Source organism: Sphingomonas sp. (assembly GCF_029239295.1).
Taxonomy (GTDB): domain Bacteria; phylum Pseudomonadota; class Alphaproteobacteria; order Sphingomonadales; family Sphingomonadaceae; genus Sphingomonas.
Genome location: NZ_JAQZBC010000015.1, coordinates 1 through 53,725, shown reverse-complemented (window position 1 = coordinate 53,725; position 53,725 = coordinate 1). Strand labels below are relative to the sequence as shown.

Annotated in this window: 60 protein-coding genes and 1 tRNA gene (1 of these 61 cut by a window edge); 28 read left to right on the top strand and 33 right to left on the bottom strand. The window is 63.5% G+C overall.

The annotated features are described in order from the left end of the window. On the top strand, window positions 1-185 hold the 3' portion of the coding sequence (locus tag K0S66_RS13735) for a TonB-dependent receptor (RefSeq protein WP_301076033.1). Its footprint begins 2,308 nt before the window's first position; only the last 185 of its 2,493 coding nucleotides appear in the window; the start codon falls outside the window, past its left edge; it ends in the stop codon at window positions 183-185. Between the two features lie 6 nt (window positions 186-191). On the opposite strand, the gene K0S66_RS13730 is transcribed toward K0S66_RS13735, so the two are convergent. Beyond that, entirely contained in the window at window positions 192-1,079 is an 888-nt protein-coding gene (locus tag K0S66_RS13730) for a LysR family transcriptional regulator (protein WP_301076032.1), read from the bottom strand. Window positions 1,080-1,208: 129 nt separating this feature from the next. Between K0S66_RS13730 and K0S66_RS13725 the strand changes: the two genes are divergently transcribed. Together K0S66_RS13725 and wrbA are read left to right on the top strand one after the other, a co-directional pair. Then, window positions 1,209-1,922 (top strand): pirin family protein, encoded by a 714-nt coding sequence (locus K0S66_RS13725; RefSeq protein ID WP_301076063.1) that lies wholly within the window; start codon window positions 1,209-1,211, stop codon window positions 1,920-1,922. A gap of 128 nt (window positions 1,923-2,050) precedes the next feature. Beyond that, window positions 2,051-2,653 (top strand): NAD(P)H:quinone oxidoreductase, encoded by a 603-nt coding sequence (wrbA, locus tag K0S66_RS13720; protein WP_301076031.1) that lies wholly within the window; start codon window positions 2,051-2,053, stop codon window positions 2,651-2,653. A gap of 43 nt (window positions 2,654-2,696) precedes the next feature. On the opposite strand, the gene K0S66_RS13715 is transcribed toward wrbA, so the two are convergent. Further along, complete coding sequence (locus K0S66_RS13715; RefSeq protein WP_301076030.1) at window positions 2,697-3,479, bottom strand: M15 family metallopeptidase; 783 nt, start codon at window positions 3,477-3,479, stop codon at window positions 2,697-2,699. Window positions 3,480-3,528: 49 nt separating this feature from the next. On the opposite strand from K0S66_RS13715, the gene K0S66_RS13710 reads away from it, so the two are divergent. Genes K0S66_RS13710 through K0S66_RS13700 form a run of 3 tightly spaced genes read left to right on the top strand, consistent with a single transcriptional unit; the run spans window position 3,529 to window position 4,986 of the window. Then, window positions 3,529-4,179, top strand: coding sequence for an RluA family pseudouridine synthase (locus tag K0S66_RS13710; protein ID WP_301076062.1), 651 nt, complete (start codon window positions 3,529-3,531; stop codon window positions 4,177-4,179). Beyond that, window positions 4,172-4,570 (top strand): alternative ribosome rescue aminoacyl-tRNA hydrolase ArfB, encoded by a 399-nt coding sequence (gene arfB / locus K0S66_RS13705; RefSeq protein ID WP_301076029.1) that lies wholly within the window; start codon window positions 4,172-4,174, stop codon window positions 4,568-4,570. The genes K0S66_RS13710 and arfB overlap by 8 nt, the downstream gene beginning before the upstream one ends. A 50-nt stretch (window positions 4,571-4,620) precedes the next feature. Continuing rightward, a complete protein-coding gene (locus tag K0S66_RS13700) occupies window positions 4,621-4,986 on the top strand; it encodes a hypothetical protein (protein ID WP_301076028.1) in 366 nt (121 codons plus the stop codon). Window positions 4,987-5,048: 62 nt separating this feature from the next. Here the strand turns inward: K0S66_RS13700 and K0S66_RS13695 are convergent, their stop codons facing one another. Both K0S66_RS13695 and K0S66_RS13690 read right to left on the bottom strand, forming a co-directional pair. After that, window positions 5,049-6,269 (bottom strand): mechanosensitive ion channel family protein, encoded by a 1,221-nt coding sequence (locus K0S66_RS13695; protein WP_301076027.1) that lies wholly within the window; start codon window positions 6,267-6,269, stop codon window positions 5,049-5,051. A gap of 18 nt (window positions 6,270-6,287) precedes the next feature. Then, window positions 6,288-7,238: a DNA topoisomerase IB gene (locus K0S66_RS13690; RefSeq protein WP_301076061.1), complete on the bottom strand. Its 951-nt coding sequence runs from the start codon at window positions 7,236-7,238 to the stop codon at window positions 6,288-6,290. A 171-nt stretch (window positions 7,239-7,409) separates the two neighbouring features. On the opposite strand from K0S66_RS13690, the gene K0S66_RS13685 reads away from it, so the two are divergent. Beyond that, window positions 7,410-7,961, top strand: a complete 552-nt coding sequence (locus K0S66_RS13685; RefSeq protein ID WP_301076026.1) for a type 1 glutamine amidotransferase domain-containing protein — start codon at window positions 7,410-7,412, stop codon at window positions 7,959-7,961. A gap of 45 nt (window positions 7,962-8,006) precedes the next feature. Next, on the top strand, window positions 8,007-8,795 hold the full coding sequence (gene fdhD / locus K0S66_RS13680) for a formate dehydrogenase accessory sulfurtransferase FdhD (RefSeq protein WP_301076025.1): 789 nt from the start codon (window positions 8,007-8,009) through the stop codon (window positions 8,793-8,795). 10 nt (window positions 8,796-8,805) lie between these two features. Here the strand turns inward: fdhD and K0S66_RS13675 are convergent, their stop codons facing one another. Next, window positions 8,806-9,132 carry an HNH endonuclease signature motif containing protein gene (locus K0S66_RS13675; protein ID WP_301076024.1) on the bottom strand — a complete coding sequence of 109 codons (327 nt, stop codon included), beginning with the start codon at window positions 9,130-9,132 and terminating at the stop codon, window positions 8,806-8,808. A 105-nt stretch (window positions 9,133-9,237) separates the two neighbouring features. On the opposite strand from K0S66_RS13675, the gene K0S66_RS13670 reads away from it, so the two are divergent. The 3 genes from K0S66_RS13670 to K0S66_RS13660 are packed head-to-tail and all read left to right on the top strand — an operon-like array spanning window position 9,238 to window position 11,904. Then, window positions 9,238-9,984 carry an SDR family NAD(P)-dependent oxidoreductase gene (locus K0S66_RS13670; RefSeq protein WP_301076023.1) on the top strand — a complete coding sequence of 249 codons (747 nt, stop codon included), beginning with the start codon at window positions 9,238-9,240 and terminating at the stop codon, window positions 9,982-9,984. Beyond that, window positions 9,984-11,051, top strand: a complete 1,068-nt coding sequence (locus tag K0S66_RS13665; protein WP_301076022.1) for an oxidoreductase family protein — start codon at window positions 9,984-9,986, stop codon at window positions 11,049-11,051. Before K0S66_RS13670 ends, K0S66_RS13665 begins: the two co-directional genes overlap by 1 nt. 28 nt (window positions 11,052-11,079) lie before the next feature. Next, window positions 11,080-11,904, top strand: a complete 825-nt coding sequence (locus tag K0S66_RS13660) for a thioesterase family protein (protein WP_301076021.1) — start codon at window positions 11,080-11,082, stop codon at window positions 11,902-11,904. 21 nt (window positions 11,905-11,925) lie between these two features. Here the strand turns inward: K0S66_RS13660 and K0S66_RS13655 are convergent, their stop codons facing one another. Both K0S66_RS13655 and K0S66_RS13650 read right to left on the bottom strand, forming a co-directional pair. Continuing rightward, the gene (locus K0S66_RS13655) at window positions 11,926-12,822 is read right to left on the bottom strand and encodes an alpha/beta hydrolase (protein WP_301076020.1); all 897 of its coding nucleotides are present in this window, start codon (window positions 12,820-12,822) and stop codon (window positions 11,926-11,928) included. After that, window positions 12,819-13,601 (bottom strand): SDR family NAD(P)-dependent oxidoreductase, encoded by a 783-nt coding sequence (locus tag K0S66_RS13650; protein WP_301076019.1) that lies wholly within the window; start codon window positions 13,599-13,601, stop codon window positions 12,819-12,821. Before K0S66_RS13650 ends, K0S66_RS13655 begins: the two co-directional genes overlap by 4 nt. Before the next feature lie 96 nt (window positions 13,602-13,697). Between K0S66_RS13650 and K0S66_RS13645 the strand changes: the two genes are divergently transcribed. From K0S66_RS13645 to K0S66_RS13630, 4 genes are all read left to right on the top strand, one after another. Continuing rightward, the gene (locus tag K0S66_RS13645; RefSeq protein WP_301076018.1) at window positions 13,698-15,035 is read left to right on the top strand and encodes an NAD(P)-binding domain-containing protein; all 1,338 of its coding nucleotides are present in this window, start codon (window positions 13,698-13,700) and stop codon (window positions 15,033-15,035) included. Further along, window positions 15,032-16,096, top strand: coding sequence for an acyl-CoA dehydrogenase family protein (locus K0S66_RS13640; RefSeq protein ID WP_301076017.1), 1,065 nt, complete (start codon window positions 15,032-15,034; stop codon window positions 16,094-16,096). Before K0S66_RS13645 ends, K0S66_RS13640 begins: the two co-directional genes overlap by 4 nt. Then, window positions 16,093-17,292 (top strand): acyl-CoA dehydrogenase family protein, encoded by a 1,200-nt coding sequence (locus K0S66_RS13635; protein WP_301076016.1) that lies wholly within the window; start codon window positions 16,093-16,095, stop codon window positions 17,290-17,292. Before K0S66_RS13640 ends, K0S66_RS13635 begins: the two co-directional genes overlap by 4 nt. An 84-nt stretch (window positions 17,293-17,376) precedes the next feature. Further along, window positions 17,377-18,141, top strand: coding sequence for an SDR family oxidoreductase (locus tag K0S66_RS13630; protein WP_301076015.1), 765 nt, complete (start codon window positions 17,377-17,379; stop codon window positions 18,139-18,141). Window position 18,142: 1 nt separating this feature from the next. On the opposite strand, the gene nth is transcribed toward K0S66_RS13630, so the two are convergent. Together nth and dapB are read right to left on the bottom strand one after the other, a co-directional pair. Continuing rightward, window positions 18,143-18,820: an endonuclease III gene (nth, locus tag K0S66_RS13625; RefSeq protein ID WP_301076013.1), complete on the bottom strand. Its 678-nt coding sequence runs from the start codon at window positions 18,818-18,820 to the stop codon at window positions 18,143-18,145. Window positions 18,821-18,830: 10 nt separating this feature from the next. Further along, on the bottom strand, window positions 18,831-19,559 hold the full coding sequence (gene dapB / locus K0S66_RS13620; RefSeq protein WP_301076011.1) for a 4-hydroxy-tetrahydrodipicolinate reductase: 729 nt from the start codon (window positions 19,557-19,559) through the stop codon (window positions 18,831-18,833). A 113-nt stretch (window positions 19,560-19,672) separates the two neighbouring features. Here dapB and K0S66_RS13615 point away from each other — a divergent pair, with 113 nt between their 5' ends. Continuing rightward, window positions 19,673-20,404 carry an NAD-dependent deacylase gene (locus K0S66_RS13615; protein ID WP_301076009.1) on the top strand — a complete coding sequence of 244 codons (732 nt, stop codon included), beginning with the start codon at window positions 19,673-19,675 and terminating at the stop codon, window positions 20,402-20,404. Here K0S66_RS13615 and era read toward each other — a convergent pair. The 3 genes from era to lepB form a co-directional block, all read right to left on the bottom strand. Continuing rightward, a complete protein-coding gene (gene era, locus K0S66_RS13610; RefSeq protein WP_301076007.1) occupies window positions 20,371-21,261 on the bottom strand; it encodes a GTPase Era in 891 nt (296 codons plus the stop codon). The two genes, K0S66_RS13615 and era, sit on opposite strands and share 34 nt — an antisense overlap. A gap of 107 nt (window positions 21,262-21,368) precedes the next feature. Further along, entirely contained in the window at window positions 21,369-22,058 is a 690-nt protein-coding gene (rnc, locus tag K0S66_RS13605) for a ribonuclease III (RefSeq protein ID WP_301076006.1), read from the bottom strand. Next, window positions 22,051-22,899, bottom strand: a complete 849-nt coding sequence (gene lepB, locus K0S66_RS13600; RefSeq protein WP_301076004.1) for a signal peptidase I — start codon at window positions 22,897-22,899, stop codon at window positions 22,051-22,053. The genes rnc and lepB overlap by 8 nt, the downstream gene beginning before the upstream one ends. Window positions 22,900-23,057: 158 nt before the next feature. On the opposite strand from lepB, the gene pgi reads away from it, so the two are divergent. Both pgi and gorA read left to right on the top strand, forming a co-directional pair. After that, the gene (gene pgi, locus K0S66_RS13595) at window positions 23,058-24,551 is read left to right on the top strand and encodes a glucose-6-phosphate isomerase (protein WP_301076002.1); all 1,494 of its coding nucleotides are present in this window, start codon (window positions 23,058-23,060) and stop codon (window positions 24,549-24,551) included. A 117-nt stretch (window positions 24,552-24,668) separates the two neighbouring features. Beyond that, window positions 24,669-26,018: a glutathione-disulfide reductase gene (gene gorA, locus K0S66_RS13590; protein WP_301076001.1), complete on the top strand. Its 1,350-nt coding sequence runs from the start codon at window positions 24,669-24,671 to the stop codon at window positions 26,016-26,018. A 22-nt stretch (window positions 26,019-26,040) separates the two neighbouring features. On the opposite strand, the gene K0S66_RS13585 is transcribed toward gorA, so the two are convergent. From K0S66_RS13585 to K0S66_RS13575, 3 genes are all read right to left on the bottom strand, one after another. After that, window positions 26,041-26,496, bottom strand: a complete 456-nt coding sequence (locus K0S66_RS13585; protein WP_301076000.1) for a vgr related protein — start codon at window positions 26,494-26,496, stop codon at window positions 26,041-26,043. 55 nt (window positions 26,497-26,551) lie between these two features. Then, the gene (locus K0S66_RS13580; protein WP_301075999.1) at window positions 26,552-27,274 is read right to left on the bottom strand and encodes a class I SAM-dependent methyltransferase; all 723 of its coding nucleotides are present in this window, start codon (window positions 27,272-27,274) and stop codon (window positions 26,552-26,554) included. Between the two features lie 96 nt (window positions 27,275-27,370). Further along, window positions 27,371-27,823, bottom strand: coding sequence for a copper chaperone PCu(A)C (locus K0S66_RS13575; protein WP_301075997.1), 453 nt, complete (start codon window positions 27,821-27,823; stop codon window positions 27,371-27,373). A 169-nt stretch (window positions 27,824-27,992) separates the two neighbouring features. Between K0S66_RS13575 and dnaK the strand changes: the two genes are divergently transcribed. The 4 genes from dnaK to K0S66_RS13555 all read left to right on the top strand — a co-directional run bounded on the left by dnaK (window position 27,993) and on the right by K0S66_RS13555 (window position 31,850). Further along, window positions 27,993-29,900, top strand: coding sequence for a molecular chaperone DnaK (dnaK, locus tag K0S66_RS13570; protein ID WP_301075996.1), 1,908 nt, complete (start codon window positions 27,993-27,995; stop codon window positions 29,898-29,900). A 69-nt stretch (window positions 29,901-29,969) separates the two neighbouring features. After that, on the top strand, window positions 29,970-31,088 hold the full coding sequence (gene dnaJ, locus K0S66_RS13565; protein WP_301075994.1) for a molecular chaperone DnaJ: 1,119 nt from the start codon (window positions 29,970-29,972) through the stop codon (window positions 31,086-31,088). A gap of 36 nt (window positions 31,089-31,124) precedes the next feature. Next, window positions 31,125-31,496 (top strand): hypothetical protein, encoded by a 372-nt coding sequence (locus K0S66_RS13560; protein ID WP_301075992.1) that lies wholly within the window; start codon window positions 31,125-31,127, stop codon window positions 31,494-31,496. A gap of 277 nt (window positions 31,497-31,773) precedes the next feature. Continuing rightward, window positions 31,774-31,850: transfer RNA gene (locus tag K0S66_RS13555), tRNA-Arg, on the top strand. A 319-nt stretch (window positions 31,851-32,169) separates the two neighbouring features. Here the strand turns inward: K0S66_RS13555 and K0S66_RS13550 are convergent. The 7 genes from K0S66_RS13550 to wecB form a co-directional block, all read right to left on the bottom strand. Beyond that, a complete protein-coding gene (locus K0S66_RS13550) occupies window positions 32,170-33,120 on the bottom strand; it encodes a class I SAM-dependent methyltransferase (RefSeq protein WP_301076060.1) in 951 nt (316 codons plus the stop codon). A gap of 305 nt (window positions 33,121-33,425) precedes the next feature. Continuing rightward, complete coding sequence (locus K0S66_RS13545; protein WP_301075991.1) at window positions 33,426-34,163, bottom strand: SDR family oxidoreductase; 738 nt, start codon at window positions 34,161-34,163, stop codon at window positions 33,426-33,428. Between the two features lie 347 nt (window positions 34,164-34,510). Beyond that, window positions 34,511-36,583 carry a catalase gene (locus K0S66_RS13540; RefSeq protein ID WP_301075990.1) on the bottom strand — a complete coding sequence of 691 codons (2,073 nt, stop codon included), beginning with the start codon at window positions 36,581-36,583 and terminating at the stop codon, window positions 34,511-34,513. Window positions 36,584-36,746: 163 nt separating this feature from the next. Beyond that, window positions 36,747-36,989 (bottom strand): hypothetical protein, encoded by a 243-nt coding sequence (locus K0S66_RS13535; protein WP_046411243.1) that lies wholly within the window; start codon window positions 36,987-36,989, stop codon window positions 36,747-36,749. Window positions 36,990-37,107: 118 nt separating this feature from the next. Beyond that, a complete protein-coding gene (locus K0S66_RS13530; protein ID WP_301075988.1) occupies window positions 37,108-37,908 on the bottom strand; it encodes a metallophosphoesterase family protein in 801 nt (266 codons plus the stop codon). Between the two features lie 69 nt (window positions 37,909-37,977). Beyond that, a complete protein-coding gene (wecC, locus tag K0S66_RS13525) occupies window positions 37,978-39,273 on the bottom strand; it encodes a UDP-N-acetyl-D-mannosamine dehydrogenase (RefSeq protein WP_301075987.1) in 1,296 nt (431 codons plus the stop codon). Then, on the bottom strand, window positions 39,263-40,375 hold the full coding sequence (gene wecB / locus K0S66_RS13520; RefSeq protein ID WP_301075986.1) for a UDP-N-acetylglucosamine 2-epimerase (non-hydrolyzing): 1,113 nt from the start codon (window positions 40,373-40,375) through the stop codon (window positions 39,263-39,265). The genes wecC and wecB overlap by 11 nt, the downstream gene beginning before the upstream one ends. Window positions 40,376-40,492: 117 nt before the next feature. Between wecB and galU the strand changes: the two genes are divergently transcribed. Continuing rightward, window positions 40,493-41,365, top strand: coding sequence for a UTP--glucose-1-phosphate uridylyltransferase GalU (galU, locus tag K0S66_RS13515; RefSeq protein ID WP_301075984.1), 873 nt, complete (start codon window positions 40,493-40,495; stop codon window positions 41,363-41,365). Here galU and K0S66_RS13510 read toward each other — a convergent pair. Genes K0S66_RS13510 through K0S66_RS13480 form a run of 7 tightly spaced genes read right to left on the bottom strand, consistent with a single transcriptional unit; the run spans window position 41,354 to window position 47,637 of the window. Continuing rightward, complete coding sequence (locus K0S66_RS13510; protein WP_301075983.1) at window positions 41,354-42,124, bottom strand: HesA/MoeB/ThiF family protein; 771 nt, start codon at window positions 42,122-42,124, stop codon at window positions 41,354-41,356. The genes galU and K0S66_RS13510 overlap by 12 nt on opposite strands. Further along, window positions 42,115-42,549: a hypothetical protein gene (locus K0S66_RS13505; RefSeq protein ID WP_301075982.1), complete on the bottom strand. Its 435-nt coding sequence runs from the start codon at window positions 42,547-42,549 to the stop codon at window positions 42,115-42,117. The genes K0S66_RS13510 and K0S66_RS13505 overlap by 10 nt, the downstream gene beginning before the upstream one ends. Further along, the gene (gene dut / locus K0S66_RS13500) at window positions 42,546-42,947 is read right to left on the bottom strand and encodes a dUTP diphosphatase (protein ID WP_301076059.1); all 402 of its coding nucleotides are present in this window, start codon (window positions 42,945-42,947) and stop codon (window positions 42,546-42,548) included. The genes K0S66_RS13505 and dut overlap by 4 nt, the downstream gene beginning before the upstream one ends. Before the next feature lie 32 nt (window positions 42,948-42,979). Continuing rightward, entirely contained in the window at window positions 42,980-44,212 is a 1,233-nt protein-coding gene (coaBC, locus tag K0S66_RS13495; protein WP_301075980.1) for a bifunctional phosphopantothenoylcysteine decarboxylase/phosphopantothenate--cysteine ligase CoaBC, read from the bottom strand. Then, window positions 44,209-45,318, bottom strand: a complete 1,110-nt coding sequence (locus K0S66_RS13490) for a hypothetical protein (protein ID WP_301075978.1) — start codon at window positions 45,316-45,318, stop codon at window positions 44,209-44,211. The genes coaBC and K0S66_RS13490 overlap by 4 nt, the downstream gene beginning before the upstream one ends. Window position 45,319: 1 nt before the next feature. Beyond that, on the bottom strand, window positions 45,320-46,867 hold the full coding sequence (ubiB, locus tag K0S66_RS13485; RefSeq protein ID WP_301075977.1) for a 2-polyprenylphenol 6-hydroxylase: 1,548 nt from the start codon (window positions 46,865-46,867) through the stop codon (window positions 45,320-45,322). Window positions 46,868-46,905: 38 nt separating this feature from the next. Further along, complete coding sequence (locus tag K0S66_RS13480; protein WP_301075976.1) at window positions 46,906-47,637, bottom strand: class I SAM-dependent methyltransferase; 732 nt, start codon at window positions 47,635-47,637, stop codon at window positions 46,906-46,908. 46 nt (window positions 47,638-47,683) lie between these two features. On the opposite strand from K0S66_RS13480, the gene mutM reads away from it, so the two are divergent. Both mutM and rpsT read left to right on the top strand, forming a co-directional pair. Next, complete coding sequence (gene mutM, locus K0S66_RS13475) at window positions 47,684-48,499, top strand: bifunctional DNA-formamidopyrimidine glycosylase/DNA-(apurinic or apyrimidinic site) lyase (protein WP_301075975.1); 816 nt, start codon at window positions 47,684-47,686, stop codon at window positions 48,497-48,499. Window positions 48,500-48,593: 94 nt separating this feature from the next. Further along, window positions 48,594-48,857 carry a 30S ribosomal protein S20 gene (gene rpsT / locus K0S66_RS13470; RefSeq protein ID WP_046411219.1) on the top strand — a complete coding sequence of 88 codons (264 nt, stop codon included), beginning with the start codon at window positions 48,594-48,596 and terminating at the stop codon, window positions 48,855-48,857. 119 nt (window positions 48,858-48,976) lie between these two features. On the opposite strand, the gene K0S66_RS13465 is transcribed toward rpsT, so the two are convergent. Next, window positions 48,977-49,834 (bottom strand): SDR family oxidoreductase, encoded by an 858-nt coding sequence (locus K0S66_RS13465; protein ID WP_301075974.1) that lies wholly within the window; start codon window positions 49,832-49,834, stop codon window positions 48,977-48,979. A gap of 146 nt (window positions 49,835-49,980) precedes the next feature. Beyond that, window positions 49,981-51,156, bottom strand: a complete 1,176-nt coding sequence (locus tag K0S66_RS13460; RefSeq protein WP_301075973.1) for a hypothetical protein — start codon at window positions 51,154-51,156, stop codon at window positions 49,981-49,983. Window positions 51,157-51,168: 12 nt separating this feature from the next. Here K0S66_RS13460 and K0S66_RS13455 point away from each other — a divergent pair, with 12 nt between their 5' ends. Further along, window positions 51,169-51,336 (top strand): hypothetical protein, encoded by a 168-nt coding sequence (locus K0S66_RS13455; RefSeq protein WP_301075972.1) that lies wholly within the window; start codon window positions 51,169-51,171, stop codon window positions 51,334-51,336. A 200-nt stretch (window positions 51,337-51,536) separates the two neighbouring features. Here the strand turns inward: K0S66_RS13455 and K0S66_RS13450 are convergent, their stop codons facing one another. Continuing rightward, window positions 51,537-52,280, bottom strand: a complete 744-nt coding sequence (locus K0S66_RS13450) for a MauE/DoxX family redox-associated membrane protein (protein WP_301075971.1) — start codon at window positions 52,278-52,280, stop codon at window positions 51,537-51,539. Between the two features lie 80 nt (window positions 52,281-52,360). Here K0S66_RS13450 and K0S66_RS13445 point away from each other — a divergent pair, with 80 nt between their 5' ends. Next, window positions 52,361-52,750: a MerR family transcriptional regulator gene (locus K0S66_RS13445; protein WP_301075970.1), complete on the top strand. Its 390-nt coding sequence runs from the start codon at window positions 52,361-52,363 to the stop codon at window positions 52,748-52,750. Between the two features lie 238 nt (window positions 52,751-52,988). On the opposite strand, the gene K0S66_RS13440 is transcribed toward K0S66_RS13445, so the two are convergent. Beyond that, window positions 52,989-53,204 (bottom strand): hypothetical protein, encoded by a 216-nt coding sequence (locus K0S66_RS13440; RefSeq protein WP_301075969.1) that lies wholly within the window; start codon window positions 53,202-53,204, stop codon window positions 52,989-52,991. A gap of 276 nt (window positions 53,205-53,480) precedes the next feature. On the opposite strand from K0S66_RS13440, the gene K0S66_RS13435 reads away from it, so the two are divergent. Then, a complete protein-coding gene (locus K0S66_RS13435; RefSeq protein WP_301075968.1) occupies window positions 53,481-53,663 on the top strand; it encodes a hypothetical protein in 183 nt (60 codons plus the stop codon). The last annotated feature ends 62 nt before the right edge of the window (window positions 53,664-53,725 follow it).

The following is a 53,725-nucleotide window of genomic DNA, read 5'->3' as shown; positions in this document are numbered from 1 at the left end:
CGCTGTCGAACTTCCGTCTGGGGTTCAAGACCGATGACGGGCTGAACCTGTTCGCCTGGCTGCGGAACGCCTTTGACCAGGATTATTACGAACTGCTCGCCACCCAGTCCGGATCGACCGGTCTGATCGTCGGCCAGCCGGGCGATCCGCGGACCTATGGCGTTACGCTCTCGGCGCGTTTCTGATCGATCCTAGTCGCGCAGCCGCTCGGCGAGGAAGGTGATCAGCGCCTCGACCCGGGCCGGGCGAAGCGGGCTGGGCGGCGTCAGCAAGTGGAGGCCGATCGGGGCGGGGCGCCACTCCGGCAGGATTTCAACCACTTGGCCGGTGTCGATCGTGTCGCCCAGGATGAAGGCGGGAAGGCGCGCAATGCCGAGCCCGGCAACCAAAGCGGGGATCAGCGCCTCGCCGCTGTTCGCCGCCAGCGGCCCTTGCGCCTTTACCGATACCTCAGCGCCACCCGGCCCGCGAAAGCGCCAGGGCCCGGAGATGTTGGTGTAGCCGAGCAGGTCATGCTCGCCCAATTGCCCGGGATGGGTGGGGGCGCCGCGTCGGTCGAGATAGGCGGGAGCGGCGACCAGATAGGATTGGATGGTGCACAGCCGCCGCGCCCGCAGCGAACTGTCGGGCAGTTCGGCGATACGAAGCGCCACGTCGAACCCCTCCGCAACAATGTCGACCCGCGCGTCGGACAGGTGCAGCTCCAGTTCGACGCCGGGATGCGCCGTCAGGAAATCGGCCAAAAGCGGCGCCACCTTGCTGACCCCGAAGGTCATTGGTGCGGCCAGCCTGATCCGCCCTACCGGGGCGCTGGCGGCATCGCGCGCCGCCTCTTCCGCGGCCTGCGCGGAGGCGAGGATCAACGCGGCACGCTCAGCCAGCGGCCGCCCCGCCTCGGTCAGGGCCAGCCGCCGCGATGTTCGGTGGAAGAGCGACTGCCCCAGGTCGTTTTCCAACCGGGCGATCGCCTTGGACACCGTCGCCTTGCTCAGCCCCAGCGCGTCCGCCGCTCCGGTGAAGGAGCGGTGCTCGGCCACGGTGGCAAAGATCGCCCAGGCTTCCAGGTCGGGTAAGCGCATCGTCATCGCCTTTGCAGTGTTGCGAACTTTGTAGCCCAAAGAGGCGGTGTGAAACAATCCGTTTCGATCGTTTCTGTTTTCGTGATGATCGAGGGTGCCTATCTCTCGGTCAACACTTTGGAGGTTCTCATGACCGACACCCGCTCCCGCATCGAACGCCGCTCCTTCGGCTCGCTCGGCCATGCTGATCACGGCTGGCTCGACGCGCGCCATCACTTCAGCTTCGCCAGCTATCACGATCCCGACCGCATGGCTTGGGGCGCGATCCGGGTGTGGAACGATGACACGATCGCCCCGCAAACCGGCTTCCCGCCGCATCCGCACCGCGACATGGAGATCATCACCTACGTTCGCACCGGCGCGATCACGCACCAGGATTCGATGGGCAATGCCGGCCGCACCGGCGCCGGCGACGTCCAGGTGATGAGTGCAGGTTCGGGTGTCCGTCACGCCGAATACAATCTGGAGAATGAGCCGACGACGCTGTTCCAGATCTGGATCGAGCCGCGTTCGACCGGCGGGAGCCCCAGCTGGGGTGCCAAGCCCTTTCCCAAGGGCGATCGCTCCGGCCGGTTCGTGACACTCGCCAGTGGCTTTGCCGAGGATCCGGATGCGCTTCCGATCCGCGCCGATGCCCGCGTGCTGGGTGCGACGCTGAATGCGGGCGAGCAGGTCAGTTACACGGTGGGCGAGGGGCGGCATGCCTATCTGGTCGCGGCGCGCGGTGCGATCACCATCGATGGGGAACCGTTCGACGCGCGCGACGGCGCGGCACTACGCGGGGGGACGTATGAGATCGTCGCTCGCGAGGACGCTGAACTGGTGCTCGTCGACGCCGACTGAGCCGATTTCCTCCCAAGGAGGGAGGAAAGAGGCCGAAACCTGCCCGTTTCACCTCTGACCGGGGTCTATAAGCGGCCCTTTCACACACAGCCTTTCCGGCCGCGGAAAGGGAGCATGGAGTATCCACGATGACCAAGGTTCTGGTTCTATATTATTCGTCCTACGGCCATCTCGCCAAGATGGCCGACGCGGTTGCCGAGGGCGCGCGCGAGGTCGGCGTCGAGGTCGATGTGCGCCGCGTGCCGGAAACCGCGCCGAAGGAAGTGGCTGAAGCTGCAGGGTTTCACGTCGACAATTCGCATCCCGAAATCGAGGGTGTGAATGCGCTTGCCGATTATGATGCGATCATCATCGGTGCGCCCACCCGCTTCGGCCGGATGCCCAGCCAGATGGCGGCGTTCCTCGACCAGGCCGGCGGCCTGTGGGCCAGGGGCGCGCTGAACGGCAAGGTCGGCGGCGCCTTCACCTCCACGGCGACTCAGCATGGCGGCCAGGAAGTGACGCTGTTCTCGATCATCACCAACATGCTGCACTTCGGCATGACGGTGGTCGGCCTCGACTATGGCTATCAGGCGCAGATGACGATGGATGCGATCCACGGTGGATCACCCTATGGCGCGACCACGCTCGCGGGCGGCGACGGCAGCCGTCAGCCGAGCGACATCGACCTTGGCGGCGCGCGTTATCAGGGGAAGCGCATCGCCGAAGTTGCCGCCAAGCTGAAAGGCTGACCGGCTCTCGCCCCCACTCTTCGTGTGGGGGGCATAGGCGCAATCAGTCGCGGCGTCGCTCCTTGCGGCGCCGCTTCTTTTTGCCTTTGTCGTCAGTCGCCGCCGGTTCGATCGTGCGAACGACGACTGGCGGTACCACGCGCGGCAGGATCGGATCGATTGCTGGGTCGGCCGGGAAGGCCGTACGCGCGCGCGCAAACAGGAAACGCGCCCTCGCCGCGCCGGGCTCGCTGGTTGAGGTGCCGACCCAGCGCCAATGCCATGGTTCCCACTTCACGCCCTGCTTGTTGCCGGGTGGAAACGACAGTTCGAAGCCGAAGCGCGGCGCGTTGGCGGTAAGCCAGCGGAAGGCAGGCTTTGCAGCCATGCACGCCTCCGCATCCGGGCAGCCGTCGGCGGGACGGACGGTGAAATCCACCGCATAGCCGGTGCCATGTTCGCTGTGCCCGGGTGGTGCCGCGGAAATCGCGCGATCCACCCCACTGTCACTTTCCCGCGTGCGGCAGAATGTCGATTGCTGGCGAACGAGTGAGCGGTGGCAGGAGAAAGCGTAGAGCCGGCCCTGTACGGCCGGATCACCGGCTGCTGCTGCGAGCAAGCGCTGTAACGCCGCGGCGGCCTCCGGGCGCAATCGACACGTGCCCGTCGCCAGCGAGGGAGGTACTGCCATCAGCGCATCGGGCGCGGCATCGCCATAAGCGAAATGACCGAGCGCGCGGCCGTCCCGCCCCTTGGCGATGCTGACACCATTACACAATTGCGCTTGTGCCGATCCGCTGGCGACAATGGCCAGGGCGGCCAAGGAGAAGGAAAGGTGAGATCGCATCCGAGTGTCTCTCTGGCCTCCGGTGCTCCGCAATGGCAAGGGCAGTTTCATGTTGAATGAGCGGGTATTGTTCCTCGATGGCGAGGCATTGATCATCGATAAGCCGGCAGGCTTGCCGGTCGACCCCCCCAGGAACGGAGGGATCAGCCTGGAAAACCATCTGGCCAATCTCACCTTCGGGTTCCGGCGGTGGCCGCATGCGGTGCATCGGCTGGATCGCGACACCAGCGGATGCCTGTTGCTGTCGCGCAATCCGAAGGCGCACGCGCGGCTGCAGCAGGCGTTCGAGGCAGGGGTGGTGCGCAAGCGCTACATCGCCGTGCTTGACGGGGTTCCCGAGGGCGAGGAGGGCGAGATCGACCTTCCACTCGTCAAGATTTCTTCGGCCGAACGTGGTTGGCGAATGACAGGCGATCCGGCTGGCAAGGCATCGCGCACGAACTGGCGCCTTCTGCGCGTGGCGGACGGTAAGGCGCTGGTGGAGTTTCACCCAGCAACAGGGCGTACGCATCAGATCCGCGTTCATGCACTCGAGGGGCTGGGGGTGCCGGTGGTGGGTGACCCGGTCTATGGCACGGCACATCCCGCCGGCATGATGCTCCACGCGGCCGAGCTGGTGGTTCCGCGGGCGGGCAAGCCCGATGCGGCGGGGCAGGCCCCGTGGCCAGCGCGCTTCGTCGAGATTGGCTTCGATGGTTGATGTCCCGGAGGAGGCGCTGGAGGAGCGCTTCCTCGCCGCTACCGGACCGGGCGGGCAGAACGTCAACAAGGTAGCGACGGCGTGCCAGCTGCGCGTCGACGTCTTCCGACTGGGACTGCATCCGGAGACGTTCCGTCGGCTGAAGCTGCTGGCGGGATCGCGGCTGACCGCCGCAGGAACATTGGTCCTCACCGCGCGGCGCTATCGCACGCAGGAAGCCAACCGCGCAGACGCACGCGCACGCCTCGCCGAATTGCTGCAGAAGGCGGAGGAGCGGGAGGCGCGGCGCGTAAAGACCAAGCCGTCGCGTGCCGCAAAGGCCCGGCGGGTCGACGCCAAGAAAGGGCGAAGCGAGATCAAGGCCGGGCGCGGCAAGGTTCGCGACTATTGAACAAGACAGCTGGTGTATTATCTTGCCGAAACACCAGCGGACAGGACGGTATGGCGAAAAAGGACAAAAAGGGCTTTCGAATCCCGAAGGAAATTGGCGGGATCAAGGTTCCGAAGGAAGCACGCCGTGCCGGGGAGGCGTTGATCGAAAAGGCGAGCAGCCCCGCCGGGCGACAAGCGATTGCTTCCGGCATCGCAATGGCGGCCACCGCCGCTGCGGCAGTGGCCGCGCGTCAGGCGCGCGCGCAGTGCAGCAAGGAAGACGAGGCCTCCTCTGCCGAAAGTACCGCGGAGGCCGCTGGCCCGAACGGCGGGACCAAGGCCGATGGTGCGACAGTCGATCCCAATCGTGTCGTTGACGCGCTCAGCGACGCCGCTGGCGCCTTCATGTCCAGCCTGTTCGCCAAGCAGCGGTAAGAGCGAGCGCCGGTTGAACCGGCGCTTCCGACCCTACGTGACGCGCGGCGCGTAACTGGGGCTTAAACGATTGCCCCGCGCGGTGCCGTCGCTGCCGCTTCGTCAGCTTCGCCGCGGGCAGACACGTCGCGAATGGGCTGAACATCGGGGAACGGCATGATGAGCCGACCGTCCGGCGCAGCGGTGTAGGTGGTCTGCGTCGGGAAGGGGATGGAGACGCCCTCTTCGTCCAGCCGGCGATAGAGCGCCATGCCCACGTTGTGGCGCGCGTCATAGGCGTGCTGATAATCGGCCGACATGGACTCGAACTCCAGTTCATAGTCGAGCGAGGAGGCGCCGAACGCCACGAAGCCGGCGCGGATGAAGAGCAGATCTTGCGCCTCGACGACCTCCTTGAATATGTCAGGCAGCCGCTGCAGCAGGTCGCGATCGGTTTCATAGCCGACACCGATCGCCAATTTCGTCCGGCGACGTTCGCGCTGCGAATTGTTGATGATCTCCTTGTCCAGCAAGTTACGGTTAGAAATGATCCGCTGCTCGCCGTTGACGCCCCGGATCCGCGTCGATTTGAGGCCGATTTCCTCCACCGTACCGGAGCTGGAATCGTAGGTGATGGCGTCGCCACGACGGAAGGGGCGGTCGAAGATGATTGCCAGCGCCGCGAACAGGTCGGCAAAGATGCCCTGCGCCGCCAGACCGATGGCGATGCCGCCAACGCCGAGACCGGCCACCAAGCCGGTGACGTTCACGCCGAGGTTGTCGAGAACGACTACCAGCGCGATCGCGAATACGACGATCGTCACGAGGAGGCGGATCAGCCCCATCGCGTTCATCAGCGCCTCGCCCGAGTAATTTTCTGCGCGGGTCCGGTGCTCGATAGCCCCCAGGATCAGTTCACGCGCCCAGATTGCCGCCTGGAACACAGCAGCGACGGTGAAGAGGAAGTTGATCGTCCGGGCGACGATCTCCGGCGGATCCGCGTAACCGACGACGAGGCGGGCAGCGACCATGACGATGAAGAACGTGCTCGTGCGGGTAATCACCCGACCGATGATCGCCGACCATCCTGCTCCCGACGTCGAGCGCCGGGCAAGGCGCGGCCCCAACTGGCGCAACCACAAAAGCCCGAGGACGATGCCGGCGCCGATCGCGGCTGCGACAGCAATCTGCAGCCAATGGTCCTGGATCCAGTCGATGCTGGTCAGTGAAAAGGTCGAAATCTGTCGTTCGACCTCGTCACCCGAAATCTTCGGCAACGGCGCCGCACTTTTCTTTGCTGTCATTATGGCCTTCTGGATCAATCAGGCGGCTTGCCGCGCGGTGCCGTTTTCGCCCGTTTCGAGGAAGGCAATCAAGCCTCGTTCGGCACGGCTAAGCCACCGCGTCGAGCGCGGCAGGTGAAGCGACGATCGAAAGGCTTCCTGCCCATCCTTGATCAAGGCGATCAACGCGGGATGGACGTAGGACTTGCGCGCGATCGCTGGCGTGTTGCCCAGCCGCTCCGTGACCGGTGCGAGAAGGGTCTTGAGGCTGATCGCCTTGTCCGCCTGCGCCAGCGTTTCGAAGGCGATGACGCTCGCGCCCCAGGTGCGGAAATGCTTGGCAGTAAAGTCGCCCTTCATCGCCGCCTTGATATAGGCGTTGACGTCTGAAGAAGTGACGGGGCGGGGCTCGCCGGCCTCATCCACATATTGGAACAGCTTCTGGCCGGGCAGATCCTGGCACTTCTTGACGAATCGGGCGAGGCTGCCGTCGGTTATTGTCAGCATGCGCAGCTTTCCGGACTTGGCCCGGTATTGCAGGCGCAATGTGCTGCCCTTGATCTGTGCGTGGCGGTCACGGAGCGTGGTAACACCGAAGCTCTTGTTGCTCTTGGCGTAGGTTTCGTTGCCAATTCGCAGGTGAGCGGTGTCCAGCAGCTTGACGATCGCAGCGATCGTCTTCTCCTTGCTGTGCCGGCGGCTTTTCAGATCCTGCTCGACGCGTTCGCGCAATTTGGGAAGAGAACGCCCGAACGACGCGCAAAGATTATACTTCTCATCCTCGCGCGCGGCGCGGAACTCGGGGTGATAGCGGTACTGCTTGCGGCCCCTCTCGTCCCAGCCGACTGCCTGGATGTGCCCGAGCGGGTCGGGGCAGAACCATGCGTCGCGATATGCGGGCGGAAGGCCGATACTGTTCAGCCGGTCGATCTCCTCGCGATCGGTGATGCGGTTTCCGGCGGGATCAAAATATCCCCAGCCATGGCGCATCGTGCGCCGGGTGATGCCGGGTTCCTCGTCGTCGTGATAAACGATCCTGGTTGATGTCACCTGAAAGACCTCCGCGTGGCTCAGGAAATGCGCAGGGTATCGCGCGGTTCCGGAACGGCCCCCGCTGCCGCGGGTTGTGAGGGCAATTCCCCAGACAGGAGCTACCCCCAGATGACCGATCTTTCGCGTGCGCGCGTCCTCATCCTGGCGACCGACGGCTTCGAAGATGCCGAGTTGTTCGAACCGCGCCAGGCGCTGCTGGATGCTGGCGCCCAAGTGACGCTCGCCTCCATCAAGACAGATCCAATCCAGGGCGTGAAGGGCGATACTGACCCGACCCGCACCATCACGCCGGACATGACGCTGGACCAGGTCGATACCGAAGAGTTTGACGCACTGTTGCTGCCGGGCGGCGTCGGCAATCCCGACAAGATGCGCATGGAAGACCGTGCCGTGGCGATCGTTGGCGAGTTCATGGACGACAACAAGATCGTGGCGGCGATCTGCCATGCGCCATGGCTGCTGGTGGAGGCCGACGTGGTGGACGGACGGCGTGTCACCAGTTGGCCGTCGGTCCGCACCGACCTGGAAAACGCGGGCGGCGACGTTGTCGATGAGGAAGTAGTCGTCGATGAGAACCTGATCACCAGCCGCAAGCCTGATGACATTCCCGCGTTCAACCGCGCCTTGTTGTCGGCGCTGGAGGGGGAGTTTGCAGGCTGAGCGGCGCGCCTTGCATCGCGCAGGCGCTGCGCGCACGGTGAACCGATGACGGATCACGTCGATCAATGCACGGCCGCATCGCGGCACTTCCTTCGCGTGGGCGCCGACGGCGAGCAATCGTCTGTCGTGCGCCCGGCGCCGGAAGAATTGCCAATCGCGATTGAATGTAACGGCATCGGCTATGCCGTGCTGATGGCGACTCCTGACGCGCTGGAGGATCTAGCGCTAGGGTTCGCCTTGACCGAGCGGTTGATCGACGAGGCGGCGGACGTGCGCGCGATCGATGTGCATGATGCGGGCGCTGGCATGGTCGTGCGGCTGTCGCTCGCGCGCCGCGTTGCGCCGCGGATCAACGACCGGGTTCGCCATCGGACCTCTGACGCGTCCTGTGGCCTGTGCGGCGTTGCCACGATGGAACAGGCGCTGCGGCCGCTGCCGCCAGCGGCGCGCTGGGACGGGGAGGATGCCGCGATCTTCCGCGCCTATCAGGCGATCGGTGCCCAGCAGCCATTGAACGTCGCGACCGGCGGTGTTCATGCGGCCGCATGGTGCCGCCGTGACGGTACGATCCTCATGGTTCGCGAAGATGTCGGCCGACACAATGCGTTCGACAAACTGATCGGAGCAGGGATGCGCGCGGGCCTGGCCTGGGACGGCGGCTTTGCCTTGCTGACATCGCGTTGTTCCTATGAGCTGGTGGAAAAGGCTGTCCTGGCACAATGCCCGCTGCTGGCCACCATTTCCGCGCCGACGCGGCTGGCGCTCGACCGGGCGGCGCAGGCCGGATTGGCGTTGCGCGTACTGGTCAGAGGCGATTCGTTGCTCGCTGCATGATATCAACGTGTCATCGCGCGCGGCGCGTCGGCGCATGGAAATCCGCCGGCTTGTGAGCGATCCAGTTGAGAAATCGCGTGATAGCCGGAAGCGCGCGGACCGTGGATAGATCACCCATCCGCGCCAGCCTGACGTTATCGGCCGCGGCGTGAATGGCCCGATGGCAGATCGGGTGAAGTGGCTGTGTCTCGGTGCCACCTTCGCTCTTCGGGATAACGTGATGCCATTCGGTGCGTTTCCCCAGCGGACGATCGCATAAGGCGCATCGATCGGGCGCGGCGCGTTGCACCCGCGCTTCCGCCTCCCGCAGCCCAATCTTCCGCTTCACCCGTCCCATGTTCGTAGAGATAGGCAACGACCGCGTCACTTGCAGCAGTCCGCGCAATCGGCTTAACACGCCTAAGTCAGCCGGCTTACGATCGGCGACGCTTAGGAGACGAGGATGGCCGTACCACATCCGTTGTTCGATCTGTCGGGCAAGGTTGCGTTGATTACCGGCGGTTCGCGTGGGCTTGGGCGCCAAATGGCGCTCGCCTTTGCGGATGCCGGCGCAGACATCATTGTGTCTAGCCGCAAGGCGGAGGCCTGCGAGGCGGTCGTCGCTGAGGTGGAGGCGAAGGGCCGCCGCGCAGCCGCCATCCCCGCCCATGCGGGCAAATGGGACGAGATGGACCGGCTGGCCGAGGAGGCTTGGGCGGCATTCGGCGGGCTGGACATCCTGGTCGCCAACGCTGGTATGGGACCGCTGGTCCCCAGCCACGAAGTGTCGGAAGCACTGTTCGACAGCGTCGTGGGGCTGAACTTCAAGGGCCCGTTCCGGTTGATGGCGAACATCGCCCACCGAATGGCGGAGGGGAAGGGCGGTGCGATCCTGGCCACATCCTCGATTGCCTCGCTCCGCCCGACGCCGCGGGTGGTGCCCTATGCCGGAGCCAAGGCGGCGCTGAACGCGATGGTCGTAAGCATGGCGCATGAATATGGGCCGAAGGTGCGGATCAACGGCATAGCCGCCGGCCCCTTTCTGACCGACATCTCCAAGGCATGGACCGAAGAGGCGCGCGAGACGGCGGCCAGCGCGATCGGACGCCCAGGGCGTCCAGAGGAGATCGTGACAAGCGCGCTGTATCTCGCCAGTCCCGCCTCGAGCTTCGTGACGGGAAGCGTGATCCGTTGCGATGGTGGCTGCTGATGAGCGCTGAACTTGAGGCAGCAGCGGTCGACGCGGCGTGGCTGACGCAGCGGCTGCGAGCGGGGGGCGTGCTACAGCAGGCCAACGTCGTAGATGTCACGGCAACTCCGGTCGGCGTCGGCATGTTGGGCGATTCGATCCGCTTCGAAGTGCTTTACGATCGCGACGAGGGAGCTCCCGCGTCATTTGTGGGGAAGTTCGCCAGCACTGATCCCACGAGCAGGCAAACGGGCGCTGGATTTGGCCTCTATGAGCGCGAAGTCGGATTTTATCGGCACATCGCGGACACGGTGGCAATCCGTTCACCCGGCTGCATCACCGCGGAACATGATCCCGCAGATGGCACTTTCGCGTTGTTGCTGGAAGACCTGACCCCGGCGCGGTCCGGTAACCAGCTCACCGGATGCAACATCGCGGATGCCGAACGGGCGATGGAGCAAGCGGCGGCGCTGCACGGGCCACGATGGAACGACGAGAGCTTGCGCGATCACCCCTTCCTCAACGTAAGCGGCGCGCGTGACTTCGTGATCAGCGTGTTCCCGGACTGTCTTGCCGAATTTCACCGGCGCTATGACGGCATCCTTGAGCCCGAATATATGGCGGTATGCGACCGCTATGGCTCGCTGATGGCGAGCGCCAAGACGCCGGAGCCGACGAACTTCACGCTGACCCATGGTGATTTTCGCCTCGATAACATGCTGTTTGATGCGAGCGGCGGGACGGTGCCGCTCGCGGTGCTCGACTGGCAATCGCCCGCGATTGGATTGGGTGCAGTGGACGTCGCCTATTTCATGGGACTGGCGATTTCCATCGACGATCGGCGTCGCCACGAACGGCATCTGCTAGAATGCTACCTTGAGCATCTCCGCAGCTACGGCGTGCAAGGGTATGACTATGATGACCTTTATCGTGATTACCGGCTGACATTGCTGTCTGGGGTGTCGACGGCGGTGTTTGCCTCCGCGTCGACCAAGCGGACCGAGCGGGGAGACGCGATGTTCCTTGCCATGGCGCGGGGCGGCTGTGCGCAGGCGATCGATTGCGATGCCTTGGCGCTGATGGCGTGAGCGAAACTGTGGGAGGGCGCGGCGGACCATGGCGGGGCTGATCGAGGCGACTGCGCTGCGCCCGGACGGCGGAGGCTTTGTTGCGACGCTTGATCCAGATTGGGAGATCTGGGGGCCGGCTGGGGGCTACATGGCCGCTATCGCGCTTCGTGCCGTGCGCGCGTGCGCGGGTGAAGGGCACCGCCCGGTGACGCTCACCGGGCAATTCGTGCGCGTCGCGAAGCCGGGCGATATTCAGGTGATGGTAGAACCCGTGAAAGAGGGTGGGTCGGCGCTGTACGCCGTGACCCTGGCGCACGAAGGGCGGCCGGTCTTTCTTTCGCAGATCTGGACCACCAAACGCACCGAACCATCCGCGATCATCCAGCCGGTGATGCCCGATGTGCCCAGGCCGGCGGCGCTACGCAGCCATGAAGAAATAAGCGCCGAACGCGGGATCGCTCATGGCAAGTTCTGGAGAAACCTGGACGGGCGCCCGTTCGAGTTCCGCCTGCACGATGATCCGCCGGCCCAGCACCCCAATCAGCGACGTTGGATGCGCTTCAGGACGTGGGATGCCGGGGACGACCTGTTCTTCGATGCGATGCGAACGGCGTTGCTGATCGACCTGGGCATCTGGCCCGGCCACTGGCATCGGCTTGAAGAAGCCGGCACCTATCTCGCGCCGTCACTTGACCTGACCGTCTATTTCCACGGCAGCGAGCCCGCGGGCGAGTGGCTGTTGAGTGACGCGGACAGCGACATGGCCGGAAACGGGCTGATCAGCGGCCGAGTTCGCATCTGGAACGAAGCCGGGCGGGCGCTGGCGACGGGCAGTGGCCACTGCCTCGTCACCACGCCTCGGAGCCGCTGACGACGACGGCGCGGGGATTCGTCAGGCGTCCGCGCGTGGCAGCCACTCGGTCAGGATAGCGTTGACCTTCTCCGGCGCTTCCTGCTGTACCCAGTGCGATACGCCGGGCAGGCGGCGGATGGTAAGATCGCGGACGTAGCGGTCGGTGCCGTCGAGCGTTTCCAAACCAAGTGCCTTGTCCTGCTCTCCCCACACGATCAGCGTTGGTACGTCGACCTTTCCGTCGCCGATCCGCATTTCAGAACGGTGGCGCGCCGCCGCGCGATACCAGTTGATCATCCCGGTCAGCGCGCCCGGCCGCTTCGCTGCTTTGGCATACACGTCGAGCACGTCATCCGGGAACCGGCTCTTGTCGATCGCCATGCCGCGGAATGATTCGCGCACCCCCCGGGCGTTGCGCGCACCCATCATCCTTTCAGGGAGGAACGGCAGCTGGAAGAACGCCATGTACCAGCTGCGGCGGCGCTGCGGCCCATGTTTCAGCGCTTCGGCGAAACAGGCGGGATGCGGCAGGTTCATGACGACCAGACGCTCCAGCGGACGCTTCTTCCAGATCGCAAATAGCCAGGCGATCGCGCCGCCCCAGTCATGGGCCACCAGCGTCAGCTTCTTCGCGCCGCTGGCGTCAAAGAGCGCAGCGGCATCCTCGACGATCTTGTCGGCGGTGTAGGAGGCAACGCCCTTAGGCCGCGTGGAGGCGCCGTAGCCACGTTGATTGTGGGCCCAAACGCGATAGCCCATCGCGGCCAGTAGCGGCATCTGGAAGCGCCACGAGAAATTGAGTTCCGGAAACCCATGCAGACACAAGATCAGGTGATCGCCGCTGCCGGCCTCGGCCACTTCGAAAGTTTGGCCGTTGGCAGCGATCTCGCGAATGGTGATGCCGCTGTCGGCAGGGGGTGACCAACTTGGCGTCATGCAGAAGCTCCTGCTGCTGGAGAAAAGCGGAAAAGGTTCGGCTGGCCGGTCCAGGCGGTCTGGCCGCCATCGGCAACAAAGGCCGCGCCGGTGACATAAGAAGCGGCGTCCGAGGCAAGAAAGGCGATTACCTCCGCCATCTCTGCCGGCGTTCCCGCCCGGCCCATCGGAATTCCATCGAGCCACGCCGCCTCCAGACCCGGCAGCGCCTTGGCGCCCGCAGTGAGCGGCGTCGCGATGAAGCCGGGACACAGCGCGTTCACCCGAATGCCGTCACGGGCATGATCCACGGCCAAGCTGCGGGTGTAGTTGATGACCCCCGCCTTGGCGGCATTATAGGCCGTGAAGCCATAGTCCCCTGCCAACCCCGAGATGGAGGCGGTGTTGACGATCGCCGCCTTTCCGCCGGTCATATGCGGAATGGCGGCCCGGCAGGCGTAGAAGACAGCGTTCAGATCGATGGCAATGACCCGTTCCCAGGTGGCGGGTTCAAGCTCCGGGGTTCGTCCAAAGCAGCCGATGCCGGCATTGTTGACGAGGACGTCGATCCGCCCGTGGTGGTTGACGGCCAAGGCGACGAACGCCTCGACCGCGGCGCGATCCGCCACATCGGCTGCAATCGCGGTGCCGCCGATTTCGCCCGCCACGCCGCGCGCCAGATCCTCGTCAACATCAACGACAATGACCCGGGCGCCCTCCCGCGCCATGAGCCGGGCGGTGGCGGCGCCAATCCCGGAGCCGGCGCCCGTGATCACGGCGACCCTGTCCTGAAAGCGCATCATCCTCTCCTCTACGGCCCCGGTTGATTCGGCGCTCGCTTCAGGCCATCATAACTTTCGTTATGGCTGCCGGGAAAGAGCAGCCGGGAGAGGGAAATGACAACAAGCAAGCGGGCCTGCATCATCGGTGCCGGCTGCTCCGGCTTCACCACTGCCAAGCGACTGCAGGACGAGGGGATTTCGTTCGACTGTTTCGAGATGTCAGACGACATCGGCGGCAACTGGTATTACCGGAACCCCAACGGGCGCTCGGCCTGCTACCAGTCGCTCCACATCGATACATCCAAGTGGCGGCTCGCGTTCGAGGATTATGCCGTTCCGGCCGACTGGCCTGACTTTCCCAGCCATGCCCAGCTGTGTCAGTATTTCCGCGACTATGTGGACCACTTCGATCTTCGGCGGCAGATCACCTTCAACACCGAAGTGACGCGGGCCATTCGTCGGCGTGAGGGCGGCTGGGATGTGACGCTGTCGACAGGTGAGACGCGCAGCTACGACGTTCTGTTCGTCTGCAACGGTCATCACTGGGATCCGAACATCCCGGCCTATCCGGGCACGTTCGATCGGCCTCATTTCCACGTTCACAGCTATCGTGACCCTTACGATCCGGTCGACCTTCGTGGAAAGAATGTGGTGGTCGTCGGGATGGGCAATTCGGCCATGGATGTCGCCAGCGAACTGTCGCAGCGACATCTGGCGAAGAACCTGTGGGTGTCCGCACGCCGCGGCGTGTGGGTGCTGCCGAAGATGGCGGGTGGCAAGCCGATGGACAAGTCCGCCATGCCGACGTGGATGCCGCGGAAGCTAGGCAAGGCACTGGCGCGGCGTGCGATCAAGAAGCTGGTCGGCAGAATGGAAGATTATGGCCTGCCCAAGCCTGATCATGAACCACTGGACGCCCATCCTAGTGTTTCGGGCGAGTTCCTGACCCGCGCGAGCTGTGGTGACATCAAGTTCAAACCCAACATCAAGGCGCTGGAAGGAACGCGGGTCCGCTTCGACGACGGTAGCGTCGAGGAAGTGGACGCGATCATCTACGCGACCGGGTACCGGATCAGCTTCCCGTTCTTCGACGATCCGCAGCTTCTGCCCGATGCCCAGAACCGCTTTCCGCTGTTCAAGCGAATGGTGATCCCGGGGATCCACGACCTGTTCTTCATGGGGCTGGCGCAGCCGCTGCCGACGCTGGTGAACTTCGCGGAGCAGCAGTCTAAGCTTGTCGGTGCGTATCTCGCTGGACGCTACGCGCTGCCGAGCGAGGAAGAGATGCGACAGATTACCGCTCATGATGAGGCGGTGGAACTGGGCGACTATTACCAGTCCACCCGGCATACGATCCAGGTCGATTTCGCCCGCTATGTCGCCGATCTGCACAAAGAAATCGCCAAAGGTGAGCGGCGCGCCAAGGCGCAGACGGGCAAGGTCGCCGCATGACGGACACGTTGATCCGGACTTCCGATGCGCAGTCGCCGGACACCGCCGATCGCGACGCATTGGTCGACACAGTTCGGCGGCTGTTGGCAGAGCGTTGTACCGAGCAGGACGTCCGGCGTATCATGGACAGCGAAACCGGGCACGATCCGGCACTGTGGCGCGTGCTGTGCGATCTTGGCCTGCCCGGTCTGCTGGTTCCAACCAGTGCCGGCGGGGCGGGGCTGGGTGCGATCGAACTTGAGCTGGTGATGGAGGAGGTTGGCGCTGCGTTGCTGCCGGCGCCGGTACTGTCGACCGCAATTGCGGCAACGCTTTGCCCTGACCTGCCGGGCCTCGCCGATGGATCGCGGATCGTGGCGGTTGCTTTTGTCGGCCAGCACGACTGGACGGGGCGCAGCACTGTCGCTTGGACAGGCGATCGGCTGACGGGCGTTGCCCGCTTCGTACCTGACGCTGCCATCGCCGATACGCTCTTCTTGGTCAGCGACGATGCGGTCTTTGCGGTAGATCGCGCCGATATGACTGCGTCGCCGCTGCCAGTGTTCGATCGCACGCGCCGGATGGCCGATGTGGCGTTTGACGGGCGTGCCAAGCAGATCGCCGATGGCAGCCGTATCGAAGCGGCTAGGGACATAGCGTTGGTCGCCCTCGCCGGCGAGCAGGCAGGCGGCGCGCGCCGGATGCTGGAGAAGACCGTCGCCTATGCGGCCGAACGGCATCAGTTCGGGCGCGCAATCGGCAGCTTCCAGGCGATCAAGCACATGGCGGCAGATCTTCTGCTGGAAAGCGAATCCGCAACGTCTGCCGCGCGCGATGCGGCACGTCAGGTGGCAGAACGGACAGATACGAAGGACGCGGCGGTTGCGCTGGCGGCCTTCGCATGTGCCGATGCCTTTGTGCGCGTCGCCAAGGACGGCATCCAGATGCACGGCGGGATTGCTTTCACTTGGGAGCATCCAGCGCACCTGTACCTGCGGCGGGCACGATCGGCGGCGCAGCTGTATGGCGACAGCAAGCTGTGGCGTGAGGGATATCTCCAGGCGCTGGAGGCACAATCATGAGCGATGACTTAACTGACGAACGTCTGCGCGCCGAAGTGCAGGCTTGGCTGGCCGAACATTGGACCGGCGCTCCCGCGCATCACGAAAGCTTCGGCCGGGATCCGCGTAGCGAATGGCTGGCCAAGGTACGTGATGCCGGCTGGGCGGTGCCGCGCTGGGACCCTGAATGGGGCGGGCGGGGGCTGTCGAACGAGCAGGCCCGCATCATTGAACGGGCATTTGCGGCCGTTGGCGCGCCCGGCGCTGGACAGGACCGCTCCAACCTTTGGGCCAATACTGCGCTGGCCCACGCAACCGACAGCTTCAAGCGGACGATCGTGCCGCAGCTGCTGGCGGGCGAAGTCGGCATGTGCCTGCTTTATTCCGAACCCGGCGCGGGATCCGACCTTGCGGCGGTGCGGACGCGCGCTGACAAGGTCGATGGTGGGTGGCGCGTCACCGGGCAGAAGGTGTGGACGTCGGGCGCCGCCGTTGCTGACTATGGCATGTTGATCGCACGGACCGACTGGAACGTGCCCAAGCACCGCGGCATCAGCTTCTTTTTTCTGCCGATGCGACAAGATGACGTCGAGGTAAGGCCGCTGCGCCAGATCACGGATGAGGTGCATTTCAACGAGGTGTTCATCACCGATGCGTTTATCCCTGACGAAAACCTGCTCGGACCGCTGAATGGTGGCTGGGGCGTCTTGCAGACGGCGCTGGCCTATGAACGGTCTGTCATGGGTGATGCCGCGCGTGGGCCACGATCGGGAGCGGGAGGGCCGAAGGGTGATCACGCCTTGCTTGGGTTGGCGCGCGAGGCGGGGCGGATCAGCGATCCGGTCGTCCGGCAAGATGTGGCGCAGGTGATCGCGTGGCGCGCGCTGAACAAGCTGAATACGCAGCGCGCGAAGGCCGAACTGGCGCAGGGCACTTCGTCGTCGATCATGTCGCTTGGCAAGCTCGCGATGAGCCGGATCCTGCACGAGGAGGCGCGCGTGCGCACCATGCTGCTTGGTGCGGAAAGCCTCTTGGAAGGGCCAGAGTATCCCCGCGCCGAGGACGCAAACTTTCTGTCGTTGAACGCCTATTTCACCTCGATCGGCGGGGGAACGGACCAGATCCAGCGCAACATCATCGGAGAGCGCGTGCTGGCATTGCCGAAGGAGCCTGAGGTCGATCGAACGATCCCGTTCCGGGATGTCCGCGCAGGGTAAGCGCCGGCGCCTTAGGCAGTTGGCGATGTGAACTCGATGGCTGGCACGAAAGCGGACGGGCACGAGAAGCGGGGGAGGGACTGTATGCGTTCGATTTTTATCACGGGCGGGGCTTCCGGGATCGGGCTGGCTGCGGCCAAGCGCTTCTCCCGCGAAGGATGGATCGTCGGGATCGGCGATATCGACGAGAAAGGCCGACGCCGCGCGGCAGAGGAACTGAACATCATGAGCTTTCCCCTGGATGTGCGCGATCGCGTTCAGTGGCAAAGCGCGCTTGAGGCGTTCGTCGGCCGCACGGGCAGGCTCGACGTCCTCCTGAACAACGCCGGTATCGCGCGGTACGGCATGTTTGAGGAAGTGACGCCGGACGAGAGCGACCTGCAGATCGACATCAACGTCAAGGGTGTAGTGAACGGAGCCTATTCCGCGCTTCCACACCTGAAGGCAACGCCCGGCAGTCGCCTCGTCAACGTCGCCTCAGTGGCTGGGATCGTCGGGTCGCCGGGGCTTGCCGTATACTCCGCGACCAAACACGCGGTTCGCGGACTGACCGAGGCACTAGACGCGGAGTGGACGCGCCATGGCATCGATGTGACCTGTGTCATGCCCTTTTTCGTCGAAACCCCTATCCTCGATGCGGGATCGGTGGGTAGCAACAGGACCATCCGTGACTCGATCGGCAATTCCCCGGTCTATACGGTGGATGAGGCCGCGGAGATGGTCTGGCAGGCCGCTCATGGCCGTGATCGTGAGTATATCGTTGGCAAGGCAGGCCGACAGGCCAGCTTTGCGCGCCGTTTCATGCCTGGGCGCCTGCGCAAACGTCTGAAGGCCGCCTTCGCGTCTTGATCTAGCCAGCGGCGCGGATGGAGGGTTTAGCCGTCTTTGTGGCAGGCGGCGGCGTCTTAGGGCGAAACGCGCAGAGATCTTCCACCGGGCAGCGCCAGCATTCGGGTTTACGCGCCTTGCAGATGTAGCGGCCATGGAGGATCAGCCAATGGTGCGCGTGGAGCCGGAACGGCTGAGGCACGGCCTTATCCAGCTTTAGTTCGACCGCGAGCGGCGTCTTGCCCTTCGCGAGCCCGGTTCGGTTGCCGACCCGGAAGATGTGAGTGTCGACAGCGAAGGTCTCGGCGCCAAACGCAACGTTCATCACCACGTTTGCGGTCTTCCGCCCGACGCCAGCCAATTGTTCGAGGGCGTCCCGTTCCGCCGGCACCTCTCCGCCATGCTGGTCCACCAAAGTCTGGCTCAGGGCGATCACGTTCTTCGCCTTGGCGTTGAACAGCCCGATCGTCTTGATGTGCTGCCGCAGGCCCTCTTCGCCAAGAGCGAGCATTTGTTCCGGAGTCTTTACCTCTGCGAACAGCCGACGCGTTGCCTTGTTGACCCCCGCATCGGTCGCCTGTGCGGACAGCACCACAGCCACTAAGAGCTGGTAGGTGTTGCCCGATTCCAGTTCCGTTTCGGGGTGCGGATTGGCCTCCGCCAGGCGCCGGAAGAACTCGAAAACCTCGGCGCGCTTCATGGTGCCGTGATCACAGCCCCAACACTTCAGCCATGCCGTAACGGCCGGCCGGCCGGTCAGCGAGCCAAAGCGCTGCCTTCACGGCGCCCCGTGCGAAGATCGATCGATCCTCGCCGCGATGACCAAGTTCGATGCGCTCGCCTTCGCCGGCGAACACGACGAGGTGATCGCCCACGACCGTTCCGCCGCGAAGAGAAGAGAAGCCGATCGTGCCTTCCGTTCGGGCACCAACCAGGCCGGCGCGTCCATCGACGCGTTCTTCATTGAGCGTCGTGTTCCGGCCTTCCGCCGCGGCTTCGCCGAGCAGAACCGCGGTACCTGACGGCGCATCCACCTTGTGCCGGTGGTGCATCTCGACAATTTCGACGTCCCACTCCGTGCCGAGGCGCTGGGCAGCTTCCCGCACCAGGATACCGAGCAGGGTAACACCGAGCGAGGTATTGCCGGTCTGAAGCACGGCAATCGTTTCCGCGGCGCGATCGATCATCGCGTGATGCGCTGGCGTCAGACCCGTGGTGCCAACCAGGATCGGCGTGCGGGCGGCAACCGCTGCCGCCAGATGCGCCTCCAGCGCGGCGGGGGTGGAGAAATCGACCAGCACGTCGGAGGCATGGGCGAGCGCAACAGGATCGCCCCCGGCATCGACGCCGCCAGCGACGCGTGCGCCTTCATCTTCCGCGATGGTGGCGATAACACGCCCCATGCGGCCTTCGCTTCCATAGATGCCGATCGCGGTCATGCGCGTCCTTCGGTGTTCATTCGGGTTCCCGTTATCGTTGCTTATCTGATGCGTCGAGTAGGACGCCGCAGTTGCAGTCGCGTGTCGAGGACCGAACGCCTATGCTGTTTTGGATGAACGAAACCAAAAGCATCCTGATACTTACCGGTGCGGGCATTTCCGCGGAAAGCGGACTTGCCACGTTCCGCGGCCCCGGCGGCCTGTGGGAGGGATACCGTGTCGAGGATGTTTGCACACCCGAAGCGCTCGCTGCGGATCCGGCGCTTGTGCATCGCTTCTACGATTTGCGCCGAGCGGCATTGGAGAATGTGGCGCCCAATGCCGCGCACGCGGCTCTCGCCCGGCTGGATGCGCATTGGAGCGGTGACCTGTTGATCGTGACCCAGAACGTCGACGACCTGCATGAACGTGCTGGTGCGCGGCGCCTGCTGCACATGCATGGTGAACTGAACTCGGCATTATGCCCCGCATGTGGGGAGCGGCGTCCGTGGCGCGGTGCCTTGCCACCGGGGTTGCGCTGCACCGCGTGTGGAGCGGGTGACCTGCGGCCGGACATCGTGTTCTTTGGCGAAATGCCTTACGCGATGGATCAGATCGAGGCGGCGATCGCGACGTGCGATATGTTCGTGTCGATCGGCACGTCCGGGGCGGTCTATCCGGCTGCGGGCTTTGTCCAACTGGCGAGGCATCACGGCGCGCGAACGCTGGAGCTGAACCTGGAGCCATCCGCAGGCAGCGGATGGTTCGATGAGAGCAGGCTAGGCGCGGCCAGCACGCTGGTGCCGGCCTGGATCGATGCGCTGCTCGCCGATCAATCGACCCAATCTAGCCCGATGTCTCGATAGACGCCGCGATCCTCGTCCCAACCCGGCTTCACCTTCACATGAAGGTAGAGGTGAACCGGACGGTCGAGCAGGACGGCAAGCTCTGCCCTGGCCCTGGCGCCGATCTCCTTGATGCGCGCACCGCCCTTACCCAGCACTATCGCGCGCTGGGTCGGCCGTTCCACGAGTATCTGCTGGTGAATTTCGGCCGCGCCGTCCGGGCGATCTGTGAACTTCTCCGTTTCCACGGTGGCGGCGTAGGGGAGTTCGGCGTGAAGCTGCAGATACAGTTGCTCGCGCGTGACCTCGGCGGCGAGCGTGCGCTCGCTTGCATCCGACACCTGATCCTCGGGGAAATGCCAAGGGCCTTTCGGCATGGCGGCCGCAAGCGTGCGCTTGAGTTCGGGCAAGCCGTCGCCCGTCGCCGCGCTGATGAAGAAGGTTTGCGCGAAGGGGACTAGCTCGTTCAGCTTTTCCGCGTGGACGAGCAGCTTTGGCTTGTCAGCCAGATCGACCTTGTTGAGGATCAGGAACTTGGGTTCAGGCCGGTCGCGGATGCGCTCCGCGACATCGGTAACCTTGGGTCCAAGGCCACCCTTCGCATCGACCACCAGCGCCAGTACGTCAGCGCCCTCGGCGCCGCCCCAGGCAGCAGCAACCATCGCGCGATCGAACCGGCGCTTCGGATCGAAGATGCCCGGTGTGTCGACCAGCAGGAGCTGGGTTTCGCCCTCCATTGCGACGCCCAGCAAGCGGGTGCGGGTCGTCTGCGCCTTGGGGCTGACGATCGCGACCTTCTGCCCGACAAGCGCGTTGACGAGGGTGGACTTGCCGGCGTTCGGGGCGCCGAGCACGGCAACGAGGCCGCAACGGGTCATGGTATTTCCTTGCATTGTCGCCGCCGCCATACCGGCCGGAGCCCGCACCGTCGAGGCTGTCGCTGGCTGAGGCGGAAAGGCCAATGCCTCCGCTCAGCGCGGTACCATCATCCCTTCTTGCGCTTGGGCGCTGCTGCCGTCAGCTCTTTCAGCAGACTGCGCGCAGCATCCGTCTCGGCCTCCTGCTTGCTTCCGCCATCCGCCACCGCGTCAGCGAGCTTGGGAATCGAGACCTTGATCGTGAAGCGGGGCGCGTGGCCTGGGCCGGACCGATCGACGACCTCGTACACCGGCGGCTTGCGATTGTTGGCTGCAGCCCATTCCTGCAACGCCGATTTGGGATGTTGTGGCGCCACCGCCTCAGCATGAAGCCGCGTCGACCAACGTTGGCGGACGACGGCGCGCGCGGGGTCAAGTCCGCGCTCGCGGAACAGCGTGCCCAGAAGCGCCTCCATGACGTCGCCCAGAATATTGTCACTGTCACTGGCGCCGTCGTCACGCGCCTGCTTGCCCAAACGCAGATGCGCCTGCACCCCGATCTCGCGCGCGATATCGGCGCAGACTGCGCCGGAGACCAACGCATTGAGCCGCTTCGACAGGGCGCCTTCAGGTTCATCCGGGAACTCTTCGAACAGCCATTCGGCCATGGCCAGGCCGAGCACACGATCGCCGAGGAACTCAAGGCGTTCGTAGTGAACATCGGCGCGGCTGGCATGGGTCAGCGCGCGCTCCCAGAGCTTCAGATCCCGCGGAGCCTCACCGAACGTTTCGGTGATCCATCGAACGAGATCACTCAAAGCCGCCCCCCAGGCGATCCCAGCGCGCGGCGGTGAACCACGTCCATGGCAGCAGCCAGTTGGCCGAGCCATCCGTGGACCAGAAGATCACCAGCGCCTTGCCCTCGACGCGTTCCATCGGGATGAACCCCATACCCTGCACCTGGCCCGGCAGCGCTTCGTCGGCCGAGGGAAAGCGGCTGTCCGCCGAGTCGTCGCGGTTGTCGCCCATCAGGAAGACGTGTCCTGCGGGTACGGTATAGACGCCGGTATCGTCAGCATCCGGGATGTAATGCTGGTCGAGCACATAGTAGCTGCGCCCTCCCGGCAGCGTTTCGCGGAAGCGCGGGATGCGGCAGGTGGCGCCTTGCACGTCGTTTCTGACGAAATCGGTTTCACACTCGCGGGTGGTGAAGTTCGGCGAAAGCGGCAGCACGAAATCTGCGACCCGCTGCTTCGGAATGGCGCGGCCGTTCAGGACCAGCTGGCCGCGGCGCATCTGCACCGTGTCGCCCGGCAGGCCGATGACCCGCTTGATGACGTCATGATCGTCTGCGCCCTTGGAGCGGAAGACCACGACGTCACCGCGTTCGGGCGTGCGGGGGAACAGCCGGCCCGGCACCGGCGGGAAACCGAACGGCATCGACCAACGCGAATATCCGTAATTCCACTTCGACACGAACAGATAATCGCCGATCAACAGGCGCGGCAGCATCGATTCGGACGGAATGGAGAATGGCGCAAGGACGAAGCTGCGAAAGATCCAGACGACGAGAGTAAGCTTCAGCAGGAAGCGGATCGTCTCCGACATCTCGGACTTTTTCGCGGGCGACACGCCTTTGGCGGGTTTGGGATCGGCCATGGATCGCGCGTTGCCGAACACAGGCTGGACGTCAAGCGGCGGAACGATCTGTGACCGGCTCCGTTCGCGCTGAACTTGCCGTGCGCCGGCTTTTTCGTTCTTAACGCCGAACGACATCGCGGGGCCACGTCGAGGTCTCGCCGAACGGAGATAGCAGCATGGCCGACTGGTCCACGATCGAAGCATTGCCCCAAATGAGGATCGAGCAGTTGTTCGCCGATGATCCCGAGCGGCTCGGCACCTTATCGCTCGACGTGGCCGGAATTCATTTTGACTGGTCCAAGACGCATCTGACCCGGGAAGCAATCAAAGCGTTCGAGGCATTGGCGGGGCAGCAGGATCTCGCCGGCAAGCGCGAGGCGATGTTCGGCGGCGCGCATGTCAATGTGACCGAGGACCGACCGGTGGAGCACACCGCCGAACGCGGCGAGGGCAATCCCGGAAGCGTGGCCCGCGCGGCCGAATATCACGCCCGTATGCGGATGCTGATCGACGCCATCGAGGCGGAGGCGTTCGGACCGGTCCGCCACGTGCTGCATGTCGGGATCGGCGGTTCGGCGCTGGGGCCGAACTTGCTGGTCGACGCGCTGGGCCGGGACAATGAGCGCTACGACGTGGCCATCGTCTCCAATGTCGATGGCATGGCGCTGGAGGATGTGTTCGAACGGTTCGATCCGGCTGCGACGCTGCTGGTGGTCGCGTCCAAGACGTTCACCACAACCGAGACGATGATGAATGCCGAAAGCACCATCGCCTGGATGGGGGAGCATGGCGTCGAGGATCCGTATGGCCGGGTAATCGCGCTGACCGCGTCGCCAGAAAAGGCCGTCGAGTGGGGCGTCGACGAGACCCGTATCCTGCCGTTCTCGGAAGGAGTGGGCGGCCGTTATTCGCTGTGGTCGTCGATCGGTTTTCCCGCAGCGATCAAGCTGGGCTGGGATCAGTTCGAGGAACTGCTGGAAGGCGCGGCGGAAATGGACCGCCATTTCCGACTGGCCGCTCTGCATGAGAATGCGCCTGTGATCGCAGCCTTTGCCGATCTGTATTATACGCAGGTTCGAGGGTGTGAAACCCGCGCGCCGTTTGCCTATGACGAGCGGCTGCGCCTGCTGCCGAGCTATCTGCAGCAGCTGGAAATGGAGTCGAACGGGAAGGGCGTGACGGTTGATGGCGCGCCGGTAGGACGTCCTACGGCGCCCATTACTTGGGGCGGAGTTGGGACGGATGCGCAGCATGCCGTTTTTCAGTTGCTCCACCAGGGCACCCATTTGGTGCCGGTCGAGTTCCTGGCAGTCACCGAGCCTGGCGATACTCTGGCGGAGGAACATCACCGGCAGTTGTTGCTGAACGCCTTTGCGCAGGGCGCAGCGCTGATGAAGGGACGGCCGAACCCTGACGATCCCGCCCGCGCCTATCCCGGCGACCGTCCGTCCTCCACCCTGCTGCTCGATGTACTTGATGCACGTACGCTGGGCGCGTTGATCGCGTTCTACGAGCATCGCGTATTCGTGAACGGCGTGCTGTTGGGGATCAATTCCTTCGATCAGTTCGGCGTCGAATTGGGCAAGGAAATGGCAAAGGCTGCGGCGAAGGGTGGCGGTGATTTTGATCCGTCCACCGCGGACCTGATCAAGCGCGCCGGGCTAGCGTAGCCGACGCTAACCATTGGCGCTGCATCGTCGCGCTCTCCGCAAAGGCGGGAGCGCGATGGGTGCTTTTGTCTTTTCGCGCGGACCTATATTCGGGCCTGAGCCCAGCGGAGACCTTTGATGCCCGATTTCGACTATGACCTTTTCACGATCGGCGCCGGGTCAGGTGGCACGCGAGCCTCCCGCGTCGCGGCGGCGCATGGCGCAAGGGTCGCCGTGGCGGAGGAATATCGGGTCGGTGGGACGTGCGTGATCCGCGGGTGCGTACCCAAGAAGCTGCTGGTGTACGGTGCCCATTTTGCGGAGGATCTGAAGGACGCACAGCGGTTCGGCTGGCGCGTGCCCAACGAATGCGAATTCGACTGGAAGTGCCTGCAGGCAAATGTTCTGGCCGAGGTCGACCGGATCAACCAGGCCTATACCACGACGCTGGAGTCGAACGGCGCGGAGATCATCCATCAGCGCGCGACCATCACAGGTCCGAACGAGCTAACCCTGGCGGACGGCACGACGAAGACAGCTAGGAACATCCTGGTCGCGACTGGCGCGCGGCCGCATGTTCCTCACTTCCCTGGTTGTGAACATGGCATCACGTCGAACGAGGTGTTTCACCTCGATGCTATTCCGCGCCGCGTGCTGATCGCGGGGGCTGGCTATATCGCCAATGAGTTCGCGGGAATCTTTCACCAGCTTGGCGCGCACGTGATCATCATGAACCGCACCAAGGACATCCTGCGCGGCTATGACCTGCAGATCCGCGACCGATTGCTGCAGATCAGCATGATGAAGGGGCTGGAGTTCCGGTTCGACGCGACGTTCGAGAAGATCGAGAAGCGCGAGGACGGCTGCCTCGAGGTCCATATGACCGGGCACGAACCGGCGGTGGTGGATTGCGTCATGTACGCCACGGGCCGCGTGCCGAATACCGACGGGCTGGGGCTCGACGCGGCCGGGATCGACGTCGATGAGAAGGGCGCCGTGCCGGTGGACGATGATAATCGCACCGCCTGTCCCTCAATTTATGCGGTCGGCGACGTTACCAACCGGATCCAGCTGACCCCTGTCGCCATTCGCGAAGGCCAGTCGTTTGCGGATAATCTGTTCGGCAAGGGCGGGGTGAAGGTAGATTACAACTGCGTTCCGGCCGCGTGTTTCAGCCATCCCCCGATCGCAGGCGTCGGCATGACTGAAAGCGAGGCGCGGCAGAAGCTGGGATCGGTGAAGATCTACTCGTCCGATTTCCGGCCGATGAAGAATGTGCTGGCCGGACGCGACGAGCGCTCGCTGTACAAGATGGTTTGCGATGCGGAGACCGATCGAGTGGTCGGTATTCATATGATCGGTCCTGACTGTCCGGAGATTATCCAGGCGGCGGCAGTGTGCGTGAAGGCCGGCCTGACCAAGGCTCAATTCGACGAGACTGTCGCGCTTCACCCCACCATGGCCGAGGAACTGGTGCTGCTGAAGTAAGCGAGAGCAGGGGCGAGGACGTTTAACGGAAGACTGACAACAGCCCTTCATATTGGCTAAGTGGCGGGGCGCCGACGATGGTGGCACCCTGCCGCAGCAGAAACCCGTGGCGCACGATCTCCGCCTGTTGCTCGATCCCGTAGCGCTTCAATGGCCAGCCGGGGACAAAGCTATAGTGGTAGCGGCAGAAGGGGTGGCGAGCGATCGGCAGGAAGACGCCGCGCTGATGCTGCCAGACGTGACACATTTCGTGCACGAACAGGCCCTGCAGACCGAGGTTTTCCCGACTGAAATCGTCGCTCCATGTCGAAGCGTCCGGGTGAAAATGGATGTGCCCGCGCGGTGCCATCACGATGTCGCGCGGCTGCAGAAACCACCAACGGCGGCGACGGACCTCCACCCGATCCAGATCAATCGCGTCCGCGTAGATCGATCGGGCGAGGTTGCGCTCGCCGGTGGTCAGGTTGCGGGTGCTCATCCTCGCTAAGGTAGGTGGTGGCCGATCACGATCCAGCGGGCCGCTGCCGACATTTCTACCGGACAGGGTTGTAGAGGACCCAATCGTTGCGGTCAGCCACAATGTCCCAGCGTCCGTTCTGTTCGTAGGCGTCGCGGTTGCGCGGGTTCACATATACCGCAACGACGGGATCGCCCTGTGCCGCGCGTTCTTCCAGCCGGTTCAGCACTTCACGTAGGATGACGGTGCCAAAGCTGTTGTAGATGTAGGCGAAGATCGGGCCTGCCGGCGGATCGTAGCTACCCGCGTCGCCCAGGACGAACTCGCAGCGTGTGCTGGCGCCGCCGGCTGCCGCGAACCGGTCACCGTTCTGCAAGGCCACGTCGTGCAGCTCGGGCGCGAACTCGACACCGATGGCGCGGCGGAAGCCGAGCGCGGCGGCGATCATGACGACGCGGCCCTTGCCCGACCCGTAATCGATAAAGCTGTAGTCCGCAGGATTGACCCCCGCCGCTGCCAGCGCCTCCTCCAGCGCCACCCCGTTGCTGGCCTGATAGCCGCAGCCGAGCAATGCCCGATCCCGAGACACGCTGAGCGCCGACAGGTTAACCGTGCCTCCCGTGTCAGTGCCCCACCGACGATCGAAGGCCTGGTCTGCGTTCCGTGCGCGCGCGGCGCCGGGGCTGAGGCGCCGTCCGGCATGTCGCACCGTCTTGAAGCTCAGCGCGATCACTTCGGCCGGGGTGCGTCCCTGCAACCGACGCTTCACGCCATCCACGAACGAGGAAATATTGGGCATAGGCCTCAACATAGACGCCGAAAGGTTACGGAGGCGTGAGCCAGACTTTTCCGATCAATGCTTTCAGCTGACGGTACCAGGCGGCAATCGCAGCCGTCAGTTTGCGCCCGTCGGCGCAGGATCCGCGGCACCGACAACTCGAGCCTTCTGGTCGAGGCGGCTGCCGTCGGCGAAGGTGAAGGTGAAGGTGAGGGTGCCGCCCGGCTTTGTTGTCGGCGATACCTCGAACAGCATGGCGTGTTTTGCACCGGGGGCGAACACGACCCGCTTGCCCGCGGCAACCGGGACGGAAGAGAGCGAGTCCATCGCCATACCGCCGCCGTGCGTCATCCGGCTCTCGTGTAGTTCGGTGCGTGCTGCCGCATTGGTGGAGACGCTGGTCAGCGCAGTGTCGACTGAGCCGCCGGTGATCGTGAAATAGCCGGCGGCGGGCCGTCCATCGACCGCAGCGAGCCGGACCCACGCGTCCGACACCACCAATTGTTTCTGCTGCCCGCATCCAGCGATCGCCACAGAAGCGAAAACAAGCGTGGCGGCGACGCGGAACATGGCCTTCTCCCGAACCGAAACAGTGTGAGACCCGCTACTTGGAGCGGTGCCTTGCGGCAAGCCGAGGGCCACCTATATCGCCAATCGTCAACGCTGTTCCGTCGCCGTAACGGGGCGTGGCAGCACATCTTTTTGGTTTTTTGTTCGAGCAGGGGCTGGAAGAGCACTCATGGCAAAAGTTATCGGTATCGATCTCGGCACCACCAACAGCTGCGTGGCAGTGATGGAGGGCGGGAAGCCCAAGGTGATCGAAAATGCGGAAGGCGCGCGCACGACGCCGTCGATCGTCGCCTTCGCCAAGGATGGCGAGCGACTGGTGGGGCAGCCAGCGAAGCGCCAAGCCGTCACCAATGGTGACAACACGATCTTCGCGGTGAAGCGCCTGATCGGCCGCCGTTTCGACGATCCGGTGACGAAGAAGGACACCGAGCTGGTTCCCTATCACATTGTGAAGGGCGCCAACGGCGACGCTTGGGTGCAGGCCGGTGGCAAGGATTATTCGCCGTCGCAGATCAGCGCCTTCACCCTGCAGAAGATGAAGGAAACCGCCGAGAGCTATCTCGGGGAGACCGTCACGCAGGCCGTGATCACGGTGCCGGCGTACTTCAACGACGCGCAGCGCCAGGCGACCAAGGACGCCGGCCAGATCGCGGGCCTCGAAGTGCTGCGCATCATCAACGAGCCGACTGCGGCTGCGCTGGCTTATGGTTTGGAGAAGCAGGACGGCAAGACGATCGCGGTCTATGACCTTGGCGGCGGCACGTTCGACGTCTCGATCCTGGAGATCGGCGACGGCGTGTTCGAAGTTAAGTCGACCAACGGCGACACCTTCCTCGGTGGCGAGGACTTCGACAACAAGCTGGTCGATTTCCTGGCGGAGAGCTTCAAGAAGGATGAGGGCATCGACCTCACCAAGGACAAGCTGGCGCTGCAGCGGCTGAAGGAAGCTGCTGAAAAGGCCAAGATCGAGCTGTCCTCTGCTGCCTCCACCGAAGTGAACCTGCCGTTCATCACGGCGGACCAGAACGGGCCGAAGCACCTTGTCAAGACGATCACCCGCGCCGATCTGGAGCGTCTGGTCGACAGCCTGATCCAGCGCACGATCGAGCCGATGAAGAAGGCACTCGCCGACGCTGGGCTGAAGGCGGGCGACATCTCGGAAGTGGTGCTGGTCGGCGGTATGACCCGCATGCCCAAGGTGCGTGAGGCGGTGAAGAACTTCTTCGGCAAGGAGCCGCACACCGGCGTGAACCCGGATGAAGTGGTTGCGATGGGTGCGGCAATTCAGGCCGGCGTGTTGCAGGGCGACGTGAAGGACGTTCTGCTGCTCGACGTGACCCCGCTTTCGCTCGGCATCGAGACGCTCGGCGGCGTGTTCACTCGCATGATCGATCGCAACACCACGATCCCGACCAAGAAGTCGCAGACCTATTCGACTGCCGATGACAATCAGCAGGCGGTGACGATCCGCGTCTTCCAGGGCGAGCGCGAGATGGCGGCCGACAACAAGATGCTCGGGCAGTTCGATCTCGTGGGCATTCCGCCGGCACCGCGTGGCGTGCCGCAGATCGAGGTGACGTTCGACATCGACGCCAACGGCATCGTCAACGTCTCCGCCAAGGACAAGGGCACCGGCAAGGAGCAGCAGATCCGCATCCAGGCATCTGGTGGTCTGTCGGACGGCGACATCGAGAAGATGGTGCAGGAAGCCGAGCAGTTCGCCGAGGAAGACAAGAAGCGCAAGGCCAGCGCCGAAGCGAAGAACAACGCCGAGAGCCTGATCCACACCACCGAACGCCAACTCGCCGACAATGGCGACAAGGTCGACGAGGCGCTGAAGGGCGAGATCCAGTCCGCGATCGATGCCGCTAAGGCAGCGGTCGAGGGTGGCGACGTCGAGCAGATGAACGAGAAGAGCCAGGCGCTGGCTCAGGTTGCGATGAAGCTTGGCCAGGCAATCTACGAGAAGCAGCAGCAGGCTGAAGCTTCGCCGAATGCCGACGCCGATGCGGCGCCGAAGGAAGATGATGTGGTCGACGCCGAATTCTCGGAAGTCGACGACAACCACAAGGCGTAAACGACGTGATCGAGCCGCCATTCACACGGGTGAGTGGCGGCTCGGCGTGTCGCCGCGCGGGGGCGCTGAATGACTGAAGTCGATTTTTACGAGTTGCTTGAGGTCGATCGCTCGGCCGATGCCGGCGCCATCAAGTCGGCGTACCGCAAGCTTGCGATGAAGTATCATCCGGACAAGAACGCCGGGTGCAAGGATTCCGAGGCCAAGTTCAAGGCGGTCAGTGAGGCTTATGATTGCCTCAAGGATCCGCAGAAGCGCGCCGCCTATGACCGCTTCGGCCATGCGGCATTCCGCAACGGCGGTGGCGCGGGCGGCCAGTCGCAGGACTTCTCCGGCTTCTCCGACATTTTCGAAAGCGTCTTTGGCGAGTTCATGGGCGGGCGCGGAGGCGGGCGGCAGCAGGTGCGCCGTGGCGCGGACCTGCGCTATGATATGGAGATCACGCTCGAGGAGGCGTATCATGGTAAGTCGGCGGAGATTACCGTCGACGTGTCCGCCTCTTGCGACACATGCCATGGATCGGGCGCGCGGGCGGGCAGCCATCCGCATACCTGCAATACTTGCGCCGGGCACGGGAAGGTGCGCGCACAGCAGGGCTTCTTCGTGGTCGAGCGTGCGTGCCCGGTCTGCAACGGATCTGGCCAGGTAATCGATGATCCGTGCCCCGACTGTCGCGGTGATGGGCGGGTGGAGCGCACCAAGTCGCTTAGCGTGGAAATCCCGCCCGGTGTCGACGAGGGCACCCGGGTTCGGATGACCGGAGAAGGCGAGGCGGGTGCACGCGGCGCGCCGGCCGGCGATCTCTACATCTTCCTTCACCTGAAGCGGCACAATCTGTTCGAACGCGAAGGCACCACTTTGTTCGCGCGAGCGCCGATCAGCTTCACCACGGCCGCGCTTGGCGGATCGCTGACCATCCCGGGGCTGGATGGGCGGAACCACGAGCTGCGGATCCCGGCCGGCATTCAGTCGGGCAAGCAACTGCGCCAGCGCGGCGCAGGGATGCCGGTTCTACAGGGGCGCGGCTTCGGCGATCTGGTGGTGCAGATCGACGTGGAGACGCCGACGCGGCTCAGCACCCGTCAGCGGGCTCTTTTGGAAGAGTTCCGGGAAACGGAGACAGGCGACGAATGCCCCGAGAGCCAAGGCTTCTTCGCTCGTCTGAAGAGTGCCTTCGCCGGAGATTGAGCCGACCGGGGGCGGGGAATGTAGAGGAGAAGGACCATGCGTATCCTGTTCCCGGCCGCCGTGGCATTGGCGGTTGTCGCTGCCCCGGGTGCGGCCCGCGATCTTAACGCCGCCCCGGCTGCCACGCCTGCGGGAAAGCCGCAAAGTTGCATTCCCCTCCGCAACATCCGCGAGACTTTGGTTCGCAACGACCGAGTGATCGATTTCCGCATGACAGGCGGGCGCTATTATCGGGTGACGCTCGACCGGCGCTGCCCGCAACTCGGCTTCGAACGTCGTTTCAGCTACGCGACATCGCTTAGCCAGTTATGCCAGCAGGACATCATCACTGTGCTGGTGGGAACCACTGTGACCCCCGGGGCGAGTTGCGGGCTTGCGCCGTTCCAGCCGGTCACGCTGGCGAAGTAGCAGCGGCGACCCGAGATTGCTGGCGGCGTCTATCCGCCCTGCTCGGCACATCTCTCTTGGCGCCGGTGGCTCAGCTGGACGGAGCGCTGCCCTGCGAGACATTTGGCAGCCGGTCCCTTCAAGAATTGCTCATCGCTGTCAAAACGGGCAGCAGGTGATCGGCTTTTTTGAGTTCGCACCGGAACAGGGCTTTGGAGCGCTCCGCGCTTTTTGGGGGGGCGCGAGCCGGCTCTTTCACGTTGACCAAGCGCGGTGGGGGCTCCATAGGGGGCCGCACGCACCCGTAGCTCAGCTGGATAGAGTGGCGGCTTCCGAAGCCGTAGGCCGTAGGTTCGAATCCTACCGGGTGCGCCATTTATCTAACAAGATAGAGAAGTGTGGGCGTGGTTATAGCGAGGCCCTGCGGAAGCACCTCTGGAAAACCACGCTTGAGCCCGCTGATGTGGATTCCGCGACTATCTGCGCCTGCCGCACTGAGCTGCAGCCCTGCGCACGGGACGCTCCTGTGATCGGCCTGGCTGTGCAGCCTCTCACCGGTGCTCATGGAATGCTGTACCGCTACGAGAGATGCCGCTGCTGCTGCTAATTTGCGGGTCCAAAGGAAGCCGCGCATTCTAGATTATACATCTCGCCCGAAGCATGCGGAGGCTGAGAGCATAAGCTTCGAGCCGCTTCAGCGCCGTTGAAACCAGAACCCGCCTGGCCGAACTTGAGGATGTGCCGCCGTCATCGGACAGGCCGCATTGAAGTCATCGAACCGTTCCTGCTTCAACCAATTGTTGGCGCAGATTAACTTGAACTCTGAATTATAGCACAGGAACGACTCTAGGAGGTATTGCTCGTTCCAAAGCCTGCGATCTTCGCGCAGCCACTTGTCCGGGTAATCGAACGGCGTGAAGATGTCGTGGACATGGACGATGACGCCGCTCTTATCGGTTGGCACGATCTGGTGGAATTCCCTCAGAACATCCCCCCAGGGTCGGATCACGTGCGAGCTGTCGATGAACAGGATATCGTTCGGCCCGAGCGCCGAGAAGAAGCTTAGATCAAGATCTTCTACCCTTTCGCGGACAACAATCACGCCGGTATTTTCGAGCCAAGGCGCCTCATAAGGCTCTATACAGGTGTGAGCGCAAGAATAGTCGCTGTTCTCGCGCAGGTTCGCGGCAATCGCGGCGCGAGCCATCAGAGTGGATTGGCCTGAGCCGACTTCGATGACTCGAGACGGCTTTTTCAGGCGAATCATGCTGTAGAGGATCTCGGCATCACCATATGAGTACATGCCGTTGTCGTACCCGAAGGCATCCTCGCTTGGCTTTTTGTCAGGGAGTGACCGCAACTCCTCGGCGAAGCGGAATGAACGAAGCAGCTCTAGCTGCGCTTCTTCATTCATGTCGAAACCCGGCAGAAACCTGGGCTTGTGTGTATCTTTCGGAAGATCCTGTTCGCAATAAGTGGGCTGATAGTAGTGCGTAGTCCGTATCTGAAATCCGGCTCTATCCTGGAGAGCGCGGAAGTGGCTCATTTTGTTGTAATGCTTTCCCAGGAACCGCAACGCCGGGGCCGCCATCCCGCCAAACGCTGTGGCGCCCAAGTCGGCGATCTTGTGTGAGAACTGCGGCACCAATCGCCCTCCAACATCTCCGGCAGAAGCGATCAGGGCTGGCCGCGAATGCGGCTTAGTTACCCAACGCTCTTCCGCTTCTCACACGAAACTAAATGAAGACGGAGTTGCTGGGCGAGGAACCTCAACCGATACGGATCGTCGGTGGCCTGCCAGTATTGGGTCTTCAGGCAGCGCACATGGGCGACTTTAGCACCGCACATCGCACCTTCACGGCATCATCCGGTACGAGCCGCGGAGTACACCACTCGGGGTGCGGTTTAATCGTTGTTGTAGCTGCCTCGTACTCGTGACTGCGTCGCTGCTTAGAAGTGCGCGAGATAGCCTCCGTCGACTGCGAGAACCTGTCCGGTGACATAGGACGCGGCAGGGGACGCGAAGAAGATGATCGCGCCCACGATTTCTTCAGGTCGGCCCCAGCGTCCGAGGGATGTGCGGCGAGCGAGATGTTCCGCGACGGCGGGATCAGCTACCATTGTTGCATTGGCCGCAGTGGCGAAGAAGCCGGGCGCCACAGCGTTGACGGTGATCTGCCGTTCGCCCAGTTCAGCCGCTAGCGCACGTGTCAGCGCCTCAAGGCCCCCCTTCGACATGGTGTACGCCGCGTCACCGGAGCGGGCGATCTGACCGGCAATAGAGCTGATGTTGATGATACGCCCACCCGGCGGCATCCGCGCGCTGATGACGCGCGCTAGATCGAACGGCGCGACGAGATTAGTTTCCAGCAGTTCCCTGACCGCACGGCGATCAATGCTGATGAGCGGGCGCCTGTCGCGCTCGCCGGCGTTGTTGATGAGAATGTCGACGGGCTTACCCGGGGGAGCGAGCGCCATGGCGGCGCCTTCTTCGCAGAGGTCGGCGACGATGACCTCCGCGGATCCGCCTGCATCGGTGATCGCGCGCGCAAGGGCGTTGAGCCGTTGGATGTTGCGCCCCTGAACGATGACATGAGCGCCGGCGGAGGCAAGCCCGCGGGCGATCTCGGTGCCCAAGCCTCCGCTCGCACCGGTCACCAGTGCAATTTTGCCGCTTAATTGAAGCACGATTTCTCCTGATCCCGCGCGTGGGTGATGCCGGCGCTGCTGTCGCCAGCCAAATAGCTGTGCCGCGACGCTCCCTTCTAGCTATATCCTTGGTTGGGCGACTTCGGGCGCGAGCGGACGTTATGTAGCAGGTGCGTCCCCGCTCGGCTTTCCAACCAAACCGCGCTTCGCTCGCGCGCGCAGTTGGTTGCGGGAGAGACCTTCATCGCGTGCGGGCCGCATCACGTGCTCGTGCGGCGAAGAGCGCACAGCATGGGAGCGCTTGCGCGCCTCACTCCCGCTTCGCCGTCTGAAGGTGATTTCGCCACGTTTGACGACGCTCGCTGTTAGCGAGCGTCGTCGTGGCCCTACGCAAGCAAGCGGACAGACGGCTCACGATCATAGAAGCGCTGCTTGGCGGCGGAGATGAACGAGCTGTCGCTACTGGTCACGCCTGCATCCTTTTGCACGCCTGCCTTGTCGAGCAGCGGTTGCGCCTCCGGACTGGCGCCAATCGCCTTGAGGTGCCCGAACGCATCCATCACGAACTGAACCGCTGCCGCTTCCTTCAACATGGCCGAACACCCGTCGTTTGAAAGCACCACTACCACCGCATCGAACAACTGCGAGGGTGTTCCGGCAAGTTGGCCATCGGCCTTCCTTCTTGTGCCATCAGACAAGGTGGCACCGCCGACCTTCGGCGCTACCAGCACAGCCTTGCCTCCCTCCGCGTCAATCGCTTCGATCACCGCATCGAGAGTTTCCGCGTCGCTACCATCGGTGAAGAGAATGCCGACCGATCTGCCTTCCAGCGTCGCCTTCATATTCTTGTGGATCGACAACGCGTCAGAGGGCGATAGATCGATGGGATCTCGCGCGGCGCCCGCCTTCTCCGGAAGATCGATCCCCAACCCATCGGCAACGCGCCTGGCCAAGTCCTCGTCAACGTTGCGGAGATTGGCGACCATTCGTGGCGGCACCTGATCCAGCAAGCCGACCTTCGACAGCTCAAACACGAAGGATGATGCGATGTGCGCCTGCTCGGCTAGCGTTTGCGAACGATAGAATAATCGCGCCTGACTATAATGGTCGGCGAACAGCTCTGAGCGGACCCGCAGTTTTTCGCCATGTTCATCACTGCCGGTCACGGCGTTGACCGTCTTGAAGCCGCGCTCAGGTGACTCCCGCGGACCTCCTTCCTCGCCATGCTCTGCGAGGCTGTTAGGCTCATAATTGGCGCGGCCCTTGGGCACCTGAGTCTGCATCTTTCCGTCCCGCTGGAAATTGCCAAATGGGCAGCGCGGGGCGTTGATCGGGATCTGGTGGAAATTCGTCGTGCCGAGGCGCGAGTTCTGGGTGTCGAGATAGCTGAACAACCGGCCTTGCAGCAGTGGATCGTTAGAAAAATCGATGCCGGGGACGATGTTGGTCGGCAGGAACGCTACCTGCTCGGTTTCAGCGAAGAAGTTGTCGGGATTGCGGTTCAGCGTCAGCGTGCCGACGATCCGTACTGGGATATCCTCTTCCGGGATCAGCTTTGTTGCATCCAGAACGTCATAGGGCTGGGCTTCTGCGAAGGCCTGATCAAACACCTGGATGCCGAGATCCCATTGAGGGAACGCTCCTGTGTCGATCGCTTCCCAAAGGTCGCGGCGCTGATAGTCATTGTCGGCTGCCTGCAGCTTCAATGCCTCGTCCCAGATCGTCGACTGAATGCCCAAGCGAGGCTTCCAGTGGAATTTGACGAAGCTGGCGTGGCCGTCGGCGTTGATGAGCTTGAACGTGTGCACGCCAAAGCCTTCCATCATGCGGAAGGAGCGGGGGAGCGTCCGGTCTGACATGGCCCACATCAGCATGTGGGTCGACTCGGGCATGAGCGACGCCCAGTCCCAGAAGGTATCGTGAGCGCTGCCAGCCTGCGGATAGGCTCGATCAGCCTCCATCTTCACGGCGTGGACGAGGTCAGGAAATTTGACCGCATCCTGGATGAAGAAGACCGGGATGTTATTACCGACGAGGTCCCAATTGCCCTCCTTGGTATAGAATTTTACGGCGAAGCCACGCACGTCGCGGGGCGTGTCAACCGATCCCGCACCGCCGGCAACTGTTGAAAATCGGACGAAGACCTCGGTCTTCTCGCCCTTTTTGAACACCGCCGCCTTGCTGAGATCGCTGACATCGTCGGTAGCCTCGAAGAAGCCGTGCGCTCCTGAACCCCGCGCGTGGACGATCCGCTCTGGGATGCGCTCGTGATCAAAGTGGAAGATCTTTTCGCGAAGGACGAAATCTTCAAGGAGCGTTGGACCGCGCGCGCCTGACTTCAGGCTGTTCTGGTTGTCGCTGACGGGAAGGCCGTGATTGGTGGTGAGAACTGGCCCATCACCTATCGCCTGCTGGTGCGTCTCCCCGCCGGCACCCTGGCCTGTCTTGTTGTCGCCCATCGCCGTTTCCTTGCCATGATAAACTGGATCAAGGCGTCAACGAACGGCGGAGCGAAACGGCGCGCGGCGTTCATATCATAAAGGCCGGTACGAGCAGGAGTCCGACGGCAAACAAAAAAATAGCGGCCCGAGGGCCGCTATTTCTTTCATCCTGAGTAAAAACTCAGTTGCTGTCGGAATCGTCGTCCGAGTCAGCGATGATCACGATGCCCGCGATCACTGCAGCAGCAGCGAGAACGGCAACGATCACGCCGCCGCCAGCAGCCTTGTCGGCCTTGGCGGTGGAGGTGCTGGCGCGAGCAGCCTTAGCGACCGACAGGCTGGATGCCGAGGTCGGCGCCGCAACAGCGGGTGCTGCAGCCAGCGAAGCAGCGGCAACAGCCGCGAGATAACCACGAACCTTCATCACGAACTCCCTTTTTTGTCCGTCGCGTCCATCTGACAGAGTTTGCAGTGCAGCGCAATCGGCTATCTTGATCGGGCCACTTCGATCTACCAGCAAATCAGGGCCTTTTTGCAACACTCTACCGTAAAACGGATGGGATTTCCTTGGTGTTTGCATGATGATCTACAGTATCAATGATCCACCGCTGCTCACCCTCGATTCCCAATGCGGTGAGACGACCAGTGCGATAGGCGCCCGTGTCTATCCCGATCCGGTTTGCGCGTTCGTCAACCTGCTCGCTGATGGTGTGGCCGTGAATCACGAACTTTCCATGGGAGCCACCATGGTCGAGGAAGGGTTGCCGAATCCAGCGTAGGTCGCGTGACGTCTGCTGCTCAAGCGGTAAGCCAGGTCGGATACCGGCGTGCACGAACAGATAGTCGCCCTCCACGACATAATCCTCAAGGGACCGAAGGAAGGCGATCTGCTCCCCGGGAATGTTCCGCTCCATCATCTCCACCAACTCGGCGATACTAGCATGGTCGATGGCTGCGGCGTCCATGCCATAGCTAAGCAGAGCCTCGTATCCGCCGGCGCGTAAGAAGAGACGAACCAGGTCTGAGTCGCCGTCGTACGCCCCGAGAAGGATCTCCTCGTGGTTGCCACATAGGCAACGAATGTCGTTCCGGCTGGCGCACATCTGGCGCACTCTCTCCACTACGCCAGCAGAGTCAGGTCCGCGATCGATCAGATCGCCTAGCAGGATGATTCCAGTCTGAGCCGCGCCACGCGAGCCATCATCCTCGTCAATGCGCGCCAACAGCTGATCCAGAAGATCGAGTCGGCCGTGAACGTCGCCAATCGCGTACAGGCGGCGACCGGCGGGAAGCTGCGCGAGGACAGGAGCGGGACGACGACGCGAAAGGAGGCGCGAAAGCATAAGCGATACATCGATGTGCGGAAGTAGGCGCCCCTTACCTTAGCCGCATCGCACCTGCAACAAGCGTCATCAACTCGCCAGCTGGAGAGGTCGTGCCGCCAACCGGAATGCAGGCTGGTCCGGCCAGATGCCCCGTGTATCCAAGACCTGTTTGTCGGCGCGCTCCTCAAGAGGGATTGAGCGGAAGACGTCATGATCGACGAGGACGATCATCATCTGACAGGTTTCGATCGCCAGGTCGACATCGACAAGGCGAGCGCCCGTCCCAGCGAACGCCTCCGGCAATGTTCGAGCATATGGTTCGACGATGCGCACCTGATCCGGGAACTGCTTTGCGAGCGCGACCGCGACCTTCAACGCGGGACTCTCTCGGAAATCATCAATATTCGCCTTGAAGGCTAGGCCAAGGCACGCAACCGGTGCGTCTGGATGCGCGGCGATCATCGCCGCAGCGGCAGCGATGACGTGATCGGTCTTTCCATCATTCACTTGCCGGGCGGTGCGGATCAATGGTGTGTTGTCAGGATCGGCGGCGACGAGAAACCATGGATCGACTGCGATGCAATGTCCGCCGACGCCAGGGCCTGGCTGAAGTATGTTGACGCGCGGGTGACGGTTGGCGAGCCGAATGACCTCCCACACGTCAACGCCCATCGTGTCGGCAACCAGGCTCAACTCGTTGGCGAAGGCGATGTTGACGTCACGAAAGGCGTTCTCGGTCAGTTTTGTCATCTCAGCGGCACGTGCGTTGGTGGTGATGCAGGCACCGCGAACGAACCGGCGATAGAAGGTCAGAGCCTTGCGGGCACACCGTGGCGTGATGCCGCCGATGACCCGGTCATTGTCGATTAGTTCGACGAGAATACGGCCGGGCAGTACCCGCTCGGGGCAATAGGCGATCGCATAATCAGAGCCTTCGCTGAGCCCGGGCGCCCGGAGGTCTGGGCGTAGCTCTGCCAGCAGATCGCGCACCTGCTCTGTGGTGCCGACGGGAGAGGTAGACTCAAGGATCACCGTATCGCCGGACTTAAGGACGGCAGCGAGAGCGCGCGCCGCCTTCAGCACGAAGCTGATGTCAGGCGTTCGATCTTCGGTGAAAGGTGTGGGCACCGCAATGACGAACACGTCCGCCGGTTCCAGCGTGGTCGAGGCACGGAGATAACCGCGCCCAACTACGCCAGAGACGAGCCCGTCCAGGTCGACTTCTTCGATATGGACCTTGCCCGAGTTGACCGTATCGACAACGTTCTGATGAACGTCGATGCCGAGCACCTTGGCACCAGTACGGGCGATGACAGCCGCAGTGGGCAAACCGATGTACCCCAGCCCGAGAACTGCGACCTTGAGCTCGCTATCAGACAGCATTGTCGATTATCTCCGCAATCCGTTGACTAGCACGACCGTCGCCGAACGGGTTGTGGGCGCGGGCCATGGCGGCATAGGCGGGCTTGTCATCAAGAAGGGTGAAGACTTCGGAAACGATGCGCTCTTCCGCGGTGCCGACCAGCCGTGCGGTACCGGCCTCAACGCCTTCTGGGCGTTCCGTGGTGTCGCGCATCACGAGCACTGGCTTACCGAGCGCGGGCGCCTCTTCCTGGACACCGCCAGAATCGGTCAGCGCGAGCGTGCAGGCATTCAGCGCGCGGATGAAGTGCGGATAGTCGAGCGGTTCAATCCGGACCACGTTCTCGTGGGCGCCAAGCGCTCCGTCCATTACAGAGCCGACGTTCGGGTTTGGGTGCATTGGAAACAAGACCGCTACGTCGGGACGTTGTGCAATACGCGCGATCGCACGGGCAATCGCGGCCATACCGTCACCGAAATTCTCTCGCCGGTGCGTGGTCACAAGCACGATACGCTTATCGCCAAAGCGGTTCAGCGTCTGATCCAATCCTGAGGCTAGGGCGGGATCATGCTCGATGCGCTGTCGGGTCCAGTGCAGAGCATCAATTACGGTGTTTCCGGTGACGTGCACGCCCGATCGGACGTTTTCACGTGCCAGAGCCTCGGCCGCCGTCGGGGTTGGCGCAAAATGCAGGTCAGCAATGGGCGCAATGATGCGGCGGTTCACCTCTTCCGGCCAAGGATGATAGATGTTGCCGGAACGTAGCCCCGCTTCGACATGAGCGACGGGTATCTGGCGGTAATAAGCGGCCAGGGCACCCGTCATTGCAGTTGCGGTGTCGCCTTGCACCACGACCCGGTCCGGTCGCTCACGGTCGAGCACCTCGCCGATCCCGGTCAGGAGCCGGGTTGTCAGCCGGTCCAGGGTCTGGCCCGGCTCCATAAGGTCGAGGTCAATGTCTGGTGACAGTTCGGCAATCGCCAAAACCTGATCAAGCAGCCCGCGATGTTGGGCCGTGACGCAGGTTCGCACTTCCATCCCGGGCGTAGCCGCTAGGGCGCGCACCACAGGGAATAATTTGATGGCTTCGGGTCGTGTCCCGAAAATTACCAAGGTCTTCATGCATGCGGATTATCACATGGCTGATTAAGAGCGGACTAAATCCGGAACTGCGTCAGCGTCTTTGCTGCCGGCGGCCGGCTCGTTAAGGTCGCGCGCAGCTATCGGGAGAAGTCAACGATGTCCTCAATCAAGCCAGTGCGAAAGGCCGTGTTTCCGGTGGCCGGGCTTGGCACCCGCTTTCTCCCTGCGACTAAGGCAATGCCCAAGGAGATGCTGACAGTCGTGGACAAGCCGCTGATTCAATATGCCGTCGAGGAAGCGCGCGAGGCGGGGATTGAGCAAATCATCTTCGTGACTGGCCGCGGGAAAGGCGCGCTCGAGGATCATTTCGACGTGTCGTTCGAACTTGAGATGACCATGCAATCGCGGGGGAGGAGCCTCGAGTTGATCGAGAACATCCGTCAGAAGCCTGGCTCACCCGTATACGTACGGCAGCAGGAGCCTCTTGGTTTGGGGCACGCGGTGTGGTGCGCGCGGGAGATCGTGGGCGACGAGCCGTTTGCCGTTCTCCTACCTGACGAGCTGATGGTCGGTACGCCCGGCTTTCTGTCGCAGATGGTCAAGGCCTATGAGCGAGTGGGCGGCAACCTGATCGGCGCTCTCGAGGTCGCGCCCGAGGAGACACACCAATATGGGATCATTACGCCCGGCGCAGTGGACGGACCACTGACCGAGGTTCTGGAAGTCACCGAAAAGCCGAAGCCCGGTACGGCAAAGTCGAACCTCATGACGCCCGGCCGCTATATTCTGCAGCCCGAGGTGATGAAGATCCTCGACAATCCGGTGAGAGGCGCAGGGGGCGAGATCCAGCTGACCGACGCCATGGCGCAGTTGATAGGAAAACAGCCGTTCCACGGCTACACGTTCTCCGGACGAAGGTTCGATTGCGGTGGCAAGGCCGGCTATATCAAAGCCAATCTGGCCCTTGCGCTTGAACGCGAGGATATCGGGGCTGACATCCGGGCGTTTGCGATCGACCTAGTCGCCTGACGCAGATCCGCATGCCGGGCAGGCCAGATCCTTCGGCACACGGATCGTGCGGAAACGAAATTCCAGCAGGTCGATCAGCGTCAGCTTGCCTGCTGGGTCGGTGCCAAAACGGACAATCGCGCGGATCACCTCTAGCGCGGCCAGGCTGCCCAAAACGCCCGTCACCGGACCGAGAACGCCCTGTTCCGAACAGGTGCCCTCATCTTGGTCTGGTGCGCTCCCGACGAGGCAGCGGTAGCAGGGCAGGTTTGGCTCCCAACCGCGGTATACACCCAATTGCCCCTCGAACTGCCCGACTGCGGCCGAGACAAGCGGAATGCGCAGCTGAAGCGCGGTGTCGGCGACGATTAGGCGCGTCGCGAAATTGTCGCAGCCATCAAGAATCACGTCGGCGCGAGCCAGCACTTCTCGGGCGTTTTCTGGAGTCAGTCGGCGCGAAATGGCCGCAGCGGTGACGAACGGATTGCGATGTTCGGCCGCTTCCGCAGCCTTATCGGCCTTCAACTTTCCTAGGTCGGGTGTGCCGAAAAGGATTTGCCTTTGAAGGTTCGACAGATCAACGCGATCGTCGTCGATGATGGAGATCCTGCCGACCCCTGCACCCGCAAGATAGGCGATTGCGGGGGAGCCAATACCGCCAGCGCCGATCACGACCACGCTCGCGGCCTTCAAACGCTTCTGACCAGCGCCCCCGATTTCCCGCAGGATGATCTGGCGAGCGTAGCGTGCGCGTTCGTCCTCGCCCAGCGTTACTGCCATTCAAACACCAGCGATGTACGAAACCATCGGGTCTCACCCACCGGTGAGAGGTTCGCCCGCGCCATGCTCAACATCACGCCGGACGCATATTGTTCAACCGTGGGGCAGCCGATCGCCTGGGGATGGATACGGCGCAATTGACCGTCTGCGGCAACGAGCACGGCCAAATTGACCCGGAGGCGGTTGTCAGCGGCTTCGCATCGTTTGGCTGCCACTTCGTCCCGCACAAAGGAGGAAAGCGCGCGCGGCATCATACGCCGCCGCCGAAACTTCAGTTCGGGCAGCGCGGCCAAGTCGCCAGGGACGGCCGTCGGCGACATCTCCGGTGCGGCGGGTGCAGCGACCTGGGGGATATGCTCGCGTTCCGCCGGGGCGAAAGTTGCCACCTGGGCGATGTGCGCCAGCGCAACCGCGATGACGTTCACCGACCCGTCGACCCGAAGCCGCCGTCACCCCGATCAGTGTCATCAAGCATGTCGCTTTCCACCAGCGATGCTCTGGTGACGGGCGCAGGCACGAGCTGAGCGATACGGTCGCCACGCTTCACGTCGAACGCAGCGTCGCCGAGGTTGGCCAGGATCACCTTCACCTCGCCCCGATAGTCCGAGTCGATCGTGCCTGGTGTGTTGAGACAGGTGATGCCGTGCTTCAGGGCCAGACCGGACCGGGGCCGCACCTGAACCTCGAACCCGTCGGGGATGGCGATCGCGAAGCCAGTAGCCACCGCGTGACGCGCTCCAGCGGCAAGCGTCACATCTTCAGCCGCGACGACGTCCATTCCGGCAGCGCCTGCGGTGGCATAGCTGGGAAGCGGCAGGTCCATCCCGTGAGGTAAACGGCGAAGGCGGATCGCGATCACGACATATTCTCCAGCGCATCAGCAATTCGCGCCGCGAGACGATCTGCCACGGCCTGCTTCGGCATATGTTCCCAGGTCTCCACAGCGTCTTTCGACACGAGGTGGATCGTGTTGGCATCGCCGCCCATCACGTCACCGGAGACGTCATTCGCGACAATCCAGTCGGCGGCTTTTCGGACCAGTTTCGTCTGAGCGTGGGGCACGACATTCTCGGTTTCGGCGGCAAACCCGATCAGGAGCCTGGGCCGTTGTGAGCCATGGCCGAGCCCGGCGAGGATATCGGGATTTTCCACGAGACGGATGTCAGGGAGGCTGCCTGGCCCATTTTTCTTGATTTTCTGATCGGCTGTCCCCGCCGCGCGCCAATCGGCGACCGCTGCAACGAGCACCGCGGCGTCCGCCGGCAGTGCAGCATCGACGGCCGCGGCCATCTCTCGCGCTGTCTCCACATCAACGCGGTCGACACCGGGCGGGGTCAGCAGCGATACCGGCCCGGCGACAAGCGTCACGCGGGCGCCGAGCGCAGCCAGCGCGCCCGCTATAGCAAAGCCCTGCTTCCCGGAGGAGCGATTGGCGATGTAGCGCACCGGATCGATCGGTTCGTGGGTCGGCCCGGCGGTGACCAGGATATGTTTGCCCGCCAACCTTGCTGCGTCCGGCGACATCAGGCTGGCGCCGGACGTCAGCGAGGGAGGCGAACGTAGCTGGCGCTCGACCTCGGCGACGATGGCTGCGGGCTCCGGCAGACGACCTGGGCCGTATTCTCCGCATGCCATTGCCCCTTCATCAGGAGCCATGATCGCGACGCCATCCGCCTGTAGCTGCGCAACATTGCGCTGCGTGGCAGGATGCTGCCACATACGTACGTTCATTGCTGGCGCCGCGAGTACCGGCTTGTCGGTGGCCAGCAGGAGCGTGGTGGCCAGATCGTTCGCGAGACCGGCTGCCATGCGCGCGAGGAGATCAGCGGTCGCGGGGGCGATCAGCACCAGATCCGCTTGTCGGCTGAGTTGGATATGGCCCATCTCGGCCTCATCCTTGAGATCCCACAGCGTGGTGTGCACTTCCTGTTCCGACAGGGCAGCCAGCGTCATAGGAGTGACGAAATGGCTGCCGCCCTCGGTAAGAACACAGCGAACGCCATGCCCCGCCTTGCGCAACAAGCGGACGATTTCGCACGCCTTGTATGCGGCGATCCCGCCGCCAACGATCAGGAGAATGCGGCTCATGGGGCTGTTCTTGTCACGGTGATGCGGCGTCTGTCGAGCGCAGCACGCACCAGATCGCGCAGCGCATCGGGAACAAAGATTAGCCCGATCATCGAAATAGGCGCAATCAAATAGGCCCAGCCAGACGCATCGACCGGCGCGAGCAACGACAGAAAGAGAAGATATCCGATCAGCGTTGCGAGCGCCCGGAAGGCGAGCGGGTCGCGCCAGGATGCCCAGCCAGCGAGTGCGAGGCCGATCGCCAGTGCGCCCAGTGACAAGGGAAGGGCTGACAGGATTGTTGTGCCCACCAAAGAGCGGACGGCAAAGCCGAAGCCGAGGATCCCAGGCCAACCCGACCATGGTTGATCAAGCGGGCCGGTAATCGCGGCGACTGCGCCGGCATGGAACCAGAGAGTGATGCCGAACACCGCTGCGGCAATGCCCCAGCAAGCCGCCTCGCGCCGAAAACCTTCCGATAACGCGCAGACGGCCATGATGATGACGAACAGTGCGGCGCCCTCGTGGAGCAGCATCGCCGAAAGGCCAAGTGCCACAGATGCGGTAGATCGATCGGGAGCACGCGTTGCTAGCGACAAGGAAATCAACAGTCCCGCCCAAAGCTCGTGATCGATAACGTGCTGCCCGAGAAGCGCGGACCACATGCCGCCCGCCGCGAACACGACGGCTACCAGTCGGGGGATGGGACGGGGAAGAATGCTGCCGAGACATTTCCACCATGATGCGAGCGTCACGAGAGCAAGCGCATAAAGCAGGAGCGCGGCGGTCACCGGACTGAGGCTGGCCTGCACCACAGACAGGGTGGGAAGGCGCACGGCGAGCCAGGGGCGGACCGGCTGGTCGCTGGCGCGCAGCGCGTCGACCGTGGCGGAATAATAATTTGCGCCGTGGCGCAACGCCTCAACCGTTGCACCGTAAGCGATCGTGCTCGCCGGATCATCGTTTGGTGTCGCAGCGGACTGCAATGACGGGTTCGAAAGCGCAGTCAGCGACGCGAGCATCAGCAGGGCGAGCAGTGCCAGGAACAGGCGCGCGCGCGGTCGCGCCAGCCCGGCGACGCGGGATGGCATGGAGATCAGGAGAGGGCGGCCGACCGCCGTACGCATGTCAGCCGATCATCGCCCAGGTTGCGGCTATCCCTGCCGCCGCGCTGGCGAGCCCGACCGCGAAATAGCGCCAGCCGCCGCCGATCCGAATGACTTCGATCTCCCGGAGCGGCGGTGCGGGGGGGGCGCCGCCGGGCGCGGGGAAGCGTGCTTCGATGCGGCGGACCAGTTCCGGGAGGCGGTACAGCGTCTTCACATCAGCGACGATCCGGTCCGCGATGGCGGCCTCCGGACCCAATTCAGTGCGGATCCACTCCTCGACCAGCGGGCCCGCGGTTTCCCACAGGTTGATGTCGGGATCGAGCGCGGTCGCGACTCCCTCGACCATCACCATCGTCTTCTGCAGAAGCAGGAGGTGCGGCTGAGTGACCATGTCGAAATCGCGAGTGATCGAGAACAGCCCGTCGAGCATCATCCCGATCGACATTTCCTTGACCGGCAAACCGCGCATCGGCTCACCGACAGCGCGAAGGGCGGTCGCGAACTCGGCGACGTCGTGGTGCGGTGGGACGTAGCCGGCTTCAAAATGGATTTCGGCAACGCGGCGGTAGTTGCCAGTGATCAGCCCGTAGAGAATTTCGGCCAGCCAGATGCGCGCCCGGCGATCGATCCGGCCCATGATGCCGAAATCAACCGCGGCAATTCGATTACCGGGCAGCGCGAACAGATTGCCCTGATGAAGATCTGCGTGAAAGAAGCCTTCGGCAATCGCCTGCCGCAAAAAGGCGTGGATCAGCGTTTGCGCGAGCAGGGGCAGGTCATAGCCGGCGGCGCGCAAGGCCTCGCGGTTCGACAGCTTGATGCCTTCGATCCATTCGAGAGTCAGCACCTTGCCCGAAGTGCGCGCCCAGTCGATCGCCGGCACTTGGAAGTTCGGCTCCGACACCATGCCTTCAGCCAATTCGCTGGCAGAAGCGGCTTCGCGCCGGAAGTCGAGTTCGCGCGCGGTCCAGCGCTTGAACGTCGCGATGACGAGCCGGGGTTGAAGCCGGGTTATCTCTCCGCCGCCGTTACGGTCGGCGGCCTCGAGCTGAGCAGCAGCCCACTCATAGGTGTCAATCGCTTCGGCGAAGTCCGCCTCTACGCCCGGACGTTGGACCTTCACTGCCACCGCCCGACCATCGATCGTAACCGCGCGGTGTACCTGCGCGATCGATGCTGCGCCTACGGGTGTCTCGTCGAAGCTGGCGAACAGGGCCTCCAGCGGACGCCCGAGGCTCTTCTCAATCTGCGGGCGAATGACGCTGAACGGCAGCGGGGGCAGTGCATCCTGCAGGCGCAGCAGGTCGAGCGCTGCTTCGTCGCCGACGATATCAGGGCGAGTTGCCAACGTCTGGCCAAGCTTGATTGCCGCTGGTCCAATTGCCTCAAACGCGTCGGCGTAGCCGGGCTGAGCGGGGACACGCGCCCCAAAGCGCGCGATGCGCAGCATCCGCCGGACCCGGGGCGGCGTGTTGGGGTCCTGCTCCAAGCCACGCAGCGCGCCGTGGCGCGCGAGCGTGCGGCCCCATTTCAGCAGGCGCCAGCTATGGACGATCGGACTGGTCACTTACCTCTCCCGCGTCGGGGAGAGGGGACGGGCAGGGATCATATCTTCCAGCCGCTGTGGATGGCGACCAAACCCCCAAGGAGCGGTTCCACCTTCGTCTGGGTGAAGCCGGCATCTCGGATCATGCCTTCGAACGTCGGCATGTCCGGGAAGCGGCGGATCGATTCGATAAGGTAGCGATAGCTATCCGCGTCCTGCGCCAGCAGCTGACCCAGTCGGGGTACCATCTTGTGCGAATAGGTGTCGTACACCTCCTTGAAACCCGGCCAGGTGGTCGTGGAGAATTCAAGGCAGAAGAAGCGCCCGCCACGGCGGAGGACACGATGCGCCTCACGCAGGGCAGCGGGTATGTCAGTCACGTTCCGGATGCCGAACGCAATCGTATAGGCATCGAAGAAACGGTCGGGAAAGGTGAGCGACTCAGCGTTCGCCTCGGTCCAGACCAGGCCGTCGATCCCGCGCTCCTGCGCGCGCTTCACGCCGACCTCAAGCATCGCGGGATTGATGTCCGCGACGGTGATCGAAGCGCCCGACTTCTCAAGGCGGAAGGCGATGTCTCCAGTGCCGCCGGCCATGTCGAGGATCTGCTCGCCGGCGCGCGGCTTCACGCGACGCACGAAGCGATCCTTCCACAAACGGTGCATGCCGCCCGACATCGCATCGTTCATCAGATCGTAGCGGCTGGCGACGTTGGTGAAGACGCCGCCAACGCGGGCAGTCTTCTCCGTGGCGGGGATTTCCTCGTAGCCGAAGGAGACGGTTTCGCTCATGGCCGCGGCTCTAGCCCGGTGCAGCGCAGCGGGCTAGGGGGCGTGGGTGCCGGAATTACCCGAAGTCGAAACCACTGTGAGAGGCCTGCGCCCCGTACTGGAGGGCGAAAGGGTGGCCTCGATCGAACTGCGCCGCGGTGATTTGCGCCGTCCGTTTCCGCCGGACCTGCGGCAAGTGATGACAGGCGCGACGATCACCAGCCTTGGGCGACGGGCGAAATACGGGCTGATCAACACCGATCGCGAGCAGACGATGATCTTTCACCTGGGCATGTCCGGGCGATGGCGAGTCGATCCGCAGGAGTTGCTGACCCACGATCATCTGGTGATCGATACCGACGAGGGCCGTCGGGTTGCGCTGAACGATCCGCGTCGATTTGGCTCGGTTGACCTTTGGCCAAGCTCAATGATCGAGTCGTTTCCGGCGTTTGTCCGCCTGGGACCGGAGCCGCTTGGCCCCGAACTGACCGCTATCGGCCTCAAGCAGGCACTTCATGGCCGGCGCGCATCGATCAAGCTGATGCTGCTCGACCAGCGCATCGTCGCGGGTCTCGGCAACATCTATGTATGCGAGGCGCTCTACATGGCGCGCATCTCACCCAAGCGGGCGGCAGGCCGAATCTCGCTGGCGCGACTCGAGCGGCTGGTCGACGCGATTCGCGCCGTGCTGCTGTCCGCGATCGAGGCGGGGGGATCGTCGTTGCGCGATTACGCACGGCCCGACGGCGAACTGGGCTATTTTTCCAAGCAATTCGCGGTGTATGGAAGGGAAGGGCAACCCTGTGCGTGCGGCGGAACGGTGCAGCGCTATGCAGAGGGTGGACGCTCCACCTTCTGGTGTCCGACCTGTCAGCGTAGTTGACCAGCCAGGGCGAGATCGGTAAGGGGAGCGCCTTCTAGGGCGATGGGTGTTCCCGCCGCCCTTTTTTCATCGACCGTTATTTCGAGGACTGTAAATGGCGAACACGCCGCAAGCGAAGAAGCGCATCCGCCGCAACCAGCGCCGGGCCGAAATCAATGGTGCGCGCGTGAGCCGCATCCGCACCTTCGTGAAGAAGGTCGAGGCAGCGCTCGCAGCGGGTGACAAGACGGCAGCGTCGGCGGCTCTCGCCGCAGTGCAGCCGGAACTGCAGCGCGGCGTCGCGCGCGGTGTTCTTCACCGCAACACTGCCAGCCGCAAGTTCTCGCGCCTGACCAAGCGTCTGTCGGCGCTCGCCTGATCCGGGCAGCCTTCCCGTCACGGGAGGGCTGAGGATAGCGAAAAGGCCGGGTGGCTTTGGTGCCACCCGGCCTTTTGCCGTGCGTGCGCCATTCGCGTGTTGGCGACGGTAGGAGCAGCCTAGAGAAACGCGCGCCCACCGGTGACCGGTATGGTCGCACCGGTGATGTAGCTGGCCTCGTCACTGGCGAGCCAGACGTAGGGTGGGGCAACCTCCGCCGGCTGACCGGCGCGGCCGATCGGCGTGTCGCTGCCGAAGTTCTTCACCTTTTCCACCGGCATCGTGGATGGGATCAACGGCGTCCAGATCGGCCCGGGCGCCACGGCGTTTACCCGGATCTTCCGATCGGCCAGCATCTTTCCGAGGCCGGCGGTGAAATTGTAGATCGCGCCCTTCGTTGTCGCATAGGCCAGCAGCTGCTCGCTCGGATCCTCGGCGTTGATCGAGCTGGTGTTGATGATCGAACTGCCCGGCTGCATGTGCGCGAGCGCGGCCTTCGCCAGATAGAACATCGAGTGGATGTTCGTGGCGAACGTTACCTGCCACTCCTCGTCCGAAATGTCCTCCAGACGTGAGAAGGTTGCCTGGTGGGCCGCATTGTTGACGAGGATGTCGATTCGGCCGAACGCGCTCGCCGTCTGATCGACGATCGCGCGGGCATGGGCGGGGTCGCTGATGTCGCCTGGAAGCAGGATCGCGCGGCGGCCGGCATCCTCCACCAACCACTTCGTTTCCTCGGCATCTTCATGCTCGTCGAGATAGCTGATCGCCACATCGGCGCCCTCTCGCGCGAAAGCGAGTGCCACGGCGCGGCCGATGCCGCTGTCAGCGCCGGTGATCAGCGCGCGGCGATCGAGCAGCCGTCCATGACCGACGTAGCTGTCCTCCCCATGATCGGGGCGCGGGTCCATCTCGGCGGTTTGACCGGGCATCGGCTGCTGTTGTTCGGGATAGGGCGGTTCAGGGCGGCGAGACATGGCATTCCTCATCATGGGGATGCCCTCAACAAGTCCCGGCGACGGCACGCGTTCCGCACTCGCCGTACGCGATAAACACAGATCAATTCATCGGTCGCTGCGGGCGGTGGTCATACCCGCAGCGACCCTGTTGCCCTGTCGCCTTCCTAGCGAAGCGAGCGATTGCCGAAATTGACCCTGGTGTAGACCATGAAGCTCTTCAGCCCATCGTCACCGTAGAAGGGCTTCAGCGCGCGGGGATAGGCATAGGCGCTGGCCAGGCCACCAAAGGCCAAGCGCACGTCGCGCGTGACCGGTACTTCAAGCTGATAGCCAAGGCTGACCTTGTTCACGGTGAAGATGTCGTGGTGGAGCGGATTATCCTCCCTGAAGAGCTCCCCCTGATCGTTGCGTTCGGCGCGGGCGTAGACGGTGTGGCGATCGTTCCAGCGAATCAGGCTTTCCGCGAGCCACGCGTTGAGCACCGGGCCAGGCTGCAGATCCTTGCGGCTCCACGCCACCGTCGTGGCCCAGTTCGCACCCGGCCCGAGTGGCTTGTTCCACGTCGCCGAGGCGGTCGTGCGCTGTTCATTCTCATCAGGATGCAGTTGCTCGGGCGACTTCAGGAAGCCGGTCGAGGCTTGAAGCGAAAGATTGGCAGTTGGATTCCAGAAAGCGCGGACCGACCAGCTATCGAGGCGAGGCGTTTCGATGTCCCATCGCTTCTCATCGGGCTCCCGCCCCTTGAAGGCGCTGGCCTCGATCTTCCAGGTGCGGGTCGAGAAGCCGGCGGTCATGACACCCCATGTGATGTGGGTCGAATCAAACCAATGGTGGCCAAGCGGCGCTTCCGGATTATCGAGGCCGGATAAGCGGTGCATGAAGGTGGGGGGGCCGAGTGCCGGCTCGCCAGGAAGTCCCGCGTAGAGGAATGCGGCGCGGCCATCGCCCAGATCGTGCGAATAGCTGACCGCCAGTTCCATGAACAGATCGTGCGGATGCTGGCGATCGACCAACTTGTTCACGCCGTCTGCGGTCTCACCGACGGCGAACAGCAGCGGATAGCCGCGCCGCCCCATCAGGGGATCGAGCGACAGCATGCCGCGCAGCCCGAGCCGGCCATGGTCGCCGATCGGGCGATTGGCCATGACCATCGCCATCGATTCGACGAAATTCTGCTGATCGCCGCGGGGGCCGCCCTGATCGGAATGGACCAGAGTCGCATTACCCTGGGCCATCCCCATCCAGTCGCCGGCGTGGAACATGGTCGCGAGCACCGGCGAACTATCCGGCTGCCACGCCGTGCCCGACGCCTCGCGGCTCATGCCATAGGGCCCCAGCATGGCGGGCATTTGATGGTCCGACCCGTGGTTCATGGCGGCGGCGCCGTGTGCCGGGGCGTGATCCATTGGCGCCGGCGCGTTGTGCTGGCGGTCCTGGGCGTGTTGCTCGTGCAGGTCATGTGCGCCGCCCTGAGCGGCGGCGGGATCGACCTGCGCGTGACCTTGGTGCAGGTGATCTGAATGCTCACCATCCTGGGAAGCCGGCGTCGGTGTCGACGTGGGCGAGGCTGGCGCGGCAGAGGTGGGCGCCGCACTTTGCGGGGCCGTGCCTGCATCGTGATGGGTGTGACCATCCGTAGACGCCGGAAGAGGGGTGGTCTGCGCCTGAGCGAGCGCCGGCATGGCCATCACGGCGCCGGCGACGAGGGTGATCACAGTCTTCATCGTACAAGCATCCAGATCGCCATTCCCAGCATGAACAGGTTTTCGGTAAGAGAAACAAAGCCGAGCGGGACGTTGCTCGACCCGCCGACGCAGGCACATTTCAGCGTGCGCCGATCGATATAGACCGCCTTGAAGACCGACACGGCACCCACGCCGCCGATCAGCAGGGCGACCGGGATGGAAATCCAGTGGAGCACGCCCGCCGTCATCAACACACCAGCGAGCGCTTCGCCGAACGGATACAGATAGGCGTAGGGCACCCAGCGTCGCGCGAGCAGATCGTACGACAGGAACATGGTGCAAAACCGTTCCACGTCCTGCAGCTTCAACAGCGCGAGCACGCACATCGACAGGCTGACGAACCACATCGCTGCCCGTTCGGTGAAAGGCGTGCCGAAAGACGCGGTGCTGACCGCGAGCGCCATCAGCGCCGTCATGGCAAATACGGCGATGACTGGTCGGTAGCTCGTATCGCCGGGCGCCGGCACGCGCTTGCCCAGGAAGCGTGTCAGATCATCGTTACCGCCGATGCGCCGGCCGTCAATGAAGGTCTGCGGCGTCGTCTGAACGCCGTGCGCCGCCTTGAAGGCGTCCACCTCTGCACGGGTGCGCAGCGGGTGATCCTCCACGGCATAGCCATGGCTTTCCAGCCGCCATTTCGACTTGAGGCCGGAGGGGCACAGATGATCGGGAAGGATCATCCGGTAGAGAACGGCTGTCTTTTCGCGCCGCATGGTCATCAAAGCTCCTTGTGCACCGATCCTTGCCCGGTGCAGCTCGGAGGCCGATATAGCCGCCGTACCATGGTACGGAGTCAAGTATGCCGACGATGACGATTTCCGGGCTGGCGCGCGAAGGGGGGGTCGGCGTGGAGACGATCCGCTACTATCAGCGTCGGGGGCTGCTGAGCGAGCCTGGGCGGCCGGTCAATGGCGTACGGCGCTATGATGGCGATGATGTTCGGCGGCTGCGCTTCATCCGTGCGGCGCAGGGGGCGGGATTTTCGCTGGAGCAGATCGGCGAGTTGCTGGCGCTGGACGCATCGCACGATCGCGCGCGCGCGCGGGCGCTGGCGGGGCAACGGATCGCGGAATTGGATCGTCGTATCGCGGACCTGCAGACGGCGCGAAACTGGCTGAGCGAATTGGAGCGCGATTGCGCGTCGGGCAGCGCCGGACCTTGCCCGATCCTGAAAGCGTTCGCGGGGTAGGGAGGGGCGACGGATGTACCGGTGCTGAGGCGCCTCGCCTCTGGAAGCGGCTAATTCTGCGCCTCTGCATTTGCGTGCTCAGCAAGGTACCTGAGTGGATCCCCTGGGGGAGACGAGGAGGAAGCAGCGCGCGCAAGTAAGACGGGGCTTCCTGCCAGCATCGTCGCCGTTGCCGGAGGAGAGGCCAAAGATGACGCCCGACCCTGTGGTGTGATCACCACTTGGCTCGAGCGAGGGGTTATCTGGAGCGTTGGAACGGTGTGCGAATAACGGGGCCAGGGATCAGCTTGCGACCGAACACCTTTCGCATCGCTGTTGCAGCGTCACCGCTCGTGAAAACAACGCGAGTGCCGCCAGAAGCGAGATCCTCGATCGCGCTGATGATCGCTCCCTTCTTGAGGCAGATCTGAGCGACTTCGGCTTCAGTGGCGTTGACGTTCATGGCACGGGACATGGCAGCTCCTCGGTAAAGCGGGAGCGCATCGTCTCTCAGCCGTGCCGATGCTCAGATCGGCGACACGGTAGATGCTATATGGGCGTGAATGGGCGGAATAGATAGCCTTGCGGCATAAAAGACGTCTGCCGGGTGCGGATCCGGCAACATTGTCGCGCCGCATTTTCGAGGGACTGGTAAAAAGAACGGCAGATCACGATATTGGGTCTATCGCACGCCTATAAACAGCATGGTGCGACCGAGAGCTGAATGCTCCCGCTTTGAGGAGCTCGATCAATGGCTGCGCAATCAGAGGCGGACTATTTTGCCGAGCGGGCGAAGGCCTGCCGCGCTGCTGCCGCCAAGTCCCGTGACGTTTTCGATGCGCTGGCGAATGCCGAGCTGGCCGAGCGGTACGACGCTTATTCGAAGGCTTCTCGCGATCGTGAAGCGCCGCCCTCGTCGATGCCGGCCCGCTAAATGGCGACCGGACCCCGATGGACGCAGACCGCGCTCGATGATCTTCGCAGTGGTCTGCGCCA

What these genes read in the sequence shown, in the direction of transcription:
- K0S66_RS13540 (WP_301075990.1), bottom strand. Translation starts at nt 36,583, where the DNA reads ATGGGCGACAACAAGACAGGCCAGGGTGCCGGCGGGGAGACGCACCAG.
- K0S66_RS13560 (WP_301075992.1), top strand. Translation starts at nt 31,125, where the DNA reads ATGCGTATCCTGTTCCCGGCCGCCGTGGCATTGGCGGTTGTCGCTGCC.
- K0S66_RS13660 (WP_301076021.1), top strand. Translation starts at nt 11,080, where the DNA reads ATGGCGGGGCTGATCGAGGCGACTGCGCTGCGCCCGGACGGCGGAGGC.
- K0S66_RS13535 (WP_046411243.1), bottom strand. Translation starts at nt 36,989, where the DNA reads ATGAAGGTTCGTGGTTATCTCGCGGCTGTTGCCGCTGCTTCGCTGGCT.
- K0S66_RS13700 (WP_301076028.1), top strand. Translation starts at nt 4,621, where the DNA reads ATGGCGAAAAAGGACAAAAAGGGCTTTCGAATCCCGAAGGAAATTGGC.
- wrbA (WP_301076031.1), top strand. Translation starts at nt 2,051, where the DNA reads ATGACCAAGGTTCTGGTTCTATATTATTCGTCCTACGGCCATCTCGCC.
- K0S66_RS13445 (WP_301075970.1), top strand. Translation starts at nt 52,361, where the DNA reads ATGCCGACGATGACGATTTCCGGGCTGGCGCGCGAAGGGGGGGTCGGC.
- dnaK (WP_301075996.1), top strand. Translation starts at nt 27,993, where the DNA reads ATGGCAAAAGTTATCGGTATCGATCTCGGCACCACCAACAGCTGCGTG.
- K0S66_RS13685 (WP_301076026.1), top strand. Translation starts at nt 7,410, where the DNA reads ATGACCGATCTTTCGCGTGCGCGCGTCCTCATCCTGGCGACCGACGGC.
- rpsT (WP_046411219.1), top strand. Translation starts at nt 48,594, where the DNA reads ATGGCGAACACGCCGCAAGCGAAGAAGCGCATCCGCCGCAACCAGCGC.
- K0S66_RS13615 (WP_301076009.1), top strand. Translation starts at nt 19,673, where the DNA reads ATGAACGAAACCAAAAGCATCCTGATACTTACCGGTGCGGGCATTTCC.
- K0S66_RS13665 (WP_301076022.1), top strand. Translation starts at nt 9,984, where the DNA reads ATGAGCGCTGAACTTGAGGCAGCAGCGGTCGACGCGGCGTGGCTGACG.
- K0S66_RS13655 (WP_301076020.1), bottom strand. Translation starts at nt 12,822, where the DNA reads ATGACGCCAAGTTGGTCACCCCCTGCCGACAGCGGCATCACCATTCGC.
- arfB (WP_301076029.1), top strand. Translation starts at nt 4,172, where the DNA reads ATGGTTGATGTCCCGGAGGAGGCGCTGGAGGAGCGCTTCCTCGCCGCT.
- wecB (WP_301075986.1), bottom strand. Translation starts at nt 40,375, where the DNA reads ATGAAGACCTTGGTAATTTTCGGGACACGACCCGAAGCCATCAAATTA.
- dut (WP_301076059.1), bottom strand. Translation starts at nt 42,947, where the DNA reads ATGGACCTGCCGCTTCCCAGCTATGCCACCGCAGGCGCTGCCGGAATG.
- gorA (WP_301076001.1), top strand. Translation starts at nt 24,669, where the DNA reads ATGCCCGATTTCGACTATGACCTTTTCACGATCGGCGCCGGGTCAGGT.
- K0S66_RS13580 (WP_301075999.1), bottom strand. Translation starts at nt 27,274, where the DNA reads ATGCCCAATATTTCCTCGTTCGTGGATGGCGTGAAGCGTCGGTTGCAG.
- K0S66_RS13440 (WP_301075969.1), bottom strand. Translation starts at nt 53,204, where the DNA reads ATGTCCCGTGCCATGAACGTCAACGCCACTGAAGCCGAAGTCGCTCAG.
- K0S66_RS13460 (WP_301075973.1), bottom strand. Translation starts at nt 51,156, where the DNA reads ATGCTGGGGCCCTATGGCATGAGCCGCGAGGCGTCGGGCACGGCGTGG.
- pgi (WP_301076002.1), top strand. Translation starts at nt 23,058, where the DNA reads ATGGCCGACTGGTCCACGATCGAAGCATTGCCCCAAATGAGGATCGAG.
- K0S66_RS13490 (WP_301075978.1), bottom strand. Translation starts at nt 45,318, where the DNA reads ATGCGTACGGCGGTCGGCCGCCCTCTCCTGATCTCCATGCCATCCCGC.
- era (WP_301076007.1), bottom strand. Translation starts at nt 21,261, where the DNA reads ATGACCCGTTGCGGCCTCGTTGCCGTGCTCGGCGCCCCGAACGCCGGC.
- K0S66_RS13710 (WP_301076062.1), top strand. Translation starts at nt 3,529, where the DNA reads ATGTTGAATGAGCGGGTATTGTTCCTCGATGGCGAGGCATTGATCATC.
- K0S66_RS13465 (WP_301075974.1), bottom strand. Translation starts at nt 49,834, where the DNA reads ATGTCTCGCCGCCCTGAACCGCCCTATCCCGAACAACAGCAGCCGATG.
- K0S66_RS13630 (WP_301076015.1), top strand. Translation starts at nt 17,377, where the DNA reads ATGCGTTCGATTTTTATCACGGGCGGGGCTTCCGGGATCGGGCTGGCT.
- K0S66_RS13675 (WP_301076024.1), bottom strand. Translation starts at nt 9,132, where the DNA reads ATGGGACGGGTGAAGCGGAAGATTGGGCTGCGGGAGGCGGAAGCGCGG.
- coaBC (WP_301075980.1), bottom strand. Translation starts at nt 44,212, where the DNA reads ATGAGCCGCATTCTCCTGATCGTTGGCGGCGGGATCGCCGCATACAAG.
- K0S66_RS13640 (WP_301076017.1), top strand. Translation starts at nt 15,032, where the DNA reads ATGACGGACACGTTGATCCGGACTTCCGATGCGCAGTCGCCGGACACC.
- K0S66_RS13480 (WP_301075976.1), bottom strand. Translation starts at nt 47,637, where the DNA reads ATGAGCGAAACCGTCTCCTTCGGCTACGAGGAAATCCCCGCCACGGAG.
- wecC (WP_301075987.1), bottom strand. Translation starts at nt 39,273, where the DNA reads ATGCTGTCTGATAGCGAGCTCAAGGTCGCAGTTCTCGGGCTGGGGTAC.
- K0S66_RS13585 (WP_301076000.1), bottom strand. Translation starts at nt 26,496, where the DNA reads ATGAGCACCCGCAACCTGACCACCGGCGAGCGCAACCTCGCCCGATCG.
- fdhD (WP_301076025.1), top strand. Translation starts at nt 8,007, where the DNA reads ATGACGGATCACGTCGATCAATGCACGGCCGCATCGCGGCACTTCCTT.
- K0S66_RS13530 (WP_301075988.1), bottom strand. Translation starts at nt 37,908, where the DNA reads ATGCTTTCGCGCCTCCTTTCGCGTCGTCGTCCCGCTCCTGTCCTCGCG.
- K0S66_RS13645 (WP_301076018.1), top strand. Translation starts at nt 13,698, where the DNA reads ATGACAACAAGCAAGCGGGCCTGCATCATCGGTGCCGGCTGCTCCGGC.
- K0S66_RS13510 (WP_301075983.1), bottom strand. Translation starts at nt 42,124, where the DNA reads ATGGCAGTAACGCTGGGCGAGGACGAACGCGCACGCTACGCTCGCCAG.
- lepB (WP_301076004.1), bottom strand. Translation starts at nt 22,899, where the DNA reads ATGGCCGATCCCAAACCCGCCAAAGGCGTGTCGCCCGCGAAAAAGTCC.
- dnaJ (WP_301075994.1), top strand. Translation starts at nt 29,970, where the DNA reads ATGACTGAAGTCGATTTTTACGAGTTGCTTGAGGTCGATCGCTCGGCC.
- K0S66_RS13695 (WP_301076027.1), bottom strand. Translation starts at nt 6,269, where the DNA reads ATGACAGCAAAGAAAAGTGCGGCGCCGTTGCCGAAGATTTCGGGTGAC.
- K0S66_RS13650 (WP_301076019.1), bottom strand. Translation starts at nt 13,601, where the DNA reads ATGCGCTTTCAGGACAGGGTCGCCGTGATCACGGGCGCCGGCTCCGGG.
- K0S66_RS13455 (WP_301075972.1), top strand. Translation starts at nt 51,169, where the DNA reads ATGGTCCGACCCGTGGTTCATGGCGGCGGCGCCGTGTGCCGGGGCGTG.
- K0S66_RS13730 (WP_301076032.1), bottom strand. Translation starts at nt 1,079, where the DNA reads ATGCGCTTACCCGACCTGGAAGCCTGGGCGATCTTTGCCACCGTGGCC.
- K0S66_RS13635 (WP_301076016.1), top strand. Translation starts at nt 16,093, where the DNA reads ATGAGCGATGACTTAACTGACGAACGTCTGCGCGCCGAAGTGCAGGCT.
- K0S66_RS13575 (WP_301075997.1), bottom strand. Translation starts at nt 27,823, where the DNA reads ATGTTCCGCGTCGCCGCCACGCTTGTTTTCGCTTCTGTGGCGATCGCT.
- K0S66_RS13670 (WP_301076023.1), top strand. Translation starts at nt 9,238, where the DNA reads ATGGCCGTACCACATCCGTTGTTCGATCTGTCGGGCAAGGTTGCGTTG.
- K0S66_RS13690 (WP_301076061.1), bottom strand. Translation starts at nt 7,238, where the DNA reads ATGCGCCATGGCTGGGGATATTTTGATCCCGCCGGAAACCGCATCACC.
- K0S66_RS13725 (WP_301076063.1), top strand. Translation starts at nt 1,209, where the DNA reads ATGACCGACACCCGCTCCCGCATCGAACGCCGCTCCTTCGGCTCGCTC.
- dapB (WP_301076011.1), bottom strand. Translation starts at nt 19,559, where the DNA reads ATGACCGCGATCGGCATCTATGGAAGCGAAGGCCGCATGGGGCGTGTT.
- K0S66_RS13715 (WP_301076030.1), bottom strand. Translation starts at nt 3,479, where the DNA reads ATGCGATCTCACCTTTCCTTCTCCTTGGCCGCCCTGGCCATTGTCGCC.
- nth (WP_301076013.1), bottom strand. Translation starts at nt 18,820, where the DNA reads ATGAAGCGCGCCGAGGTTTTCGAGTTCTTCCGGCGCCTGGCGGAGGCC.
- galU (WP_301075984.1), top strand. Translation starts at nt 40,493, where the DNA reads ATGTCCTCAATCAAGCCAGTGCGAAAGGCCGTGTTTCCGGTGGCCGGG.
- K0S66_RS13435 (WP_301075968.1), top strand. Translation starts at nt 53,481, where the DNA reads ATGGCTGCGCAATCAGAGGCGGACTATTTTGCCGAGCGGGCGAAGGCC.
- K0S66_RS13450 (WP_301075971.1), bottom strand. Translation starts at nt 52,280, where the DNA reads ATGACCATGCGGCGCGAAAAGACAGCCGTTCTCTACCGGATGATCCTT.